Here is a 57,671-nt window from a genome sequence, read left to right as displayed (position 1 = left end):
AATGGGCATAACGGCGAAAATCACCTCTGAAAACTCCCTGGTCGTGCCTAGCCATTGTAGATATAAACTCTCTAAGCCTCAAACTCAAATTATCAAATGCCAAAGCTTTCCCCTGCTGCCAACCCCTAATCTTGTTAATGGTTCCAATCGTAAAAACAACCAAGGTGATCAGAGCAAAAGCATACATTGTAGACTTACCATCAATATTCCAATAAAGCTGCCTAGTCGCCTCCATATTACACTCCAATCATAATCAAATTTAATTTACTGATCTTGACGTTCACTGTGAGTTGCCAGCCAGTTAATGACGTAGGTAAGTATTTCTTCCTTCGACGGTTCATTATGCAGCTCGTGATATAAATCTCTCCAGATTTTTAGCATACAGTTTTTAGGTACAAAGGCGGCAAATTCCTTAGATCCTTCAGGAGATGTAATTTTGTCTCCTCCGCCATGCATAAGCAATAAAGGAAGATTGAATTGATCTGCATTTTTGATAGCCCAAAGTCCTGCGCAATCCATAGCCGTAAATAAACCAAGAGAGATTTTATTATGAACATATGGATCTTCTTGATAAGCTATAATAACCTCAGGATCATGAGAAAGAGCGTCTATTAGGAGTCCACCGGAAAATGTAAAAGTTGGCCACAGCTTACTTAGAAATCTTACAAACAGTTTAACCAGAGCAGGGGGTTCAACTGCCAATTTGAGCCAGGGACTTGTTACCACCACCCCTGAAAACTGGGGTTGACGACGCAAAACATAATTTAGCACTAAGTTGCCGCCTAGACTGTGTCCGTATAGAAAAGAAGGCAAACCTGGTAAACGTTTTGAGCACTCATTTTTAAAGCAGGTAATATCATCTAACAACCTCTCAATAGAAGGCGAGTGTCCTCGCCTACCCTGTGATTTGCCGTGACCGCGCAGGTCAAAAGCAGACAGAGCAAATCCAGCCTGAGTTAGTTTCTGAGCCAGATTGGCATAGCGCCCACTATGCTCTCCTAATCCATGAACTAGAAAAACAACGCCCCGAAGCTTACTGCTGATCGGTTGCCACTCCCGTGCAAAAAGTTCAGTTCCATCATTTGTTCTGAATTCAAATTCGGTGTACTTCATGTTATCCACCCTTCCAAATTGAACTCACAAATTAACTCCTTACACTTTAACATATCATACAACAAATACTTGGACAAATCATAGCACCACTTGTTTTACAGAAATATTAAGGAGCACTCGTGAAGAGTGCTCCTTAATATTTAATTTCATAATCTCTTCATTACTCGCAAAAGTAAAAACCGTTTTATACTAATCACAATAGAGTGTCATAGCCAAGGGATTAAGATTCAAACTAACTGAGAAGAATGAAAGAATGTATCTAACCCATAAAATTAAAAGGCATATTTTGACCTTCCAAAGCTTTGGTAAGATTTGTCTTCGTAACTGTTTGATGAGAAGCATGCCATAGAACTTGTCCCTGGCTAATCAGCAGCGCTTGAGGAGATTGATGCTTAACCGTCATTTTTTCAGCCACAAAATTCGAAGTCGAGCGAGATTCAATCACTTTAATCATAACCACAAGCACTTCATCGCTGCTTTCCTGGATAAACTCCTGTACTTCCACCCAAGCACGAGCACTAATTGGGCAGGTTGTGCTGTGTTTGAAAATAAAAACTTTGCGTAACTGAGACTCGTCTAAGATTCCTTCAAAGTCTTCAATAGAACTGATTTCTCTGAACTCTGCCATTACTTCCCCTCCTTATATCCATTTAAGTGCTGCCAGCGACAAAAGATGTTATCAAAAAAATCAACGACAATAAACAATCCGACTCCAAGCAAGGCCATCATAATAATCCCAGCAAACATTTCATCCGGTGCAGCACGGCTCCAAGAATCCATGATGAAATATCCTAAACCTTCGGTGGTTGCAAAGGACTCAGCAAAGAACAAAACCGCAATCGCTGTACCCATGCTTAAACGAAGGGATGTGAAGACATCCGGTAAACTTGCGGGCAAGAGCACGTAGCGATAGACTTGGAAACGGTTTCCCCCTAAGGAACGCAAAGAGGAAATTGTTTCTGACTGTACTTTACGAACTGCATCCCTAGTTGTGACTAATATTTGAAAAAAGACAATGAAGGTAATCAGAAAGATCTTGGAACCGTCGCCTAATCCTAAAAACAAAAGAATTAGCGGCAGAAAGACAATCTTAGGAATCGGATAAGTAATATAGACTAAAGGTGCTAAAAATCGGTCTATCCGATCTTCATAGCCCATAATTATACCCAAGGGTAGTCCGATTAGAAACGCAGTCAATGTTGATAATACTACCCGATAGGTACTAACCCAGAAGTGTTTTCCGAGATCCGCTTCAAGTAAGCGAATAGTTGCGGCGATTGCCGCCTGGGGTGTCGGTAAGAGGGGGGTCTGCAGACTCCAGGCTGCATATTGCCAAAGAGCCAGTAAAAATACTATAGCGCCTAAATAGCCCCAGGACTTCCCTTGAAATACTTTACCTTGCAGATTCATCAAGTCCACCCCTTTCAAGAAGTGAACGTACATAGCTGGTCTTCTGGAAAAACTCTTCTGTCTGACGATAACCAGATTTTCCGACTAGAGGGTTCGTTATTTCCCCGACGACTTTTGTTGGTCTGCCATCAAGAAGCACCAAAATACGGCTTCCTAAGAAAACAGCTTCTTCAATACTATGAGTTACTAAAACAGTTGTCAATTTTTGTTCCTGCCAAATTTCTAAGAGCAACCCTTGTAGTCTTTCCCGGGTTAAAGCATCTAAAGCAGACAAAGGCTCGTCCATTAAGAGCAAATCCGGTTGGAGAGTTAGGGCTCGAGCCAACGCGACTCTCTGCCTTTGCCCTCCACTTAATTGACTGGGAAAGTTGTGTTTCACTTCTCCTAATCCCATTTTTTGAATCATTTCCTCAACGAGGGGTTTATAGCTTCTCTTAACCGTATGCCTGACTCGTAGCCCTAAACTTACATTTTGCTCAACTGTAAGCCAAGGAAACAACCCATATTCTTGTAGAATAAAAGCTGTTTTCTGACGGGTGCCCTTAACCGAGTCCCCTAAAATCTGAATTTTGCCCGCCGTAGGCTTCTGTAATCCTGAGAGCAGGTAGAGAAGAGTACTCTTGCCACAGCCTGAAGGGCCGATCAAGACTATGCTCTCTCCTTGTTCAATCGTCAAATTGAAATCATCGTATACTTTAACCTGTGACTTTCCTTGATTATAGATGAAATCACAGTGCGAAACTTCAATCACAGGTTATTCTCTCCTTTTCCAAGGGATATTAGGCATAAAGTGAAAATTTCAAGAACCTAATTAACTGACTATTCAAGACTACGAGCTAGGCAGAAGATTGGGATCAACTAGTTCTTGGTAGTTATAAGCTTGGGGAATGAGGTTCTTTTCTACCATCCATTTCATCACACTCTGAACCTCTTCCTCAGTTGGAAGCTGTAGCTTTGAAAAGGTCGGGGTTTGATAACTATCCTTCAATTCTTGAGGAATCTGGGCTTTTTCCAAGAATAGATCTCGATATTGATCCGGATTATTTGTCAAAGCTTGTCCGGCAGCACCATAGGCCCGAAGGACAGCTTTAATCCCTTCGGAATTATCGTTTATACTGTCAGTTCGAAATAGGAAAACAGTTTGAGAAATATTCTTATAAGTATCATCAATAAGTAAGTTAGCTCCTTTTGCTTGAGCCAATGAGGCTAACGGATCCGGAAGACAAGCAGCATTGATCTGGTCTGATAGCAGCATATCTAAGCGCACCGGCATCTTAGGAATTGATACTTTTTTCACACTATCCAGCTGAACCCCTTTATCCAGGAGCATTTGATCACTGACATAGTCAATAATTGAATTTTGAGATATCCCAAGTGTCCCTCCTTTTAAACCCGCCAGGTCTTGGATGCCAGATTTAGGGGAAGACAAAATAGCGAAACGCCCTTCCTTGGGAGTCGCCCCCAGTCCTATGGAGGCGATCTTCACATCAGCACCTATCTTCTTTAATAAAGCAACTGCCAGCAAATCCGCTACTTGACCGTCAATTTGTCCGGCTTGAAGAGCAGCATCTCTTTCCATAGCACTGGCAAAGCTGACTAGTTCTACTTGAACACCTTCTTTGGTGTATAGTTTGTCTTTTTCCGCAACATAGAAGGGCAAATTATCTTCAATAGGCAAGACCCCGATCTTAACTACTTTAGCTTCAGTGATTGGAGAATGATTTTCCGGTTTTTTAGGGGCTCCGCAGCCAAATACAAAAAAGGCAATACTTAAAACCATTAATACCAGACCAAACCTTGAAATTTGTTTTTTCATTTAATCGACACTCCTCATCTTGAAAGTACCCTATTTTAACACAACATAAGTTATTCGACATTTTATCGGCATTACCTTTTAAAATGTTCTTCAAACCACTTATATAATTTATTGGACAATCTATTCTGCTCAATGTATTCCTCCGGAATCTCAAAGGGGACAACCGGAGTTGATTCTAGTGCACGTGACAGGATTTCACGAAAGACTACAGCAGGTTCCGAACCTCCTGAGGTAGTGAGGTAATGGTTATGATCCGTATTATCATAACCCATCCATACCGCTGCCGTAAGTTCCGGTGTATAACCCACAAACCAAACATCTTTAACCCCTTTGCTGATGTCCGCAAATTCTTTGGTTTGGGGAAGTTCAACTGACCCAGTTTTGCCAGCTGTCGGTCGGGATAGCTTGGCGTTTTCACCCGTACCATTAGTGACCACATCTTCCAGCATTAGGGTCATCATATAAGCTACGCTTGGAGTAGTCACTTGAGTTGCTTCAGGTTGAGCAAGGTAAAGTACCGTCCCTTCATCTGTAGTAATTTTACTTATGGCATAAGCCTTATTCATAACTCCGTGATTAGCAAAGGCTCCATAAGCTTGCGCCATCTGTAAAGGGGTAACCCCTTGAGAAAGACCACCCAAAGCTAAACTAAGGGTGTGATCTTCTTTATCCAGAGTGATTCCACACCTTTGTACAAAATCTACTCCGCTGTCTATCCCGATCTTATTAAGTAACCAAACTGCCGGCACATTCCAGGAGTGTCGAAGAGCCTCTTGCATTGTAATATACCCACGGTACTGATTGTCATAATTCTGAGGGTTGTAGCCATTAATATTTAGAGGGTGATCCTCAACTGTTGAATCTGAATTATAGCCCTTTTCCAAGGCTGGAGCATAAACCGCCAAGGGCTTCAAGGTAGAACCCGGCTGGCGCAGAAATTGGGATGAAGCGGCATGGTTCAGCCCGCGGTAAACTCTCGCCCCGCGATATCCGACTAATCCTCTGATCCCCCCGGTTTTATGATCTAATAAAACCACACCACTTTGAACGAGTTGGTCTGACGTCCCTTTGGGAAAGTAATGACTTTCTTCATAGACCTCTTCAGCGGCTTTTTGGACGAGAGGGTCCATTTGAGTATAGATTTTCAGGCCACCCTTAAGGATTTGATCTTCAGTAAATCCGATACGATTAATTGCTTCTTCAATAACATAATCAACGTATGGTGAATACTGGCCTGAAAGGTCCTTTAGAGAACCTTTCTTTATAACAATTGGTTGAACAAGGGCCTTCTGATACTCTACTAAGGAAATATAATTCTGTTCCTTCATCAAAGCAAGTACTATATTTCTGCGTTCTAAGGACTTTTCTTTACTATTCAGCGGAGAATAAATGCTGGGGGCTTTTAGCAGCCCGGCAAGTAGCGCAGATTCAGGTAATGACAGATCCTCAACCTCTTTATCAAAATAAAGTTGAGCCGCATTTTGCAGACCATAACAGCCCTCACCATAATATATTTGATTGAGATAAGCGACTAAAATCTCATCCTTGTCCAGCACAGCTTCAATCTTTAAGGCATAGGCCGCTTCATTTAATTTGCGGGCAAGAGTTTTATCCGAAGCTAAGAAAAGGTTCTTGGCCAATTGTTGAGTGATGGTGCTTCCACCTTCGGAAAAATCACCTGAAATTATATCCCGATAAAGAGCACGGATAATTGAACGAAGATCCACCCCTTTATGCTCGTAATACCTACGGTCTTCTACTGCAATTACAGCATTTTTCATAACCAGCGGGATTTGCTGCCCTGTAACAGGTTCTATTCGTGATGATGAAAGCTGGGAAATCCGGTTGCCGTTTTGGTCATACAAGTAGGAAGGTCGTGCCAAAGGTGTTTGTAACTTGCTAATATCTAGTGAGGATATATAAACCGTAATTCCTCCGGTCAAAAAAATAATAAAGAGCAGAAAAACAATCCCCAACCTTTTCCAATACTTAGCAAAAAGTACACTCGTCTTTGATTTCTGACCCTGAAGTGTACTCATATCTTCCAATTAAATCCCTTCTTTCTATAAACCTATGAACGAGCTTTGGCCAAACTCGAGACTCCACTTTATGTAATCGGGTTCCTTAACATATTTTATCACAGTGTACTTATAACGAAAGCTGAAACATGTCAAAGAAGTGAGAAAGATTGCTATTTTCCATAATGACAAGAGCCTCTCACCAACTTATGAAGTCAATGAAAGGCTGAAAACTCTATTGAGTATAGATAATATCATATTCAGAAGCACTAGGGATTTAGGATCGTATTAGAACAGGGTGTCTTACATTAAAGAGCTGATGGATCAACGGGACTAATCCGCTTTCCAGCTGGGGATAAAACTGCTAGAATCCCCCCCATGATAACGAATCCTCCCCCCAGTGCCTGCAAGAGGGTTATATTCTCATTGAAAATAACAACCGCTAAAATAACAGTCATCACAGGCTCAGTTGTACTGATAATTGAGGCAGAAGTTGGACCCAAACGCTTTATACCCTCAAAAAATGTCAGCATAGCTAATATGGTTGAGAACAGAACAATACCCCCAATTCCCAGCCACGTGCCCCAGGAAAGATTCCAGGTTGTTCCGCCTATTGGTAAACCGATTAGGCCATAGGTAAATGCTGCAGAGGTCGAAATTACTGAAGTACTTACTAAAGGAGTTGTTGTTTTTAACAACTTGTTGCCTACGATTATATAAAACGAGTAAACGAAGGCAGCGCTAAGAGCAAGTATGACCCCCAGATAATTAATCCCTTCCAATGCTATGCCTAAAACCAAGACTAAGCCAAAGGTTGCAATAATCAAGCCAGTCAACTTGAGCAAAGAAAATTCTTCTTGCTTTGTCAAAACTGCTATGATGGTAACAATAACGGGATAGGCATATAGAAGCAACGCAGCTAAAGATGCCGGGATATATAATACTGAAGATATGTACAAACCGGCCATCATGGAATATCCAACTCCGCCCATGCCCCATAGTATCAGCCAAGTCTTAAGGGGCATGCGCGGGAATCCTTCTCGCCAAATAGTTATCGCCCAGAATATAAGGGATGCTATGGAAAATCTAACAAATAATACGGTAGAAAGACCTGCCCCTCCTCCAAAAACTACTTTTCCTAAAATCGGGTACAAGCTAAAACCAAATGTGGAAATAAGTATTAATAAAACCGCTAATCCCGTAGACTCTTTTTGATTTATCATTCTTTTCTCCATATCGTAATAGGACTTATTTATCTCAGTCGATTAAACCTTTAACATCTTTTTACATCTTTTAGTATGATTCCTCTATTATCCAGGATTCTTGAATTCCTGTCAATTAGCTTGTTTTGGACTTTTCTCTCACCCTTTTATTTTTTGTCTTTGAATTTAATACCGTATAAGAAAAAGGGATCAAGCCATAAGCCTAATCCCAAGATATTTTAAATAAATTTTACTCGATTACTTAATATTCTTTATAGCTTTTTCCCCAAATTGCTTTGTGACAACTTTTTCGTAAGGAGCTATTTTGTTAAGCTCTCCGGCATCTTTAATGATTTGCTGCAAGAGATAAAAATCATTTTCCTGGAGAATAGGGTCTGTTTTCCAAGAGTTTTGTTCCTTATAACGCTTGATAGCACTAATTAGAATTTGGTCATTTTCTTCCGGGAATTGAAGCTTTATAGCCAAGGCAATTTCTTCAGGAGTATGGCTTGCTACCCACTTCTGCCCTTTATAGATGGCGTTGGTAAACTTTTGAATAAGCTCTGGATTTTTTTCAATCATGCTCTTCTTGGCAAAATAGGCAGTATAGGGTACTTCCCCGCTCTCTTTACCTAAAGAAGCAACAATATAGGCTTTACCTTCTTTCTCCATGCTTGATGCAGTAGGTTCAAAGATAATTACATAATCTCCTTGCCCTCCTATAAATGCTCCAGGCATTGCCGCAAATTGCATCGTCGTGTCAATGTTGACATCTTTTCCTACCGCCATACCATTTTTGCTCAACACATACTGAAGAACAATAGCCGGCATTCCACCTTTACGTCCGCCAATTACGGTCTTTCCTTTCAGATCACTCCATTTAAAGTCAGGATCAGGTTCTCTACCCATTAGAAAGGTTCCATCCCCGTTGGTCAATTGCGCAAAAACAACGCTGTTATCTTCTTTTCCCTCGTTATGAACATAGACGCTCGCCTCCGGCCCGGCGAAACCAATATCTACTTGACCTGATAATACGGCAGTCATAACTTTATCTGCACCTTGGCCATTACTTAATTCAACCTCAAGTCCTTCCTCTTTAAAGAACCCCTTACTCATCGCTACATACTGGGGAGCATAGAAAACAGAATGGGTAACCTCTGATAATTTAACCTTAGTCAACTCAGTTTTCTGACTGCAACCAGAGAGCACCATAGAAATTCCAAGAATCACTGTAATAAGTACGGGCATAAATCTTTTTCTAAACATGTCGCTCCTCCTTTAAGATATTTAAGTTTTACATACTGTCCTCATCATTGACTCAAGCCTTGTTTTTCACAAGCATTTTTTCAAGGTAAACCACCCCCTGATACATGACCGCTGCTGCCACACCTAAAATAATGACACTAGTCATAACTAGGTCTAGTTTAAAAACTTGCCCCCCGTAGACGATGAGATACCCTAACCCTGCTTTGGAAACTAAAAATTCTCCAACAATAACCCCTACCCACGACAAGCCCACATTGATTTTCAAAGCATTAATAATCGTAGGATAAGAAGCCGGAAGCACTACTTTTGTAAGGACTTGATATTTTGAACCGCCAAAGGTCTGAACAAGTTTAATCTTCTCTTGATCTACCGTTAAAAAGCCGTTTAACACTTCCAATACTGTGACTATCAGAGAAATTGCTAAAGTCATAACTATAATTGCCGGAGGCCCTGCACCAATCCATACAATGAAAACTGGACCTAAGGCAATTTTAGGTAAACTATTCATAATTACTAAATAAGGTTCTAAAATTTTGCACAAAAATTCAGACCACCACAACATTATGGCTATTATCGTCCCGACGATGGTTCCCAGGACAAAGCCCACGAAAGCTTCCCAACAGGTTATTCCAATATGATGAAAAAGTACCCCATCTTCATAAAGGCGAACTATTGTATTAAAAACTCTCGACGGCTGACTTGTAATAAATGGATCTACTATTTTGGTATTAGCACATATTTCCCAAAGCAAGAAAGCCACACCAAAGATTAGTATTTGGATAACACGCACTGAGATTTTTTCCATCCTAACCCTGTGCAAGAAATCAATGTGTTCCTGAGAAATCTTTGTGACTTGAGTCTCCTTCGCAACCCTGTCGCCTTCAAAATTAGACATGGACATCTAACCCCTTCCATATCTCTTGAAAGTAGTATCTGAATTCGGGAGTCTCCCGAGATGAAAAGGGGGTTCTGTTCTTGATATCGAAATTAATATCATAAATATGTTTTACTTTGCCTGGCCTTTTGGAAAGTAGAATAACCCGGTCAGCCATACTTATACTTTCAGATATGTCATGGGTAACAAGTAAGGCTGTTTTATTCTCTTTTTTGATAATGTCATAGATATCATCGTTAACGACTAAGCGAGTCTGATAATCTAATGCCGAAAAAGCTTCATCCAATAACAGGATTTGGGGATTGGTTACCAGAGTTCTAATAAGAGCCACTCTTTGTCTCATTCCCCCTGAAAGTTGATTAGGATATTTGTCTTTAAATTCATAAAGCCCATATGTTTTTAGAAGTTTAATAGCATGTTCTTTTGCAGAGCTTGTAACAGTTTTTCGAATTTCCAGGCCGAGCATAACATTTTGAAAGATAGTTCTCCAATTAAAAAGATGATCTTTCTGTAACATATAGCCGATTTTTGGAGATGTCCCCGTGACCTTTTCCCCCGATAAAAGAACCTCTCCTGAGGTAGATGCTATTAGGCCTGAAATAATTGATAATAAGGTTGACTTCCCACACCCGCTTGGGCCGACAATACTTACAAATTCTCCATCTTGGACCGAAAAATTGATGTTTTCCAGCGCTGTAATTTCCCCATTTAGGGATTGATATTTCATGCCAACATTATTAACTTCGACAACTGGTTTCAATGGCATCCCCCCCTTACACATCCCGGTTTTTAATAGTGTATTGGGAAGTCTCCTAAACGGTGAGGGATTCGAAAATTTACCAGTTTTAATGTGTTGTGGGGACGGTCCTTTTAACACACGAATGTGTGTTAAAAGGACCGTCCCCACAACACCTATTTATTCAGTAAAACCTTTTTCCTTCATATCACTAGCCTTTTGAAATAAGGCCATTCCAGTATTCATTTTTCTAAAGTTTAACCGTTCGTAAAACTTTTCTTTGCCAGGGGATGCATATAAAATCAAGTTGCACATCGGAAGCGATTTTACAATACTATTGATAATCATTCGTCCTATCCCTTTGCCTTGATACTCCGGTAATACTGCTATATCGTATAAAGCAGCTTGATATACTCCGTCTGAAATTGCACGACCAAAACCAATCAGTTTTTCTTCGTCAAAAACAAACACTACAGTATGACTGTTTTCAAAAGCTTTTTGATGGATATCTGCAGCAAAATTAGCCATGCCAACGTTTCTTAGAGTTTGAGATACATAATTCCAGTCGATATTTAAACAATTATTCTTGATTATAAAATCCATAAGCTTCCCTCCAGGAGTTTGGTGAAATTTTCCGTTAAGATAAGTCAGTATCTCCTCTGGTAATGTGTGTTGTGGGGACGGTCCTTTTAACACACGAATGTGTTAAAAGGACCGTCCCCACAACATCCCCACAACACATCCTTCCGGGTCAGTTGATGGTAGGAAAGTCGGATTTCTCATTGACAATCCTTAAAACACATAACTCTACGGAGGGTTTATTGAAAAGTACCAGTTCATTCATTACTATAATACAGGGAGGCTGCGATAATGCAAACTATAAATGTTGGTAAGATCATCCGTGAATTGCGTATAGAAAAAGGAATTACGCAAAAACAGCTTGCGGATAAAATGAATATCAGCGACAAAACCGTTTCGAAATGGGAACGGGGTTTAGGCTGTCCCGATGTTTCACTGCTCTCGGAACTGTCCGACCTACTTGAAGTTGATATAGGTAAACTATTAAGCGGTGATTTAGCACCCAATGATTTTGTGGGAGGCAATATGAAAAAGACGAAATATTATGTTTGCCCTATGTGTCATAACATTTCACTTTGCACAGGTGAAGCCGAAGTATCATGCTGTGGTAGAAAAATTGATCAGCAAAAAATGCAGAAAGTCGATAAAAGTGAGATGCTTTCTGTTGAAGTAATCGATGACGACTGGTATATAACAACGGCTCATCCAATGAAAAAAGAACACTATATATCCTTTGTCGCCTTTACAACCGGTGACCGGATACAGATTATCAAGCAATACCCCGAATGGGATATGCAACTTAGGATATCCAAAAGAGGTCATGGCATGCTTATATGGTACTGTACAAGGCATGGATTATTTTATCAGTTAATATAAAGGAGTTTAAGAAAATGAAATTTAGTGTTTTTACTGTTTAACTGAAGAGGAGACTGCGGCGGCATCCCATCTAACGCAGTCTCCTTCTGCCTACTTGAATGTTTGGCAACTACGAAACATGATTGACCTCAGACCAAGTCTGGCTCTATTGAATCAATTCTTTAAAATGTTTCTTCTAGCTATTTAGTTATTTTCATATCCATTGTTTACACATGGAGATCTAATTTATCAATTGCAACTCTAATCCGTTCACAACCTTCTTCAAGTGTTGAACGGGAGCACCCGATATTAAGACGGGCAAAGCCTTCTCCGCCAGGGCCAAATTGAAAGCCTGGATTTAGTCCCACCCCAGCCTTGTGTACTAAAAACTTCTGTAATTCCTTGGGATCCATCCCTAGATCCCTGAAGTCTAACCAAGCCAAATAAGTCCCTTCAGGCTGAATCAGCTTAACATGAGAGATTTGAACAAGTGACGATATTAAGTAATCGACATTTCCCTGTAAATAGTCCATCAACTGATTTAGCCAATCCCAGCCATATCTATAGGCTGCTTCTAAAGCCGTAATACCAAAGACATTAGGATTATGTATGCCCGTCAAATCCCGAGTCGCTAAAAAAGCTTGTCTATAGTCTGGATTCGGTATAATTAAGTTGGACGTCTGTAAGCCAGCAAGGTTAAATGTCTTGCTTGGCGCTGTACAAATCACCGATTGAGTAGCTAATTCAGGCGAGAGAGTGGCAAAGGGAATATGGCGATGCCCTTTATAAATAAGATCTCCATGAATTTCATCAGAGATTACTAAGACCTTATAGGTGAGACAAAGTTTTCCCAAGCGTTCGAGCTCCTCCCGCTCCCAAACCCGGCCAACCGGATTATGAGGGTTACACAGAATCATCATCTTGACTCCGTTGGAAAACTTTTCTTCCAAATCCTCATAATCCATGACATATCGGTTTTCTGCAAAGATTAGTTGGCTGTTAACAAGCTCGCGGTCGTTATTTTTAATAGCGTTAAAAAAGGGGGGATATACAGGGGACTGCAGAAGGACTTTATCTCCAGGCTTTGTTAAACTCTTTACCAATTGATATAAGCCAAAAACAATTCCGGGACTAAAGGTCACCCAATCTCGTTGGATCTCCCAGCCAAAGCGCTGGTGCAGCCAGTTAGTTAAGGCCTCATAATAACCCTCCATACCATCTGAATAGCCAAAGATTCCATGCTTCGCACGATTAACTAAGGCCTCAATAACAGCCTCGGGAGCTTGAAAGTCCATATCTGCAACCCACAAGGGCAAAACATCTTCACGGCCAAAAATCCGCTGATTAAAATCCCATTTCACAGAACAAGTCTGGCGACGATCGATTATCTGGTCAAAATTACAGTTCATTAACATTTACTCCTTTCGCGTTGAGAGCGGCGTGTTGCGGGGACGGTCCTTTTAACACACAAATGTGTGTTAAAAGGACCGTCCCCGCAACACGCTTATTCGGCGGCATCCTTAATCGCCTGGACTATTTTATTGTATCCCGTACATCTGCATAAATTACCAGCTATTGCAGTTTTAATCTCTTCTTCAGAGGGAGTAGGATTCTTCATTAATAGTGCTTTAGCTGACATGAGCATTCCCGGAGTGCAAAATCCGCATTGGACAGCGCTATTTTTGATGAAAGATTCTTGTAATTTGTCCAGTCCATCCTTTTCAAGAGCTTCAATTGTCAGGATCTCCTGTCCTCTAATTTGGGGGGCAAGAACTAAACAGGAATTAACTGCTTTGCCATTCATAATGACCGTGCAGGATCCGCACTCTCCTTCGCCACACCCTTCTTTAGTCCCCGTTAGCCCTAGTTCTTCTCTCAACAAATCAATCAACCTCAGGGTTGGAGAAACCGTCAGATTGTACATTTGTCCATTAACCGTAAACTCAATTTGCATGCTTGCCACCCTTATCCTCTGCCTTTTGATATTCTTTTCCTAAATACATATCTTTACTCATCCCATTAATAAAGCACGCGTCTCATTCGTACCTCATGCCTGAAACATCGCGCCTCGCATTCAGAGCAGCTATAATCTTCTCCGGTGTCAGAGGCAAATTTGACAAAGATGTGCCCAAGGCATTGTTAACAGCATTGACTACTGCCGCAGCCACTGGGACAAAGGCAATTTCTCCAATACTCTTTGCGCCATAAGGCCCTTCATCTCCACCTTCTTCGATCAAAAGAATTCTCACCTCAGGCATGTCCGGTGCATTAAGCACATGATAATTTTTCAAGCTTCTGCTAAGAATACTTCCATCAGTCTTAACCTTTATTTCTTCATATAGAGCATAACCAATCCCCATTTGCACACCGCCTTGAATCTGCCCCTCAACCATCCCGGGATTGATAGCTTTACCAATATCATGGGCCGCCAAATAATCCTTGACCTGAACTCTTCCCGTGGCTGTGTCAACTTCTACCTCGGCAAAATGAACAGCATAAGCACCTGGGTTGGAAGTCCCATGATAGGTATGAGTAAGCACGATATCCGTATTGTACTTAAGTTTGGCGGTTGTGGCGATTTCTCGATAACTTAGAGAGTGCTGTTCATCTCCCCTAACCCATACTCTGCCAGCGCCATTTTCTAAAGACTCGATAGGGGTTTGGAATATTTGCGACGCACATTCCAATACTTTTTCTCTTACTCTCTGGGAAACTTCGTAGGCACAAGCTCCACAGATATACGTAACCCTGCTTCCGTAAGAGCCAAAATCATAGGGGCCGTTTTCCGTATCCGCTTCTAGAGTCGTAATAAATTTAGGGTCGATGTCTAGGACTTCTGCAACAATTTGGGTAATCGAGGTAATAGTTCCGCACCCTAATTCATGGAGACCGGTGTTCAAAATGAAACTGCCGTCCTCATTCATTTTTAAAGTCATGGTACTATGTTCGGGAAATCCTCCGTACATTCCATTTTTATGGGCAGCACAGGCTAATCCTACTCCTCTGCGGAATCTGCCTTGATTCGGAGCTATATTCCATCGGTGAAACTTCTCACTCCAACCGAAGGTTTCGGCACCTTTCAGGAGACACTCTCTGACCCGAGCATTCCCTAAAGAAATTTGAGAGGTTTTATCTAAGTCATAAGGATGGACAAGATTTAAGAGCCGAAATTCTATAAGATCTATTCCTAACCCTTTCGCCACAGCATCCATATGAATTTCGAGAGCAGTCATGATTTCCGGTGCACCCCATCCTCGTGCTCCACCGGCTACAGGAGTGTTGGTATAAACGGTTTTGCCCCTATGTTCATAGTAAGGGATTCTGTACAATTTACATATCTTCTTGGCCATTACATAGGTATTGTCAATAGAACTTGTGGCATACGCTCCGGCGTCTAATACGGTATCTACTCTACAGTCAACTAGTCGACCTTCTTGGTTAACCAGAGTTCTTACCCTAGAACTCGTTGCGGGTCGAGTCATTGTAGATATAATGGTCTCTTCCCTGGTCAAGGTTAGTTTGACCGGGCGCTTAACCTCCTTGGCTAGAAAAGCAGTTAGAGGTTCAAAAATAATTTCTTGCCTGCCGCCGAAAGACCCCCCCATAGGAACTTTAATGACCCTGACTTTGTTATAACTCAGTTCCAGCAAATCAGCTACTACGGTCCTTACCCCAAATGCTCCTTGGCAGGCAGCCCAGAGAGTGAGCTTGCCGGAACTGTCATAATCCGCCAGACAAACATGAGGTTCCATAGCCGCATGATGCACTTTTTGTGTATTGGTTAAAGTTTCAACCTCAACGCAGTCTTCGGCAAGCTCTATCTCCCCGATTTTGTATTCAAATTCATGGAGCAAGTTCCCGGCAGAATGAATTTTGTCCGCCTGTTCCTCAAGAGCTTTTTCGGGAGTATTTAGCACTGGCAATTCTGCATAGTCTACTTGAATGAGATCAATAGCCTGGGTGGCGATTTCTTTGCTGACAGCTACCACAGCAGCAATACGATCTCCGACAAACCGTGCCTTCTCTGTTAAAAGACGCTCGTCTTCTAAGCAAACCTCTTGGTCAGGCACTATTCTATAGCGACTGTAGGTTTTAGCAGGGGTATTTAGATGGGTAAACACTCTTACAACTCCCGGTAAAGCCTCAGCTTTGCTTGTATCTATATTGGTAATGTGAGCATGGGCAATTGGACTCAAAAGCAGTTTGGCATATAACATATTTGGCAGTTTCATATCACTTAAATATTGTAGACTACCGTTTACTTTCTGCTCTGCATCATGAATTGGAAAAGTGCGCCCGACATATTTATAATCCTTGTCCAATATTCTCACTCCTCTGCTTTACCTTATAAATCTACGGGAACCTTTTGAACGTTGATTTGTTTACTCATTGTACAGATATTACTTTTGGTATATATTCTAGATATCTTTATATAGCAAAATCGAAAATCAAACCTAGCAAGGAGGCTAATACAATGTTTAAGTTTAATGTCGAGGAAGAACTATGCTGTAAAATAGAAGGCACGGGTAAATTCATTGCTAAAAAAGGAACAATGGTCGCCTATAAAGGGAACTTTAAGTTCGACAAGATGTTGCTGGGCCCGGATAATGGTGGAGGTGTCATGGGCTCTCTGCTAGGTTTAGCCAAAAGAACTCTAACCGGAGAAAACATAGAATTAATGACCGTCGAAGGTTCAGGAGTCATTTATTTAGCGAAAAATGCTTATCATGTTTCAGTTTTCGAGCTTGAACCCGGGGATTGTCTTTCTGTAGAAAGTGAAAATCTACTAGCCTTTCCCACGGACTTGAAATATGATGTGCGTTTAATAGGAAGCGGAGTATTATCACAAAAGGGATTAGCCTCCACTGTCCTGACGAATATCTCAAATCAGCCACAACAAGTTGCGGTCATGACTGATGGCAACCCGCTTATGTTAGAAGCACCTTGTGTGGTCGATCCTGATGCCGTAGTAGCCTGGACAAGCAGCCCTAACGGCGGCGGGGATCCAAACGTGTCTATGAATAACTTCAGCTGGAAAACAGCGATTGGACAAACCTCTGGAGAATCGTATCAGTTTCACTTTAACCAAACTGGTCAAATGGTTCTCGTTCAACCCTCCGAACGATTATCCGGGCTAAAAATTAGTGTGGATTAGTATGTAAAATATCGTCTTATTGTTGATACTTAAATAGGTGTTTATCAAATCTAGCTTTCTAGTAATTATAGCATTATTGCTACTGTTGTGTTCAGTCAATTCATCCTAATCAAACCATTTTATTTACTGAGTGTTATATCTCTGCAGGTAGAAAGAAGCAAATACGCTTATTTGCAGACAAGAAAGTCCCCTCGTCAATTTAAACGAGGGGACTTTCTGTAAAACATTCACATCTTACTAGTTATATCAAACTCATGATGAAATGATTCATAGTTTGTTTCTAACTCTTAGTTACGCCAGTTTAAAGCTCTAAAGAGCGCAGTAGCACCTTCAGCACGGCTCACAGTATCACGTGGTGCCAGAACTTGCCCTTCTACCTTGATTATCCCTGTACTACTGGCCAGAGCTATATAACCCAGGGCATCCGAACTAATTAGATCAGAATCTTGAAAACTTACTTTGTAAATATCCTTGAGCTCTGCAAGCTTGTTAAGCTGGATGTAGCGAAGTAGGACTTTAGCAAGAAGTTCTCTATTTACTTGATCTCCGGGCTTCAGATCTTCTTTCAGCCAGCCCAGTTCTTTAGCTTTACTGATAATCTCTTTATCGGTAAGGCCAGTATTTCCCCATAATCCAAAACGGCTAAGGTACATGGCCCGCAGCATTGAACTTACGCTCATTTTCTCAAGGGGTTTAAAGCTATTGCCATAATCCCCAAATAAGCCAGCTTGCCCAAGTACTGTGATCTCCGGTGCTCCATTAACACCATTCAGATCGGTGAAAGTAAAGGGTTTGGGACCTTTTTCAATAGGCTGACCCTGATAGTCCAGTAATTCACCGCTTTTGGCATCTAGAATGTTGGAAACTTGTATATTGCGATCTTTCGCAATTGGCAAATATACTAAACGCAAATCACCGGGGATTCCATTGCTATAAATGCGAACATAGGTGAGGGTTAAGGGACGTGCTTTCAGAAATGATTCTACAGCTTTGTCTTTGCTGAGAATTCCCGTTACACTTGGCAAATCATAGTCTGACCAGTTTAGTTCATAATTCGTAATTTTGCCGGACACAGGATCTACATTGACAATCATGCTATTTTCCGGGAACGCTACCCCATTAACCACCCGACCATATGAAAAGGCCTGATTATTCCATGGTTCAGGGTTCATTTTATACATCAAATCCGTTTCCGGATCTAAGGCAACTTGAGTGAAACGTTCAGGCTGAACTTTTTTAAGAAATTCTTCAGCAACTTTTTGGGCTGCTGCCCGGTCTAGTTTGACATCATCTTTGCCGTTTTGTCGAGTAGAGATGGAAAATCCAAGTAGTTCGCCCGTTGTTGCACTTACTCTTGCACTAAGATATTGGGGGGTTCCCAGCTCTTTATCCGTCTCAACACTGTTCCAGTCAAAGCTCCAGATACGCTTATCAGTACTGCGCCAGTCTTTACTCAAATTAGCACTGCTTAATGTCAGGCTATTCGGAATCTCAACCCAACGCTTCACAGCAGCAATTGCCTCGTCCTGTTTAAGAAGCTTTGAGGTTCGTTCTACTTCTTGTTGTTCCTGTGGAGTTAGAATTTGTGACGAGTTACTTGAAGGACTAGCCTTTTCCGCATCGGCTCTGCCCATACCACCAACTCCGTAGGCGTCTGTAGACAACCACTCACCCGGATTGAGTTGAAGGGGTTTACCCGTTAAAGCATCAATTGCCCCACCACTATTGTCCCCGGTTAATTGGTAAACAAGCTTTGCTTCTTGCTTTTGACCTACAAGCATAGGTTTGTATCCTGATGGAACCCAATACAAGAGTTTAAAAAATGGTGCTTCAGCAAATGCTTGCTGGGCTTTTTCGACACTAATCACTCCATTTACATCAGGTGCCTTGACATCATTCCAATTTAGAGTATAGGAATTAATGTGTCCATCTTTACTAGAGACTTGTACATTTACTCCATTGCCAAGAAAGGGTACGCCATTTATGAAGCGTTGATATTGAACCGAATAATAAAACGGGCCATAACTTAGGGGTACAACCTCCGACTCACTTGGAATTAACTTAAGTTCCTCAGTTCTCTTACCCAATAACTGGCTCAACAACTTATCGCTGATTTCTTGAGCACCCTCTTTAGTAATTGTCGGAACTGAGGGGCTACTGGCCAATTGATCTTCATTTTTCCAATAATTCATGCTGACAATATCACCATTAATAGCATTAACTTCTGCCGCGAACTCTCCTGGTTGTTCCGATGTGCCGTTCCAACGTAAAGCCCAAACCTGACGTCCATTATAAGTATTATAAGAAGAGTTAAAATCCTTATATTGATTAGGAACGTCAAAGTTAGTCTTTACAATCTGAATTGCTTTTTCCAGACCCACCTGAGGTACGGCCATGGTCCCAACAGCTTCAGCAGAACTAATTTCCCCAGCCAATACGATAGGCGCTGAAACAGTTGGAACAAGTAAGACTGCAACTACAGCCGCAGCCAAGAAAGAACGCCAATTTTTCTTCATTGTATTACCTCCAATTTCGTGATTCGTAGTTCGATATTCTCCTACCGAACTCGAATGATTTATAGAGAAAAAATGATCTGTCCAGCCAAGGCTGAAATACTTCTCTCGCCTTCTCCTATCCCCTCCTTCTGCTTATACTATATTCTTGCTCCTTGGGCATACATGATCAATATGATCTAAGTGATATGCTTTCAAGCTCTACACTACTTATAGACGTAGTTTAGCGGTGTTTCTGACAATAAACTTATCGACATTTTTATGTATAATTCGCAGATTGTGTTTATTGAATATCGACGTTACGCTACTACCTGGAGGCTGATTATAGGTAAATAGGCCATTTGCTTAGGAATACGCAAATGACCTACTTATAAGTATTACAAAAGTCTAGCCCTTGTAATACTTTTCTCACCATATTTCTCTTTGACTAGATCAAGCACTTTAGTGAGGTTCTCTCTTTCAAGCTGGGGCTCTTCAAATAAAGAAATTTGATTTTCGTGCTGATCTGTCAGGTTCGACATTGTAACCCCTATCAAGCGCAGAGGCTGTCTAAGGGACAATTCCCTTAACAAGCTACAAGCCTCTTGAAATATAACATCATCAAGATCTGTAGCCCGATGAATAGTCCGTGATCGGCTTAAGGTGCGAAAATCTTCATAACGAACTTTCAAAGTTATAGTTCTTCCTCTTAACGCCTCTTTACGTAAACTTCGACCTACGTCAATGGCCAGCATTAACAAGGTCTTCTCCAGCAAATCACCATCGCTAATATCTGACTCAAAGGTGGTCTCTCGACCGATGGACTTAACCACCCGGTCGCTTTCCACAGGTCGGTGGTCAATTCCCCGTGCCAATTGATAAAGCTGACTTCCTAATGAACCAAAGAGCTTTGTTAAGAACTTCAACTCTAAACTACGCAAATCTTTGACTGTATTTATCCGATAACTGTGCAATTGCTCCGCTGTTTTTTCACCGACTCCCCAAATTCTTTCGATTGGCAGCGGATCAAGAAACTCTTGAACTTTATCAGGTTGAACAACCACGAAACCATCTGGTTTCTTCAGATCCGAAGCAAGCTTTGCTAAAAATTTATTACATGCAAATCCAACCGAAGCCGTTAAACTTAATTCCTGCCGAATGCGCTGTTTAATCGTTAAAGCAATGCTCTCTGCCGGCCCAAATAACCTAGTTGAACCTGTGACATCCAAAAAGGCCTCATCAAGGGATAATGGCTCTACCATTGGTGTGTAGGTCAAAAATATTTGCCTGATTTGCCAGGATACTTCCCGGTATTTCTTGGCATTCACCGGCAGGAAAACCGCATCAGGACAGCACCTGGCTGCTTCTGCAACAGGCATTGCCGAACGTACTCCGTATTTACGAGCTTCATAGGATGCCGCTGAGACAACTCCCCGGCCATTCAGCCTGCCTCCGACTACAACGGGTTTTCCCAACAAAGAGGGATCATCCCGCTGTTCGACAGAAGCGTAGAAAGCATCCATATCCACATGTAATATCTTGCGATAGTTCGCCAAATCTTCCATGATTTCCTCAATAATTAAGATACTATTCTTCTTGTTCTTCTTTCATGGGACAAGAATTCGTCAGATCGACAACTGCTGAGACTTCTTTCCATTCTGCTTCTTTAATATTAATAGTTTCTAAGAGCAAGATAAGATCTGATCTGCCGAAGTATGCAGGCTTACCCTGGGGATCTAAGGTCATTAAAACCACCGGCATACCCTTAAACACAGGGAGTAATCCTTTAATAATGGTTGAGGCATTAAATGAATTCTGGAATACGGTTGGTTGTACTGAAACCACGGCAATCGTTTTGTCTTGTACTGTTACAACAGCGCTTTCAAATGTAGTATTCAATGTAAAATTCATCTCCTAAAATATCAAATCATTCCACCAGTTCTAGTTCGACAAACAGTCGGAAAACCCTTTTACTCTAAAAAGGCATTCCGAAAAATCTAAAGACCTCAAAAGGCACCCCCATCCGATCCTGCTATCCTCTGCTGGCACCGGGTGTTTATCCTCTGAAATAGTTGACCCCTCCAGCAAAAATAGGCTGATACTTATTGCCTGGAATGTTTTTAGCGATTTCAGAACCAGTTCTTTCCGAATGGGCCATTTTACCCAGAATACGTCCATCGGGACTAGTAATTCCTTCGATGGCTTCAAAGGAACCGTTGGGAGTATAGATAACATCATTGCTGGGGTTTCCCTTTAAATCCACATATTGAGTGGCCACTTGACCATTGTCAATTAAGGTTTGAATTATTTCTGAGTCTGCGACAAACCGTCCTTCTCCATGGGAGACAGGGACAGTATGAATATCTCCTAAATTTACCCCGCTAAACCAAGGAGATAAGACAGAGACAACCTTAGTCTGTACCATGCTGGAAACGTGACGCCCAATTTTGTTGTAGGTGAGGGTTGGCGAAACCTCCATTAGATCAATGATTTCTCCATAGGGAACAAGACCGAGTTTGATCAATGCCTGAAACCCATTACAAATCCCGAGCATTAAACCATCCCGTTGATTCATAAGTCCAGCAATAGCTTCACTAATCCAAGGATTTCTAAACATCGTAGCAATAAATTTACCGGATCCATCCGGTTCATCTCCCGCACTAAAGCCCCCGGGAAGCATGACGATCTGAGCCTGTTGTATCTTTTTAACCATCTCTTTGATGGATTGCTCTACATCTGAAGCAGTCAAATTCCTGATAACTAAGGTTTCAGCGATTCCACCTGCTTTCTCGAAGGCTTTGGCCGAATCATATTCACAATTAGTACCCGGGAAGACTGGGATAAAGACTCTCGGTTTTGCTACTTTTATTGATGGAGTGAGGGTATTGCGCAACTTGAAATTCACATTTTGTGGTTGTGCAACTTTTTCCGTTTGAGTCGGAAAAACTTTTTCCAAAGGCTTTTCCCACGCCTGATAAGCTGTGTCTAGGTCAATGTTTACACCCTCGAAGGTTATCATCGGTGTTTCGTGGGTTACCCCCAGCAATTGATAACCTAGAGAACCAAAGGCTTCAGCCAAATCTACAGTTCCATCTATTTCCAAAACCATCGAACCATAATCAGCGGTAAACAACTGCCTGATATCGATTTGGCCTTCTAAAGCTATACCGATTCGATTACCAAAGGCCATTTTACTGAGTGCTGCCGCAAGCCCGCCCATTCTAACTGTATGAGATGCCAAAACACTTCCTGATTGGATCAACTCGTAAATTTTCAAATAGCTGGCACTTAGTTGTTCAAAATCCGGGACTTGATGTTCATCCCGAATGGCCTTTACCAACACTACTTGACTGCCTGCTTTTTTAAATTCTTGAGAAACAACCTTATCAGCCTCAACCACATTGACCGCAAAAGCCACCAAAGTTGGAGGAACGTGCAAATCCATAAAGGTTCCTGACATGCTGTCTTTTCCGCCGATAGCCGGAATCCCAAGTTTCTTCTGAGCATAGAAAGCTCCCAACAAAGCACTAAAAGGCTTCCCCCATTTTTCGGGATCTGTTCCTAAGCGTTCAAAATACTCTTGTAGAGTTAGTCGAACCTTGCGATAATCCCCGCCTAGAGCTACGATTTTTGTTACCGCATCAACGACGGCATATAAAGCACCATGAAAGGGACTCCACTTAGCTAATTGTGGATTATAACCATAAGTCATCACCGTCGCCGTATTTGTTTCTCCTGTTAATACCGGAAGCTTAGAGACCATACCTTCAGATGGAGTTGCCTGATACTTGCCGCCTAAGGGCATCAAGACGGATGACATCCCAATTGTACTGTCAAACCTTTCTACTAATCCCTTCTGACTGCAGACGTTCAGATCCGCTAGATTAGCAAGCCAAGCCTCTTTCACTAATGAAGCCTCGTTTTCCAAACATTCAATAGTATTAGGAGCTATTTTTTGTTCGACTATTTCCGGCAGACTGTTGAAGTAATCCCGACCAGCCTCAGGTAGAGAAACCTGAACCTTAGTAGTTTGCTTAACTCCATTGGTATTAAGAAATTCTCGGCTAAGATCGACAATCACTTGCCCTCGCCAAACCATCGTAAGCCTTGGCTGAGAACTAACCTTAGCGACTAAGGTTGCTTCAAGGTTTTCTTCATGAGCGTAGTTTGCAAAAGTCTTGAAATCTTCTGCGCGAATTACTACAGCCATACGCTCTTGAGATTCAGAAATTGCCAACTCTGTCCCATCAAGACCTTCGTATTTTTTCGGTACAGCATCTAAGTCAATTTCTAATCCATCCGTCAACTCTCCGATAGCAACCGATACCCCACCTGCTCCAAAATCGTTACATCGTTTAATGAGGGTGCTTACTTGAGAATTACGGAAGAGCCTTTGAATTTTTCGCTCAGTGGGTGGATTCCCTTTTTGCACTTCTGCTCCACAAGTCATTAAGGACTCTGTGGTATGTTCTTTCGAGGAACCCGTTGCGCCGCCACACCCGTCCCTGCCCGTTCTTCCGCCGACCAGTACAATGATATCACCGGCTTCAGGAACTTCTCGTACCACATTCTCACGGGGAGCAGCCGCTATAACTGCTCCAATTTCCATACGCTTAGCAATGAAACCTGGGTCATAGACTTCAGTTACCTGTCCCGTAGCCAGCCCGATTTGATTGCCATAGGAACTATATCCTGCAGCAGCACCTGTTGTGATCTTTCTCTGCGGTAGTTTTCCAGGCAGGGTATCCTCCAGTTTCAACCGAGGATCTCCGCTTCCCGTTACACGCATTGCTTGGTAAACATAAGTACGGCCAGACAAGGGATCCCGAATAGCTCCTCCTAGACAAGTAGCTGCCCCGCCAAAGGGCTCGATTTCAGTAGGATGGTTATGGGTCTCGTTCTTAAACATTACCAGCCACTCTTCGGTTTGACCATTGACATCAACATTTACCACAATACTACAGGCATTGATTTCATCGGATAAGTCCAGATCCGGTAAGAGTCCTTTTTTCTTCAACTCTTTCATGCCTAAGACCGCGATATCCATGAGACAGATATCTCGATCAGCAGGATTCTCACCATACACATAATCTCTTGAGGTTAGATACTCCTGATAAGCTTGGGTCAATGGATAAGCCATTTCCTCTTCGGGAAATGAAACCTCTTCAATTTTAGTGTTAAATGTAGTATGACGACAATGATCCGACCAATAGGTGTCAATCACACGGATTTCCGTAATGGTTGGATTCCGCTTTTCAGTATCTCGGAAATATTGTTGACAGAAAGCTAGGTCTTCAAAGCTCATTGCTAAACCCGTTTCTGAAAAAAACTTTTTCAGCTCTTCAGGCGACTTTTCTATAAACCCATCGAGAATTTCCACATCAGGCGGAATAATCGATTCAAAGTCTAGACTCTCGGGCTTTTCTAACGAGGCTTCTCGTGATTCCACAGGATTGATACAGTAATCCTTAATTTTTTGGAAATCTTCCTCTGAAACTAGACCCTGCAAAACGATTAGCTTAGCCGAAGCAATCGTCGGACGCTCTTTCTGGGTTAGAATCTGTACACACTGAGCGGCTGAATCTGCTCGCTGATCATATTGGCCAGGTAAATACTCCATAGCAAAAACTCGATCCGCAGAAGGAACCTCTAAAATTTCATCATACACCAAATCCAAGGGCGGCTCGGCAAAGATAATAGGACGAGACTTATTATATTCCTCATCCGTAATCCCTGAAATGTCATAGCGATTGATAACTCTTAACCCCTGCAATCCATTGATCCCTAAATTTTCACTCAGATCATGTAAAAGGCCCTGGGCTTCAATATCATAACCCGGCTTTTTTTCCACATAAATTCGTTTCACAGCATGTGATCCCATATCATCCTCCATCACTTTTTCTGCCTAATTTTACTGTTGCTAAAACCTTAGCGTCCTTAAAATATGTATAAGGCCATAGCACTTTGTCTATGGCCTTGTCACGCGTTAATCAGTGGGTGACGCAGATTCTTTTTCTTATTTTGCATAATACCACGATTTTGATAGAAATAAAAGAGTAAGATGAAAAGAGGATCATAGTACATTATTTAATGGCTGAATACCTAAAGCCTCCTTCTTTGGCAACTTCTATGAATCTATCCTTGGAGCAATCGACGATAATCTTGAAGTATGACAGTTCCCTAAAGTGGGTATCTGTGCACTCTCTTATATCCACTAGCCAATGAATCCCTGCTTGCTTACAGAATGTCAGCAACTTTGCCAGGTATTCCAGACTAACATTAACCAGCCCCAGGGGAGTCACACATTCGTCGTTGCAAGTATAAATCTTATTAATCACTTGTATATCGGAACTTACTGGAACTTCTCCACCGGTTTCGATGAGTTTGACAATAAGGTCGCCATAGATTATTTTATACTCTTCGAGTTCACTTTCACTTAGTTGCTTAATCCCTCTATCCTGACCCGTTAAGGTGAATCTTTGAATATGCTCGTCACACTTTCTCATGGCATAACCTCCTTTATTAAGGGCATATAGCCAGTTGTAGCGAATTACCTTTTAATCACCAGATAATTGTAAGTTTTCACCCCCCAAGTTGAAGTGATATTTTTCACTAAGGTGATATTTGAGTCGTATATTTGTGATTTACCTTAAGTTAAGCTTAAACCCAATAGGCACTACTGTCTATAGATATTCACTATGTTATCAATTAATATATTATATATACTCGCCTATATCGGCCCATATTATAAAAGCACTCGCTGTAACCCCCTTAAGATGTTTACTGGATTCAACTCTGAATTTGAATATCAAAAAGCGATTGGTTATTACCAATCGCTACAAATATCACTAAATATCTACCTGTACACCTAATACATGACATTTCAAGATTAATCACTACCTAGAGTCCTTCTGTCATCCTAAACATTAGAAGGAACCTCTTCCTAGGTTTCTGCCCTACATAACAAGATACTGCTGGTATACCCAGATCTGATATATGATCGAAAAGCTCGTAATTATAAGCGATTGGCACTAGTTATAATAAAATATACTTATTTCTAATCAAAGGGTTTTTAGTAATTCCTTCAATTTATAATTAGAGCATTTTTTCTAAAAACGTCTTTATCCTAGGATGACGTGGATTATCAAAGAAAACAGCCGGACTTTGATCTTCAAGAATTTTTCCGTCATCCATAAAGATGACTCGGTCAGAAATTTCCTTGGCAAATCCCATTTCATGAGTCACTATTATCATAGTCATATGCTCCTGAGCCAGGTTCTTGATGACACTTAGGACTTCTCCAATTAACTCCGGGTCAAGAGCTGAGGTAGGCTCATCAAACAACATAATATCCGGATTCATGGCCAGGGCTCGAGCAATAGCTACTCGCTGTTTTTGACCACCGGACAACTTGGAAGGAAAGGCATCCTTTTTCTCTAGTAATCCCACCTTGTTAAGTTGCTTCTCCGCGTTTTTAACAGCCTCACCTTTACCAAGTTTATGAACAAGCATTGGGGCCTCAATAACATTGCCTAAGGCAGTCATATGTGGAAAAAGATTAAAGCTTTGAAAGACCATACCCATTTTCCGATAGGCAGTTCTTACCTCCTGAGGTGTGGCAGTAATCTTGACTCCCACATCCCCTGCTGCTTCAACCACAATCCCTTCTATCTCCACACTCCCTTGGTCTATCTTTTCTAATTGATTCATACAGCGGAGCAAAGTGCTTTTCCCGGATCCGCTTGGCCCAATAATCGATATAATCTCCCCTTTATTAACTTCTAAAGATACTCCCTTTAGAACATGTACTCCAGCAAAATATTTATGAATGTTATTCATACGTATCATTGTCATTGAATCCTCACACTCTCCTATTCATATATCGAATATTTCTTTTCTAATGTACCAAAAAGTTTGACAAGAACAGAAGAGACGATTAGGTACAAAACAAAGGCTACAATAAATGGTGTTATATTAAAATCTCGAGTGAAAATCTGGGTTGCAATACGCAATAAATCCGGCATCCCTATGACTGCCAAGAGGGCAGTTTCTTTTACTAAGTTTACAGCCTCGCTACAGGTAGGGGGTAAAACCCGTCTCACTGTTTGAGGGATGATGATTCTGCGCATAGTCTGGGGATAGGTCATCCCTAATACTTTAGCAGCTTCATATTGACCTTTGTCAATGGATTCTATTCCCCCTCGGAAAATTTCTGTCAGATAGGCCCCAGAATTCAAGGTATAGGTAATCGTCGCTGCGGCGAAGGGAGAAAGCCGTATCCCAATAATCGGCAAACCGTAAAACACGAAGAATAATTGCAGAAGCAAGGGAGTGCCTCTCCAAATCCATGTATATAAATATAATAGCCTGGTGATAATCTTTGGACCTTTCACCTTGCCAATAGCAGCTAAAAGCCCGACAGGCAAAGCAAATAATAAAGTTGCTACATATACCTTAGCAGTTAATTTTAAACCTGATGCAATAAACGGAAGTATACTTAGAACATATTCCAGATGATCCATTACTTTTTATCCCTTCATTTGCCTTCTATAAGAAATTGTCTTGTCTCGATATTTATATTTAGCCTTTCAAGGAAACCAGACGGCATTTTATTCGTAAATCGAATATTTCTTCTCTAACCTGCTAAAAACTTGGAGCAAAAGCGAAGAAATAATTAGGTAAAATACAAACGCCACAAAGAAAGCGGTAATTTTAAAATCAGTTGTCACAACTTCCTTAGCCGAACGCAATAAATCCCCCATACCGATTGCTGCAACGAGAGCTGTGTCCTTAAAGGTAAGAATTGCTTCATTTGCAGTAGCGGGCAGAACTCTCCTAATTGTTTGGGGTATAATAATTCGCCTCATGGTTTGAAAATAGGTCATTCCCAGGGACTTTGCAGCTTCATACTGCCCTTTGTCGATGGATTCAATACCTGCCCTGATAATTTCTGTTTCATAGGCGGCTACATTCAAGACAAAGGCAATAATTACTGCTACCAACGGCGGTAAATTAATATCAAAGTACGGCAGCCCAAAATAGATAAAAAATAATTGCAGCAGCAAAGGGGTGCCTCGCCATATCCAAGTATATAATTGTAGGATCTTCTTGAGAATTTTCGGCCCCGATACTTTACCAATAGCCGCCAAAATAGCTATTGGAAAGATCAAAATTATTACAATTCCATAAACTGTTAGGGATAGCTTTAGACCCTTTAACAAAACGGGTAATATTGTCAGAACATAATCCATCGTTTTTCTTTATCCCCTCATGAATGTCTAATAACCCGTATATCAGGGCTTAGGAAATCTTCTTAAAAATAAGGAATAGGAAGGGATTCATTCACCAACTTCCTATTCCTATTTTATACTAGCCAAGTTTTCTTTACTACTTAATAATGTTTGAACCAAACCATTCATTACTGATTTTAGCAGCCGTTCCGTCAGCTTTCATTTCATTGAGAACACGGTTAAGCTCGGCAAGGAAAGTTTTGTCCTCCATGCGTACACCTACTCCAAAAGGTTCTTTGCCGAAATCCCCTTCTTGTTCCGTCAAGATATAGTATTTATCCGCTGTTTTTTCAGTTGTAACCAGATAACGTGCATTCATTTCATTAGTTACCACTGCATCAATGCGGCCCGCATCTAAATCCATTAAGGCGACTGTTGGGCTTTCAAACTTTCTGATTTCTTTTAGCTTTGAGGAAATCTCATCTTTAGTAACCGCTGGCTCGGCAGTACTTCCTAATTGCAGTCCGACGGTTTTTCCTGCTAAGTCAGCTTTAGACTTGATTGGAGAACCTGCCTTTACTACTATTATATTCCTATCTGCCATGTAACTATCCGTAAAACCAATTTCTTGTTGTCTTTCAGGGGTTATGCCCAAGGCATTCCAGATGAGGTCTATTTCTCCACTTTTAAGATTCAAGAGAACTCCGTCCCATTGAACCGGCTTGAATACAGCTTTAACACCTAAGCGCTTGGCGGCTTCTTTAGCTAAATCAATATCAAAGCCAACCAGTTCCCCTGCTTTGTCCCGGAAGCCGGCAGGCGGGTAATTATCATCCAAACCTATGACAAATTCCCCTTTTTCCTTAATTTTATTCCAGGATTGGTCGCCGGTTTGAGCCTTGTCTGTAGGTTTTGTGTCCGGAGCTTTCTGAGCACAGCCCGCTGTCAAAAGAGCCACCGTACAGATTACTGCTAACAGTGTTAACCATCTTCTTTTCATCTTAGCTTTCTTCCCTTCACGATTATTTCATTCTTTCTAACCACATTCAAAAAAATTATGTTTTAGATGCTTAAAATGATAAGTGCATTTTAACACAATTAATTTTTCTATGGCATCCCTCCCATTATTACTATACACGAATAAGCACCCTCTTGGCTAGGTTCAGAAGGGCAAACAAGCCTTGATTCTAAATGTATACATCTGCAGCCTAAGAATTGATACTTGGGATAGGAAATGTTATTAAAAACTTTGTCCCCTTTGGGCTTGATTCTACATCAATTTTTGCATTATGAACTTCAGCAATTTTAAAACATGTGGTAAGTCCAAGGCCCGTTCCATTATCTTTAGTGGTATAGAAAGGTGTCCCGATTTTTTCTATTTCCTCAGAGGAAATGCCACACCCCTCATCTTCTACGACAAGTACTACCTTTTCATTCTCTAAACCAGTAGCAATAGTAAGCCTCCCTCGTTCCTTCATTGCTTCAAGAGCATTGCGAGCTAAGTTAAGAACGAGCTGAGAGATTTCGTTCTTATTTAATTTGAGATTTGGGATAGTTCCCGGATTGAAGCTAATTTGTTTATTCTGACTATATGCGTCTGCCTCTATGAGAGGATATAAATTGTGTAAAATATCATTTAGACTTTGAACTATTAGATCTGTTTGTTTCGTTCTAGCAAGTGACAAAAATTCCGTGATGATGGAATTTGCCCGATCCAATTCAGATATCATTAAATCAAAGGTTGGCCTTTGAACTGCGTTTTCTGGCTTCGCCCCTAATAATTGGAGATAGCCACGAACAATTGTCAATGGATTTCTTATTTCATGTCCAATCCCCGCAGCCATTTGTCCTATCAAATTTAATCTATCCAATCGGTCAATCTCTTGCCGTGTCTTTATCCTATCAGTAATATCTCGCGAAATAACTGAGGCAACTTTCTCTCCTTTACTATTCCAATAAAATTTGGAGGTTGCTTCAACGGGAATTTTTTTACCACTCTTGTGAATTGCATAATATTCTCCTTTGAATTTGCCTGTTTGCTCTCTCTCAACTAAAAGTTTGCTTACTCTGCCATCAGAAAAATCAACAATACCTTTTCTACCAGCTGCACATATCTCCCCATCCGTCATACCTAACATTTCACAGATTGCGGGATTTGCTGAAATAATTGTGCCATCAGGCTTGGTAATACAAATCCCGTCCATGCTATTTTCAAAAAGATTCCTAAATTGTTCTTCACTCTCGCGCAATGACTCTTCAGCTAATTTACGCTGTGTTATATTTTCGACCATTCCGATGATATATTCAGGCTTATCTAAAAAATTTCTGGTAATAGTTAAACTAAGCCTACCCCATATAATAGATTTATCTTTTCTAATATACCTTTTCTCTAATTGATACTTATCAATTTTGCACTCAGTTACTTTTCGATATATTTCCAGCTCCTTTATTAAATCATCCGGATGTGTAAATTCACGAAAATTCATAGTCTTAAGCTCATTTTCCGAATAACCCAGCATTTCTTGAAAAGCAGGGTTACATAGACTTATCCCTGTTTCATAATTTAACAAAACAATACCTATAATTGCTTCATCAAATATCGTTTGAAGATGTATTTGACTTTCTCTGAATTTTTTGTGCAGAGATTCTAGTTGGACTTGAATCTTTTCCTCGATCGAATAATTATTTAAATAGGCTTCATTCATTGGAAAAAACACTCCTATGAGTTATTCAAAAAGGTATATTTACCAGAATTCTACATAGTTTAGGTATTTCCTCTTAATAATTATTATAATTTTGCCCATTCGGGTTTTTGCCTGTTTTATTAGTAGTAATAATACAACCAAAAGATACTCAAACAGGTATCTTTATATTACTGCACAAAATTTATGTTAAGCCTGCCTGCCTAATTGGTAAAATCAAATAAGTCACAAAAGACTTGTCATCATCGGATATTCTTCATTCTCCACAACTCCCCCAGTCATAGAGTGGAGTCCACTATGAAGAAAAGCTGATCTAAAGATGGCTGCAGACCCAAACTTTGATCGAATTACATCGACTACATTGTCAATCTTCCGTCGTTTATCATAATTCTTACTAAAGAGAGATGTTTGAAAAAAGTCGTTTTGACACAGTTCAGATACACGAAGACCCATATGCCTTAAAGGCTGTCCATTCCATAACTCATCGAACAATTCACAGGCTATTTCCCAAATTTGGTCAGTACAATCCGTGGCATTATAAAGTTTTCTTTGGTGGGAACACCCGTAAAATTCATTAGTTCGAAAAGAGACTGAGACCAAACGAGCTAACATATTAGCCTGCCGTAGTCGGGTACTTACAGATTCAACAAGGGAAAGTAAAACGAGATGAGCATTTGTTCTATCTTCTACATCAAAAGGGATCGTCGTAGAATTCCCCATACCTTTAACCTCAATTGCGTCCTCTCTTCGGACAGGAGAATAGTCAATACCGTTAGCATAATTCCAGACTAATACTCCATGAGACTTTAGAAACAGCTTAATAATCTTCAAGTCGTAATTCGCAAGTTCTCCGATGGTCTTAATATTCCTGGATCTAAGCTTTTTAGAGGTGGCTCTTCCGACCATGAATAATTCTTCAATAGGTAATGGCCACATTTTCCCGGGAACTTCCTCGGGGAAAATAGTGTGAACCATATCAGGTTTTTTAAGTTCTCCAGCCATTTTAGCTAAGAGTTTATTAGTGGAGATTCCTATATTTACTGTAAACCCAAGCTCTTTTTTAATTCGATCTTTTATATTGTGAGCCGTTTCAAGGGGATCCTTTGAAAGCAACTCCATTCCGGAAAAGTCTAGGAAACACTCGTCGACGGAAAATCGTTGAATAGCCGGACTATAGTCTTTTAAGATTTCAACCATGGCATCACTACACTGACGATAAAGAGCATAATTCGGAGGTACAATAATAAGATCGGGACACTTTTGGCAGGCAGAGTAAAGAGTCTCTCCAGTTTCGATTTTAAACTTCTTGGCTGGAATTGATTTAGTAAGCACTATCCCATGACGTGTAGTAGGATCACCGCCGACAACAGAGGGAACTGTTCGCAGATCAAGTGGATCCCCCTGTTGAAGACGGTACACTGCTTCCCAGGATAGATACGCTGAATTTGCGTCAATATGAAAAATATATCGCTTAGGCATTGTTTACACCACCTATTTTTTGGCCTCTCAATATTCAGTAGTACATTTATTCCCTTTCATACGAACTAGTGTTCCTATTATAGCCATATTCTATAAGAATATCAATGGCGAAAAACTTTTAGGGTGTTGTATGTAAGCATTAGCCGAAGAAACAATAATGACTTATGGGATATCTCGATATCTATTAATGATAGTTACCTAAAGTTACCAGAATAAAGCTCTGCAAAAAAGCCATACTAGGTTCATAAGGGTACGTAATGGTTGAGCCAAGATTTATATATGCTCTTAGTCGGGTGTATGTGGGTCGGCCAAAGATTATATGCAGGTGGTAAAACGCTTGTATATAGTCAGAGGGAAGATCTTTTAGTGGTGGGAAAAGGGCTTTATGGCAGTCTAGTCTGATTGTTTTAGGGTTCTGACTTATCGTAATGGGTCGAGCTAAGATTTTACCGGGTGTTGAGAAGGTTCTTACTCAACCATATGTCGTTAGATATATGCATGTGTAAGAAGATCGGTTATATACAGCCGAGAGGTTGTGTATGGCTGGGTAGATATCTTGTAAGGTCGAACGAATCATTAGTATGGGTGGTAACCTGCTTGATTATGGTCGGAAGATTCTAGTTAGGTAATTAGCGATCTATACTGGTGTTAGGTAAATCATTACGTGCTCTTATATTTATTAGAACATTTTTAGAATTTAGCACTTCCTTATAAAACTACTCCAAAAATGTACTGAGATTATGCTAATTGAAAAGCAAGATAATACCAGATCAGTTCAGTTATACATTTTTAATTGATAAAGTACAGAACAGGAATGTAGCGCATGTTTTGAAGGGATAAGTCTGTAGATATGATATTGGCAAGCCGATAGTAACTTAAAATATACACAAAGATACTATTGAAAATTTATCATAAAGGGGAATACTATCATGAGCAACTATAACGCAGTATTAGCAAGAAATACGGAAAATGCTCCAAAAGGTATCGGTCCATGTTCACAAACTGTAGCTTTCTCTCATTACAATAATCTTTCAGCTCAATTACCCATCGATCCAAAATCTGGCAAGTTGGTGGCTGGTGGTGCAAAAGAGCAGGCTGAACAATGCTTTAAAAATATTAAAGCAATTGTAGAAAGCATCGACCATGTTATGAGCGATGTTGTTAGAATCACTGTATTCGTTAAGAATATCAAAGATATTGATGCTGTAGACGAAGTTTATAAAACATTCTTCCCAGGCTATGTTCCTACACGGACGAATGTCGCAGTTGCAGATTTGCCTATGGATGCTTTAGTGCAAATTGAGGCGCTTGTTTCAAACGGTGAAGGTACAATTCCAAACGCACCACAAGCAGGGGACCTCATCAAGCTTACAAATAACACGGCTAATGCGCCGACATGTCCTCTATCTACGCAAGCTGTAGCTTTTTCTCATTACAATAATCTTACAGCTCAATTACCTATCGATCCGAAATCCGGTAGAGTGGTAGCCGGTGGTGTAAAAGAGCAGACTGGCCAGTGCCTAAAGAATATCAAGGCAATTTTAGAAAGTATCGACGTTCCTTTTGACGATATTGTTAAAATTAATATCTTCCTCAAAAACCTCTCGGATATTGAAGCCGTAAATGAAGTTTACACAACATTCTTCCCTGACTCGGGTATCGCCAGGGCTGTAGCCTATGTCCCTGCACGGACAATAGTTCCAGCTTCAGCTTTACCTATGGGTGCTTTGGTTCAAATTGAAGCAGTGGTGTCACACGGAGATGGTACCCCCCCACAAGCTGTTGAAGACAGGCATGGACTCATCATAGAAGCAAATAATACGGAAAATGCACCCAAAAGTTCTCTCTATACACAAACTGTAGCTTTTTCTCATTACAATCATATTTCAGCTCAATTACCACTAGACCCACAAACTGGCGAAATGGTAGCTGGTGGTGTAAAAGAGCAGGCTGGACAGTGCTTAAAAAATCTCAAGGCAATTGTAGAAAGTGTCGACCACGTTTTGGACGATGTGGTTAAAGTAAATATCTTCCTTAAAAATATCGCAGATATTAATGCTGTAGACGAAATTTACACAACATTCTTCCCAAGTGGCGTTCCTGCACGAAGAATAGTTGGCGTATCAGCTTTACCTAAAGATGCATTAGTCCAAATCGATGCAGTTGTATCAAACGCTGAAGGAACACCTCCCAAGGCATAACAGGCATTTGTTTGAAATACAGGAACGATCTTAATGATAATTGAGTCAACTTCCACCTTTTAACAACTCAAATGAAAAAGCATCGAGATTCTAGCCGATTATGGCAGAAATCTTGATGCTTTTTTCAGATACTCTTGTCTTTTCTAAAATACCTATAAACTTGGCCCTGATAAAATAACAGCACGGCTGGAACCAGCAAGAAAAGAATCCTTCCTACAATTGTATTGGCAAAGAGAATCAAAGCCCCAAGCCAGCGGTTTCTTCCGCTGTATAGGCCATGCACCGCTTGTCGGTTAATTGATTTTTTCATAGCCCCAATCTGAGACATGGGAGGATAATAATCAATATCTACAATCAATTGATTATCCGTTTTGGAGACTACCCGTTCTACATAGAGCAAATTATTTTCCTCAAACAGGATAATCTGTCCCTCCTCTATCTGGTATTGGGCATCAATTTTTTGAAAGTACGTCAAATCGTTAATCTCAATTTCCGGTTCCATTGTGCTAGAACTGAACACAAAAGGAATCACCCCGCGTATACTAACTTCTTGCCCTGGTGTAGAAGCATTAATCACAATAATGAATACATTAATAGCTAATGCTACACATATGAAAACGATGAGCAATAAAGTAGTTACTGTATCGAGAATTCGCCCACGCCAACCCTTTTTAACTTTGATGCTAATTACTTTTTGTTTGCCAGTTATTGAATCAATTTCAACAAGTTCCATATCTAAAGGCAGGATGTCAGGATCAGGAGCCAAGTTATAGTATTTAGCAATATTTCTACTCCTAAAAAGACATATTAAACCGCAGGTTATTATGATCCCAGAGCCGACCAGCCAATACCCTGAAAGCTGCAGATTGAACAGCGTAGAGAAGTTCTGCATGTACACGCGATTGGAGATTATAGGATACTGTCCTAAAGCTGTTTTTAGAACAAATACAAGGACGGCTGTAAAAAAAGTCCAGTACCGACCGTTAAGAACAGTTTTGGCATAAAGTGAAAAGGTCATTGAAAGGATCGTAATGAGTAACAAATCTGCTAAGCCTACTAAGTAGAGCGTCGGCAGATAAGCCAATATGAAGGTGTATTTTAAAAGAAAGGTCAGAATTATTGTTACTATAAAGCCAACAGTATATATCAATATGACAGAGTACATTAAGGCAAACAACTTGGAGAAAAACATGATCACAGGATTATAGCCCATTTGAATAAGCAGATACCAGGAGTTTTTCCTGATCTCCGCAAAAAAAAGATAGTCATAATAGAGGATGAAGTAACTGATAATAAAGGCAATGACTATATGAATGTAAAGGTAAATAGTCGAGAAAAAACTGGGTTGCATTATCTCGGGAACCACATCGGAAAGTACACTTTCCTGGAGGGTCTGAAAAACAAAGTAAAGGGCAAAGGAAAAAAGCCCCAGAAAGACAGCAAAAGCTATTTTTCGGTTTGTGCTAATTTTATTTTCCGTATAGGCCTGGCGAAGTTCTTTTTTAAAATAGCTATTTTTATAAATCATTCTTTAGGATTAGCTCCTCGTAGGCATTCTCAACTGTTTTCGGATTTATCTCTATAGAATCGGGAATGAATCCCGACTCGATAATTTTTTTGTGAATTTCCCCAGGCTCATTGAATTCTGAGCCTTCACTCCTAATAAATAGCCTGTCTTCTTTCGCGACCAAATTATAACCCGGGAGAATTCCATTGAGTTTTTCCAGCATGCTTTTTGCAGTTCTGTCCCGAATAATAACTTCAATCTTGTCATAGGTCATTCGTAAATTCTCCACACTGCCACTGTATATCAATCTTCCATCTTTGATTATTGCTGTATGGGAACAAGCTTTTTCTATCATAAGAGAGTTTTGAGTAGAGAGAATTAGAGTTTTTTCTTGTTTTCTTATAAATTTTGCTATTTCAGCAACTGCTTTAATAAGCACCTCATCCCATTCATATTCAGGTAGATTAAATACAATTATTAGACTGTCTGAATAGGCTGCAGCGATCAAAGTGATTACAGCTTTTTCCTCTCTATTCAACATATGGTTCGGCGTCAAAGATAGATGCCCTAGACCGATTTCTATAAGGTATTCAAAAATCTCTTCTTGCAGCAAAACCTTATTGACCTTAGACTTAGCAGTTGCAAACATTAGATATTCCAGTACATTCATATTATTGTAAAGCATATCTGAGCTTCCGATATAAAAAACGTGCTTCAATATTACCCTTTTATGCCTCATCATGCCACGTTCAATCAAAACACATTTCCCTTTGTCATAGGGTCTAATATTTGCGATGATTTCTAGAAGCAACTTAATTTCAAACACGGAAGTCCCTTTAATACCCCATTTTTCCGCCCTATTTATCACCAGGTTAATATCGTCCAGTACTCTTCGAGATTTCCCTCCGTTAACCAAAAAATGTTCCACAGATGAGACATTTTCCATTAATACAATATTTTCCGGGCCATGTTCCATGTTACTTCTCCCCGCCAATATTTTCTTTAGAGAGCAAGGATATAGTGCAGTTGGCAAATACTAAAAATTTTATGTTAAGGGTATTTTAGCAACAAATACTCCGATCACTCTGTTCGGAGTAAGAAGTTCCTGATCAACCGAATTTTTAGGGTTATCTCCCTTTGTGCGATAAGCTTTACTGCCATTTTCATTATCAATAACCTCAACGACCCGATGGGTAACCACAGCCTCAGACAAGGTTTTGAAGGTAACAATGTCATTTACTCTTAAAGCACTTCCATCATTCTTAGGAGTCCGACTGACAATTACAGCCCCGATTTCCAGAGTAGGTTCCATACTGCCTGATTCAATAGCAAAAAGCTGAAATCCTAAGACATTAGGGATTTCGCCCCTGCTTTTTGTCATTTGAATTGATATAATCGACCAAACTAATAATAAACTAACCCCTAAAAATATAGCTCCACTGACGGATCTAATTATCTGCTTCCCTTGCGGTCGCCAGCCTCGGTATGACTTTTTACTTTCAGAAATATTTAATAACTTCTGCTTTTCCTGGAGAATTTCTTTGCGCATTGCCTCTATTTGTTCTTGTGTCGTATACTTTGTAGGCGTCATAAATTCCAACCCTCTTTCACCTATTATGCCCTATCCTCAGGTAAAAAATCAGAGCTATAGCCTATAGAACAACAAACAGAAACAGTGTACGAGTTTATATTGTCGTACACTGTTTCTGATTTTTCTATTTCGTTATACACAATAGAATAATTTCATCATATGGAGATGAAAATTGGTGGCAGGTTATTTTTGAGTTCCCGTCACTGATACTTTAACCGCTGTACCATAACCAGCCCCAGCGTAGGTTTTATCAGCATTATCATTACTTGGCCAGTTCAAAGATACAGTGTAAACTTTTTCCTGACCGCTTGCATCCAAGTCAAATTCATCAGAGAATTCAATTTTGCCGTTTGAGGTTAAACCTCCAACAACTTGACCATCGGCATCTTTGATACTTACTTCTAAGGGAGCAATCACGCTTTTTCCATCTTCTGCAACAACATCAACAGTATAATTGACATCCATCGCTGTCTCACTTATTATCGCGCCATCATAGTTTTTCACACTAAACTGCCAATCCACTGTTTCAGCTGGAGCAATTTTTACATTTTTCTCAAAGGTATCCGTACCTCCTTCTACTAAGACAAATTCTTTGGCAACAACGCTGCCTTCAGCAAGGTTATCAATAGTTGTAGTATACATTGCTAGAGTCCCTGCGATCACAGATGTTGATAAAATCAGTACAAGTGCAATAGTTGTTAGTGCCTTTTTCATTATTTAGCCTCCAATTATAAATTTGATTAAGGTACTTAAGAAAATTTTAAAATTTAGTTCTTGGCTTTATCTAAATCCGAATAAATACTAATACCGAAGCTTGAAACCGATGTATAGCTGGATAGAGTACCAACGGTAAGAGAAACAAACAGTACAGCGCTTAAGGCAAGTATCAAAAGAATCTTTTTTCTCATATCCTCCCTCCTCAGCATCATTGAGAGATTTAATAAGGCCTCTAATTTAGAGATGCCTTTCCAAATTGACACAATAAATCTACGTTTGTTAGATCAGTTATATTGCTTCCACCTACAACAATTGAACGGATTGCCTCAGTACCCATTCCTTTAGCAGGGCCTCGGAAGGATACGCTTTTCCCAGGCAATATACTATCTGTTAATTGATTATTATAGCCGGGATTGAGGAATTTGTAGTATCCCTTTGGTGTATCAGATACCAGCTTGGCATTGCTCCAAGCACTGGTCAGTTTATCTGTGGGGAGGTTAAAGGCTATACTCCAATTGTAGATAGGCTCTGTAGAATTATTAGTAATTGTTACCTTATATTCGTATTGGTAATTGCCACTTTGACCATTTTGCCACGGAACTGTAGTTTCATAGCGGACGCTGACTTGGGGTGGAACTGGATCCGGGTCAGTAGCTTTTAACGGAATCTGGGAAGCAATAGCATCTACGTTGATCATTGATCCAAAGTTGATGCCAGCATAATTAATGTCAGAACTTCCTTCTGTCGGCCAGTTCACTTCCACTAAGAAGTCCCGTTCTTGACCATTCACTGCAAGTGAAAATTGGCCTAAAACGTCAAAAGTCCCAACTCCTGTGACACTGTTAAGCACTATGCCATTGAGATCCTTGACTGTGACAGTCAAAGGTTCTATGGCATTTTTACCTGGCAAAGCCTGTACATTAAAAGTTAGTTTATAATAGATATCCGTTTCAGAGACAATATGGTTTTCGTAGTTCTTAACCTTAAACTTCCAATGGGCCGTCTCTGAAGGAGCAATTTTTAGTCCTTCCTGAAAGCTGTCTGTTCCTTCCCCAACAAAAATGAACTCTTTGGCAACCACACTTCCTTTAGCTAAGGTATCAATAGAAACGGTGTACATAGCCAAAGTACCTGCTGCAATTGAACTAACCATAATTAAAACTAATGCTAATAAGAATGCGAACTTTTTCATATATCACCTCATTAAGCGAGAGATAAATAATTTAGGATTTAAAGCAATTTGCGATTTAAACTTCATTTTTTCTGAAGTTCTTATTGCATTGATATCGTAGCATGACAAAAATCTAGCGTCAATTTGAATATTAACCCATTTTTAGCATTAAAGATTAATATCGCTTTAATTTTGATATATTTTTATTTAAACTTGAATTTTTTGCTAACTCTTTAGGTTATTATTTCCTCTTTTGGCATACATCTATTGATTTTTCACTTTTTCCCCACATCTTACTTTTATCTATTTATGTTTAAAGGAAAATAACAAAAAAACAGTACCCGGATGATATATCGGACACTGCTTTTGTCGTTAAAAAATATATTGACTCAACTATATTCATTGGATTAATTTCAACCTATTTAGGTTTATTTAACAACTTAAGTTTATAAATACTGCATTGGGTATATATTCCTACCTCTTCAGGGGTTTTAATAATATCGGTAATTCGACTAAGAGTTGTAATCTTACACACTCCATCTTCATCATAGAATAACAGCTTTCCCTTAGCTCCAATCTCTATGTCACGCAGCCATACCTTCCTTCCCCATCTATGAAGAGAAGCAGGCACTTCAGGTGAAGCGATATCGTAAACTCCTTCTATAATCGCAACATCTTCATTCATTTTATACTTTCCCTCCATATTTCCCGAGAATCAGCCCTTAGACATATTAATTGTTGCTATTGTATCAATTCTGGCTAAATATCATAAATCCTTCTACAAAAAAAGGAAATATTATAATACTTCATTTCCCAGCAGGCGGATTATTTTTAAGCCCATCTCAATTTCCAAGCGATGTTCGTTGGTTTCTAGATCCATACCAGTAATCTCTTTAATTCTTTCTAATCGATAAAGTATTGTTTTATAATGTATAAAGAGTTTTTTGGCAGCTTTACTGGCATTCCCATTACAGTCCAAAAAGATTTCTAAAGTTTTCAGAAGGTCTGCTTCATTAATTTTATCATGCTCCATTAAAACAAGCAGTTGCTTCGGGACAAAACTATGTAATTCATTTCGCTCAGCAAACTTACACAAAATCCGAAATACACCCAATTCAGAGAAAGCTTCGATAACATGTTGACCTTGAATCATTCGACCAAAGGTAATTGCATCTCGTGCTTCTTTAAAACTCCGAGGGATTTCGTCAACTTTTAGAGCAACATCTCCAATTCCAATGGCAACGGAAACTGATTTAACTTTCTTTTTAATTTGTTCCTGGATCTCTTTCCCTGTCTTTTTGATCTGATCTAGGAGGCAATTGTAAACTTCAGGCGAGGGCCAAAGCAAAATAATCGCGTCGTTTTTCGTCCCGAGAATAAAATTCTTTGTGTGTTTTCTAACAGCATTAGTAATTATGGAAACGACGTCAGATTTTAACCCTTGCAAATACATTTTATCCGGGCTTTCCTTAGTATTTGCTAAAATCCCATCGATGTTATCAATATCAAAAAGGACAATGGTATAGGGCTTAGTTAAGTCCCATCCGATTAAGGCAGCCCTTTCCAGAGTATTATTAAGCGCTGTATTTCCTGTTATTAGATTTTCTAGCAAGTCGTTCTGAAACTTCTGTTCAACTTCCTGTACAGCGACTTTCTTCACTAAATCAAGAGTCACAACAGTAGCGGCATGTTCTAAACAAATTAAATCCATCTCTTGGAGTCGTTTATTTATCTCTACTACGGTGAGATAGGCTTTTACTTGATTAAATGCCCGTATTGGTACTACAACCTGAGGAATGGGTTCTTCGCCAAGATCCGGAAATCGTACCATCTGACGATAGAAGGATAGTTTTTCATTCAAACTTTCCTTTTGAAATAAATCTGCAATCTCCATAAACTTTTCAATCTGAGGAGTAGTTGTACTCATGCTTTTAAAATTGCGATCATAAACCGCAACAGGATTTCCGATTAAATCTTCAAGAGTTCTAATAATCTTTTCTAACCCTAGACAGTGTAATGCTAAGGCAGTAAAACGCTCCTGAATAATTTTATAGTAATTTAATTTGACCACTTGATTATTAAAGAGTTCAGCCATGATAGGATACATGACATCCACAAATCGCACATTAGCATCAAGCTCAATAATAGGTAAGCCGTATTGATTAGCTGCTTCGATCATATCCTCTGGAATACGTTCCACAAACCGACCAACTTTAATAGCTATGGCTGCTACGCCTTTCTCAGCGAGCTTTCTTACAAAATCTTTATAGTTCAAGGTTCCGGCAGGCGCGGCATACAAACTGGTAAGAAGCAGCTCTCCACCAGCCAGCCAATTTACAATATCAGGTGCTTCCATAATAGTTACGCCTTTGACAACATTATCTAACGTTTGATAACCGGCCACAATTTCAGATGTGCTTAAGGGGCCAATTTTCATGGCATCTTTTACCGTGATTTCCAGTGTGATACCCCCCTTGTTATCTATAAGGTTGGATTTTTCAAACTGCAGATTTCAATAAGTCTTAAACAAGATAATATAAATTAAGAGTGTTTTGAAATACGAGGTTCGATTAAGTTTCGAACCTCGCATTTTAATCAGTAATTCTATTTTACAGCTCAATGTCCCGATTGCAATCTTTAGTATAAATATAAGTGGAAGGTTTTCTTCCCGCACCATAGTAGGCTTGAGGAACATAGGGACCAAACCAGATGAAATCCTCTGTTTTCACAGGAAGCCATTTATCGTCAATCAAATAAACTCCTTCACCCTCTAAAAAATACAGGCCATGTTCCTGAACATGGGTTTCCACAAAAGGATGACACCCGCCAGGATAAAAACTAAGGGTATGAAAATTAACATCAAAGCCTAATTCAGTCGGCAGCACGTTTTTAATACGAACATTTTCCATACCATCATAAGCTTCATCAGGGATATCATTTAAGTTGCCTACAACAATTCTAGCTTCATAACCCGCTAATGGTCGATAACGTTGTTTATAAAGAAGAAGTTTCCATGGTTCTTTGCTTAAATTTTTCAGTCCTACTCCTAATGAGGCAGGTGCAAAAACAAAGCCTCCATCCGTAAGTTCATAAGTCTTGCCCTCAACAGTTACGGTTCCTGCTCCTCCCATACAATAAACAAATGTCTCAATACCCTCTTCTTTGAAATCAGTGGTTGTCCCGCCATTTGATAATACTTCGACGGTGTACATTGCAAACTTCGGCCCTAACTCGGGAGAGGCAATAATACTTGTATTACAATTTTCTAAATTAGGAATGACGTTTTTCACACGCCCTTCCGGTGGTATCAATGCATATCTGCCATGTTTGATAATTGCCCTCGTTGCTAAAAGATCATTTGGGTAACCCATCGATAACTTCTCCTTTCATATCAACAAAATTTTGACTATTGTCATATATTCGTCACTTTGCTTAAGGCGACCTTTAGAATAAATGGTTAAAAGAAAACCCAAATTAATATCAATCTTGGATAAACTATTAACCTTAAGTTAGGCTACTGGATTTATTTTCAGGGAATCCAACTTAGAAAATTAGGATAAATGAACAGCCTGACCATCATCAATAGTAGCAAAAGGATAAAAGCACGGGAATGAGTAATTATACATTGAATCAGAACTAGTGTGAACCAAAACTGAAAGGGGACATTTTCAATATGAATCGTATCATTAAAGTCGAACCTTTTACCAAAGAAGCCTTTGCACCCTATGGCCATTTGCTGATGCGCGAGCCGGGAGTTCCTCCTATTAAGACGACACCTCCAATTTTTGCTGACCGAATCCCTTTTGAAGTGGATGATGGCTCAGCCGAGTTCGTGTATGCTTTACTTAAGCGAAAAGAATTTAAGTTTTCAGCTTTAGAACGCCACTTAAAAGTAACCCAAGGGTTCTTCCCCCTCTATGGCGGCCCTGCTATCATAAGTGTCGCTCCCGCCACAGACCCTAATGACCTGGAAGCTCTTCCCTCGCCGGACTCAGTACGCTGCTTTTTACTGGAAAGCTATACGGCCTTTGTCATCCACCGTGGCGTTTGGCATGGCACAATCCTCCCTCTTGAAGAGTCTTTCGGCTATATTCTGGCAACACGTAAGGAAACCACCGCTGATTCCATCGAGCCTCTCTACGATGGGGATTGTCAAATCCGGGATCTTGGAGTAACTTTTGAGATTCAACTCTAATTTATTATTCAAAAAGGCATTTCCCTTATCTTTTAGGGAAATGCCTTTTCAATCTTTAACTTCCTGAAGGAAAATTATTCAAAGATCGTACCCTTTTTGAATCTTGAATCTTTAAAGGCAAACTTAGTTAGAAGATAATAAGAGATCCCGGCCACGACCAACCCGATAATCCAAGCCAGCTCAACTTTGGTAAAAGCTGCCCCAGCACCAATTAGCATAGCCAGCACAGCTGCCGGATTGTATCCTGAATAAGGGCCGTTTTCTTTGTACAGATCAACAATGTCTACTTTTTGCTTTCTGAAGATATAGTAATCGATTAATAGAATTGAAACAATGGGGCCTAAAAATGCGGAATATATCAGGATGAACATACCCAGTCCTTTTGCCGACGAATCCTGAACAAGAACCCAGGGGAAGGAACCTAACGCAAGTAATCCGGTTATTGTAACTGCCACTTTGTACTTAAGCTTTGTGATTAGAGTGATAACATAGGTGGGCGGAATAATATTGGCAACCATGTTAACTGCTATAGCACCCATAACAATAAAGGCTGATACAAAGACTGTAATGTAAGAATTATCGACTACGATTGCAAAGGCTTTCACAGGATTTGATATCCCCGTTGCAGAAGCAAGCATTGCACCAATTGCCAGTACGAAGCCGTAGGCTATTAATATAGGAAGGAAGTATAAGAATCCGCGTTTTGCATCGCTGATTCCAGCCTTTAATTCTCTCGAATAGTCTGCCGCGCTTAAGAAGATGGCCGCGTAGTTCCCCATGAACATCATAATGAAGGCAAAGAACGGCAAGCCCCATGATCCTTTGGCATGTACCCATTTTTCAGCAATTACCGCACTATGAGATGTTAAAAGAACACCAAACACATAAACAAGTGCGAGCATAATAACAATGGAAGTAAGGGATTCTACCCATTTAATAGCATGGAAGCCATACAAGGAAAGCCCGATTTGAACTAATTGAAGTACTACAAAGCAAACTGCCACGTTATCAAAGGCACCGCCTGTAAATACCTTGGCAATTTCGTTTAAAGCAGTACCTCCAATCCAGCTTTGAAAGCCGTACCAGACAATGGCAGGGATTCCACGCAAAAGGGATGAGATAACTGAACCTTTGATTCCAAAGGACATTCTCAGCTGGACAACATAAGGTATCCCTGTTCTGTAGCCAAGCCTATCATTCAAGGCAAAAATAGTTGAAATAATTCCAATGGCAATAATAGCTGCAGCAAATGTCTGAAATAGATTAAGAGTGGCAATTCCGGCAACAACCAAACTGGCTCCAAGGGTCATATTACCTAAATTAACACCGTCTCCAATCCACATAAACATATAGTCTATGGGGCTAACAGTTCTACCCTCTAGAGTTTTGGGAATTAGTGATTCATCCACACCGGCATGTTGGATCTGCGTTGCAGTTGCAGTTTCTGTATTTGTTGACATCCTACACCCAACTCCTTCTTTTTATAAGTGTCCTTATTTCTGTAATCATGGTTTACAAATTAGGTCTCAGATGTTTGCCAATAGGCTTAGATACAATTTTTCCATCTTTAAACACTGTTGTCCCCCTGAGAATTGTTTGAGTAACTGCCCCACGGAAGCTGTCACCAACATAAGGACTTACTTGGTGCTTATAGAAAAGATCTTCGGCTTGCAATGTGAATTCCTTGTCTAAGTCTACCAAGGCAAAGTCTCCATCATAACCTACTGCAATTTTCCCTTTACCCTGTATCCTGAAAATTTCATTTAACATTTTGTGCTGTCAATCTGGCGATTTCCTCAAGTTGAACTTTCCGATCATGGTAGGCATGGGTAAGTAGGCCCGGGAGAGTTGTCTGGCAAGCTGAGATTCCACCCCAAACTTTTAAGAACTCACCATCTTTCAATTTTGGATCACAGGGTGAATGGTCGGAAGAAACAAAGGCTATCTCACCGTTTAATAGTTTCGCCCACATTTTTATCTGGTTCCCATTATTGCGAATGGGCGGCGAGCATTTTGCGACAGTTCCTAAACGTTCCACATCATCATCCGTAAGAATCAAATAATGTCCAATCGTTTCGCAGCAAACGTCCACTCCCCGGCTTCTGGCCTGAGTTACTAACTCTACAGCCTTGGCTGTACTGATATGAGCAATAATTAATTTACAGCCTGTCTCTTCTGCAAAGGTAATCATACGAGATACATTTTCAATTTCCGTAATTGGCGGACGGGCTGCAAAATAGTCCCTTACTGTAGTCTTGTTATTAGCAAGGGCTATGGCCGTTAAATCCCTTGTTATTTCAGCATTTTCACAATGCACCATAAGAGGCAGGCCAAGCCTGGCTAATTTTTCCATGCCTACTAATGCAGTAAAATCGTCCATTCTTTCGAACTCGTCAATACCACTAAAGCAGGAAAATGCTTTAAACCCTATTACCCCACACTCTGCTAGCTCTTCAAGGTTATCTAGGTTTTTAGGAGTAAGCCCTCCCCAAAATCCATAATCGACGAGAGAATCTTTCTGAGCCACTGCAAGCTTGGCATTAAAGTTTTTAGCGTCCAGTGTACAGGGGCTGCAATTAAGGGGCATATCAAAGTAAGCAACTCCGCCACCCGCTGCCAGAGCACTGCTTCCGGTTGTTATAGTTTCCCATTCAGTTCTGCCTGGGTCATTAAAATGAACATGCCCGTCTGTTGCTCCAGGAAATACATATTTGCCCGCAGCATCAATAGTTTCTTTAGCATCCCCGGATAGTTCGCAGCCTATTTCTACAATCTTTTCGTCACTAACGGCTACATCCGCCTTCTTCACGCCCTCCGGACAAATAAGCATTCCGTTGCGTATGACAAGATCATAATGCTTATTCATGTACTTTCCCCCCTACTTAAGCTTTTTTACAAGTTCGCCAAATCCCTTTTGACCCACTACTTGACCATCTTTCGCAACGACCTGTCCTCTCACTAAGGTACATACTGGCAGCCCTTTGCCCTTTAAGCCTACGAAAGCCGAAATTTTATTGAGATAATGCAAGGAGTCTGCTGTGATTTCCCAATCCAGTTCAGGATCGAGAATGACCAGGTCCGCATCGAATCCAACTTCAATTGCACCCTTTTTACCATAGATTCCGAAAGCCTTTGCCGGTCCTTCACTTAAGGATCGAGCCAGCAAAGTAGGATTATAACCTCTCTTGACTACCCCTTCGCTAAATACAACTTGCATTACATTTTGGATGGCACTGATCCCACCCCAGGCTCCAAAAATTCCATGCTTTTCTTCACTCTTCTCACTTAATTCGCAAGGTGAGTGATCAGAACCGATACATGATAGGGTTCCATTGTTGACATATTCCCACATTTCTTCAACCGCACTGGCTTCTCTTAAGGGAGGCGCACATTTGAACAAGCTTCCATTCTTAATGACATCTTGATCTGTAAAGGTCAGGTAGTGACCACAGGTTTCACCTGTTACATCAACACCCTCTAACTGAGCGTCTCTAATTATTTTGGCTACCTTGGGATGGCTTACATGACAGATATGAACTTTGGCATCCAGGTCCCGAGCCAGGTCAAGTATGTTTTGGGTGGCAATTAGTTCTGCAATAACCGGTCTGGTATTCAGAAAATCTTGCCAATCATTCTTTTCTTTTCTTTGTGCCCTGGCTTCTTCCCATTTGATAATAGAATAATCTTCACAATGGAAACCCGCACGTCCTCCACATTCTTTTAAAATCTCCAAAGCTTCTTTGGCCTGCCCAATGGATAAGGAAACATAGTCAGGAGATACCGGACCAATAAATGATTTAAAGGCTACGCATCCTTTGGCATCGAGTTCTGGCAATTTGTCTAGGTTGTAGTCAACCAAGCCACCCCAGAAGCAATAATCTACATAAGCGTTGGGAGAAACAGTTTCTTCCTTCTTATCGAAAATCTTAGCATCCGTCAAGGCAGGTTCATTCTGAAGAGGCATATCGACAATTGTTGTACATCCTCCAACTGCAGCTGCTGCTGAGCCGTGGGCATAATCCTCTCTCCAGCAGTAACCGGGATCGTTTAAATGTGCGTGACTATCAATTGCTCCCGGAAAAAGATAACTTCCTTTAGCATCGATAACTTCCTCTGCTTCAACCGAACTTCCTGCATCAATGATCGCCGCAATTTTACCATCATTAACACAAACAGATGCTTCAAAAATTCTATCAGCGGTTACGACCTTCCCATTTTTAATGACTAACTTAAACACATGCATGCCCTCTCTCTTTATTCATAGAATTAGCTAAATCAACTAACCAGTATCAGGCCTACATAAACCATACTTTTATTTAAGAATCCCTCCTTTAAAACCGAATTGAACTAATTTGCCAGACTTAAAAGGGTATGGTAGAGAACATTAACTCCATCCTCACAATCCTCCGGCGAACTCCATTCAGCCGGATTATGGCTGATTCCATCTTTTGATCTTATGAAGATCATACCGATAGGACAGATATTTACCACCTGCATCGCATCATGCCCTGCCCCGCTTGGCAGATAAAAGGGCTCAAATCCCAGTTTTTCAAATGCATCTTTGGCAGCAAGTTGAAACTCTTCCGAACAAAGTGAAGGCGGGATGCGCTGTAAAACTTCAGTACGCATTTCCAGATTTCTTTCACGGCAAATTCGTTTTGCTTCTTTAAAAATCGCATCTTCCACTTGATCACTAACTTCTTGATTGAGATCTCTTAAATCTAGAGTAATTTCAACCGTTCCCGGGATAATATTAATTCCGCCTGGTAAAACACTCATTTTCCCAACAGTAGCAACTGTTGTACCGGTCTTTTTGGCTTCCTGTTCAACAGTTTGAACAAATTCGGCGGCTGCAACTAAAGCGTCATGCCTCATTGTCATAGGCGTTGTTCCGGCATGTCCTGCCTCACCTTTAAAGGTACATTTAAGCCATAATTCATTGACTATTCCTGTAACAATCCCTACTGATTGATTATTTTTCTCAAGCACTTTGCCTTGTTCAATATGCAATTCGATGAAAGCTTTTATAGTGCCTTTAGTGCGAGCCGCACAACGAATCATCGTCGGATCCAGACCCTGAGCTTTCATAATCGTTGCCAGAGAAATTCCCTCTTTATCTTTAAGCTCTAAATCTTCAGGTTTCAGACTGCCGATCATTCCCCTGCTACCCATCATACTGAAGCTAAAACGAGCTCCTTCTTCATCATTAAAGGCATAGACTTCAATGGGATGTTCGGTCTCAATGCCCTGTTCCTGCATGGTTTGCAGAACTTCTATACCTCCGATTATGCCTAATGCGCCGTCGAAGATTCCTCCGTTATATACAGAATCAACATGAGAGCCAGTGACAACCGCTGGGGCTTCTGGATTACGACCTTCCCTGCGCCCGATAATATTACCGACCGCATCCTCTCGCACACTTAAACCGGCTTCTTTCATATAGGAAGTGACGAGATCTTTTGCTCTACGATCCTCCGGGGTAAAGGCCAACCTTGTTATACCCCCAGATTCCTGTTTGCCTATTTCTCCTAACTCCATCAGGCGATTATATAGTCGTTTTTTTTTAATCACGATGCCACCTCTTAAACCAATTTTATTTAGAAACTCTTTTCAGACTTTTTTCTCTACACTAATATTTTCTACAATTTTCGAAGTTTTGTCTTCTCATAACATGGATAAAGATTTAGCTCCTATCTATCCTTGGTTGATAAGTCGAAATAATCAGAGTATGGCAAGGGGACGTTTTGTTTGCCATCTGCAAACAAAACGTCCCCTTGCCATACTCTGACGAAGTATTCTTGACCCAGATTTCTTATTAAACATTGTTCTCCCTGACAAAGACGTATCAACTGGCGTGATGCTCATAAAAAAAACACCTTTCTTTAGAAAGATGCTCATCCAAAAGAAAATGCTGTATATGTGATTGAACAAGGGGTAGTTCATATCAATTTACTATTTTTCTCTCTACCAGTTATTAGCGCATACCTGGCAAACAAAACGTCCCTCTGACTTCCAACAAAACGTCCCTCTGACTTCCTGCTCTCTGACTTCCGGTCTATGCCTTCTCTCCCTCAGTATGTGCAATCTTTTTTAAGATTTCAACTCTTTCTTCTAGCTCTAAGCTATACTTAAATTTGTCTAACAGATTCTTTTCTATAGCAAAAGAATCTAATGCCGATTTGCATTTTAAGTACCAATGTATGCATTGACTGTTTTGAATTTTACTACCGGTTTGTATGAGATTCGAACCCTCTTTGATCAATAATTTTAAATCTTGTGCAAAAATCTCCACTTATTAACCGCCCCTCAATTATCATTGCCTCAACTATAGGATTTAGATAAAATTTTACACAAATTGTTTTTTGATAGAAATTACTTATTTGATATTAATCAAATTTATAGTCATATTCTAGTAGCTATCGGCATTAAGATAAGGTGCCAATAGCACATATTTTTAATAAAAGTGTAAGGTATCACAATTATTTAAAAAAAGCTCCCTTATAAAATCACTTTTAAGGGAGCTTTGCTGCACAACATGAGATTTGATTGATTAGTTAAAATATGAGACTGCTTGATTCTGAACCTTTTGGATTGGTAAGCCAAAAACAAATGTTGTCCCTGTTTCCTCTGTTGAGACAAATTTAACATATCCCCCCAGATATTTCTCTCCTAAGAGTTTCATACTATATGTGCCTAAGCCCCGTCCATCCCCTTTGGTTGAAAAAGTACGTTTAAACATTTGTAGTTGGATATCTTTCGGGATATATTGTCTATTATTCACTTTAAATTCCACGTAGCCATCCTTCTTTATTCCCTCAACCGTTACAGTATCCATATGGGATGATTCAACAGCATTTTTCAGCATATTATTAAGGACACGTCTGACCAAAACAGCATCACTGTAAACCATCACATCAATATCGCATTTAACTTCTATTGGACAGGTGACAATGTTATTCTTTTGATATAGTTCAGCTAACCTTTCAACAAGTTCCTTTACTCTGAATTCTGATAGGTTTAAGTTAAGCGTACCATTTTCAGCATTTTTCAAAGACTTTTGACTGTTAATCTCTTCAAGTACCTGTTCTATCGCCTCGAAGGCGTAGGTTGACAATTCCCTTGCCTCATTTATGTCTGTGATCTCTTTTATTAAAGAAATGAGTCCTCTAGCCGCTCCCGATGAGTTAATCAAGTCGTGAAAAAAAACCCGTTCGTACATCTGTCGTTTCTTTTCTTCACTAATATCTCTCACTATAAATAAAGTAAAATCATATTTGATGGGTGCTGCATAAATGGAAAGTTCTAAACATTCTTCACCATGCTCAGTATTCGCCGTTAACAGGCATTCCTTGGCGACCGGTGCTTTGGTCATCTGTGATTCTAGGATCGCCTGAATAGATCCGCAAACACTGCAATTTTCTGAGGTTCCGCAACCACCCTGCATCGTATTTGAGTGCACGCAATTTAATAACTCTCCGGGCCGCAGACCTAAGAATTTACTCTTAGCTGAAATACCTATAGTTTCCAGTAAAACATCATTAGAATAAATGATTTGCCTCTCTTTGTTTAACACAAGTATTACACTTGGTATGAGTTTGAAAAGGTCGGGTACTAAATTTTGATTGATAATTTGCTCTGCTTGTATTTTAATTTCTCCGTCTAATAAACGTTTTGCAGGTGCGAATTGTGTTTCTGTGTATGTAACTTCCGTCATGAAAATCCCCCTTAAACCTGAGACAGCATCGTTTAAATTATATAAATAGTTATTTACCCGCTCAAATTCTTTACGTGAATATTTTACCATAAAATATACTATTAGTCTTTTATCTTTGAACAGGCAAATTTGAAGGGCGTTGAAACTGCTGAGTAGTTTGCAACACCCCTTTTTTAAAGATGAGCTTTGGCTTAATTTTTAGCTAACCGAGATTATTCTCTCTATCCAGTCTTAGTATCCAGATTTTCGGAGAATTGACTATAATAGAGATCAGCATAGAAACCAGCTTTTTCAAGCAGTTCTATATGGTTACCCATTTCTATGATCTTGCCATTGTTCATGACTAAGATTAGTTCAGAATCACGTATCGTCGACAACCTGTGAGCAATAACGAAGTTTGTTCTGTCTTTCATAAGATTTGCCATGGCCTTTTGGATTAAAACTTCTGTTCTGGTATCCACACTGCTGGTGGCTTCGTCAAGAATTAAAATTGTGGGATCTGCCAGAATGGCTCGCGCTATGGTTAGCAATTGTTTTTGACCCTGGGAAATATTCGTTGCCTCCTCATTGAGCATCGTATTGTAGCCATCAGGCAATGTTCTGATGAAATGATCTGCATGTGCAGCTTTAGCAGCCTGCACAATTTCTTCTGTTGTTGCTCCTTGTTTTCCATAGGCTATATTCTCTTTAATTGTTCCATTGAACAGCCATGTTTCCTGCAATACCATGCCAAACATCTTCCGCAGTTCGCTGCGTTTTAGATCTCTGATATCAACCCCGTCTACCCTAATTGTTCCTGAGTTAATTTCGTAAAACCGCATTAGTAGATTTACTAAGGTGGTTTTGCCCGCACCGGTCGGACCAACAATAGCAACTGTGTGCCCCGGTTCTACATTGAGATTCATATCTTCAATTAAAGGTACATCTTCTTCATAACGGAAATCTACCTGTTCAAAGTTTACCTGCCCTTTCGAGAACTCAATGATTTGAGCATTAGATTTATCAGGTATTTCTTCCTCTTCATCGAGAATCTCAAAAACTCGTTCCGCACAAGCTACTGTGGATTGAATCACGTTGGCAATATTGGCAGTTTGCGCAATAGGCATGGTAAAAGACCTTGAATATTGGATAAAGGCTAAAATGTCTCCCAGCCCAAGTAAATTTCGGGTAATCCAAATTCCTCCAACTATGCTGATGCCTACATAGCCTATATTGCTGATAAAGTTCATTAAAGGAAACATGATCCCCGAAATGAATTGCGCTTTCCAGCCTGCTGTGTGCAATCTGTCGTTAATTGCTTCAAATTTTTCAATTGAATCTTTCTCTCGACCAAAGACTTTAACAATTTTATGCCCTGTATACATTTCTTCCACGTGCCCACTGAGCTGTCCAAGTTCTTTCTGTTGCGTAGCAAAATATTTCTGAGATTTTTTAGCAATAGTGGCGGTAGAAATAATGTACAAAGGTAATGTAGCTACAACTATAAGAGTAAGTATTGGGCTAATCGTCAGCATCATAATGATATAACCGATAATTGTAATTAGGGACGTGATGATTTGTGTTATGCTTTGCTGCAATGTTGTTGCAATAGTATCGACATCATTGGTAACCCGGCTTAAGATGTCACCATGGGGATGTTTATCAAAATACCTCAATGGCAAATTATTTAGCTTCACATCAATTTGTCTGCGCATATCTCGAACAGTTTTCTGAGCCACTCCCGACATCACTAGACCCATAATTAAACTAAAGACGGCACTGATCAAATACATTCCTATCAGGATTAAAACAATCCTTCCTATATAATTAAAGTCATATTCCCCATTAGTTTCACGTATGGATCGAATTACTCCATTAATTTGATCCTCGGTTAAGTTGATAGATTGTCCCTCTGTTTGACCAGCAGGCATTTTCTTTAATAGGTTCATCATCTTCTGAACAATGTCTGCTTTTTGATTAGGGTCTGTCACCGAACTCAGCATTGGCAGGTTCATAAAATCTTGAACCCCTTGAAGGGTTTCAGGATCCGGAGATTGTTGACTCAGCCCCACATCTATGGTTTGTCCCCGCTGCATTTGATTTATTTCAGCATTTATTTGCTGGGTAACCTGGGTCTGGGCCTCAGTCATTTCTCTGAGCATCATCTTGGCCATATATCCATCCTGAAGCTTATTCATAGCTTTACTGGTTACTTTAGGAGCAGCTATGGTAAAGATCGTGCTGGCAATCGCAAATATAAATACAATCATGAGGTTAGTTTTATGGGGACTCAAATATTTGATGAGCCTTTTTAAACTTGCTTTAAAGTTCTTAGGTTTTTGAACTGGCGCTCCAAATCCACCCCCAAAGCCTCCCCCACCCCCTCCAGATCTAGAGCCTGGGCCTGGATTTTGTGGTCTATCTTGCTCACTCATGCGATTTCCTCCTCTGACAACTGTGAAGCAACAATTTCACGGTATACGTCGTTGGTAGCTAACAGTTCCTTATGAGTCCCCATTCCCGAAATCTGTCCTTTATCCAATACAATAATATTATCGGCATCCATGACAGTCCCTACCCGCTGGGCTACAATGATAACTGTTTCCTCAGCAATTTCCTTTTTTAGAGCTCCTCTCAGTCGTGCGTCGGTTTTAAAATCAAGTGCTGAAAAACTATCGTCAAAAATATAGACCTCAGGTTTTCTAGCCAGTGCTCTAGCTATGGAAATGCGCTGTTTCTGTCCTCCTGATACATTAGTTCCCCCTTGTGTTATCTGGTGTTCAAAGCCGCCCTCAAAATTCTCAATAAAATCACTAGCCTGGGCAATTTCAGCAGCGTGTTTAATCTCTTCATCCGTGATTTGCCCATTACCGAATCGAATGTTTTCCCGGATAGTTCCGGAAAACAGCTGGGCCCTTTGCGGTACGAATCCGATTTTTGCGCGTAGGGTTTCTTGGCTCATCTCCCTTACATCTACTCCGTCAACCAGAATACTTCCACTGTCCACATCATAGAATCTCGGAATCAAATTAATTAGGGTGGATTTTCCCGACCCGGTACTTCCAATAATTGCTGTCACTTTTCCGGGTTGAGCCGCAAAGGATATGTTACTCAATGCGGGTTCCTCAGCACCATGATAGGAAAAGGTAACATCTCTGAATTGTACATGGCCTTTTTCAGTAAAGGTGTCTATTCGTTTACTGGGATCCGTAATCTCAGGGATCGTATCCAAAACTTCATTAATTCTCACAGCTGCAGCCTGGGCACGGGGTACCATAATAAACATCACAGACAGCATCAACATCGAGAACATTATCTGCATTGCATATTGGGTAAATGCTGCCAGGGCACCCAGATCCATACTGTCATTACTAATTCGGATTCCGCCAAACCAGAGAACCGCTAAGGAAGTAAAGTTCATAATCAACATAATGGAGGGCATCATGAATGCCATAATTTTATTAACCTTAATATAGTTATCTGTAAGATCCACATTAGCATCGTTAAACCGTTTCATTTCAAGTTCTACGGTATTAAAAGCACGTATTACCCGAATCCCTGTCAGCTTTTCTCGCAGGACAAGATTAATTCTATCAATTTTGACTTGGACTAATCTAAAAAGAGGGATCATCCTGGAGGCAATCAAGGCAATAACAATCGTCAAAACCGGTATAGCAACAGCAAGCACCCAGGTAAGCTCTTTATCTTCCTGTAGTGCCATTATTATACCCCCAACCGCCATCATCGGAGCGCTGACCATCATACGCAAAATCATTACAGTAACCATCTGAATCTGATTGATATCATTGGTGGTTCGGGTAATTAGTGTGGCAGTTCCAATCTTATCAAATTCATGAAGAGAATAGCTTTCCACTACCTTAAACACTTTACTGCGTAAGATTGTGCCTAAGCCTACTGCGGATCTCGAGGACAAGTAAGTAGCAAAGATCGAACTCAAGGCTCCTCCCCCAGCGACTAAAAGCATAAATCCACCAATCTGCATAATCTTGTCGGTATCACCATGTAATACCCCATCATTGATAATATCCGACATTAAGGTCGGGAGATAAAGATCCCCTAAAGTTTGTATAAATATCAGCACTAAAGCCCCTATAATCATTGCTGAGTATGGTTTTAAGTACTTAAATAAATTCAACACACTAAACAGTCCCTTCTGCCTATAACATCAAAAACAAAGTATAACTCACCCTATCAAATTCTATACTTTATCACTTTAATGATTAGTATGAACTCAAGGGATAGGGTTCTATGTGAGTCAAAATATTCCTTTGACTCTTTCAGGACTTTGAGAACATTAAACCAACCGCACTTTTGAAGGTGCGGTTGGTTTAATGTGACGCTAAACGTCGTCAGGACAGTTATTTAGCCTTTCCATATATCCTAAACGTTAACGTATTGCTATTAACGATACTTCGAATCAGGAGGTATCCTTCTGAAAGATTTTGAAACTTAAAATCCAAGTTAGGATAAGCCACTGTTGCGTCCTGTCCTAGGGGAACATATTTCACAGGCAGGCTATGAGGAGAACGTTCAACCACACTTAAGGCAGGGGCTGCTAAGCGAACTGCATTGTAAAGAGTACTGGAGACCTGACATACTCCTCCCCCTAATCCCGGGACGAATATATTCCCTTCAATTATCATAGCAGTCTGGTAACCTGCCTCTTCTGTTCTGGGACCTACCGTATTATTAAAAGAGAACACTTCTCCTGGTTTTAATACCTTACCATCAATAGCTTTTGCCGCAAGTTTAATGTTGAGTGATCGCTCTATTAGGGTCTGATCAAAGGTGGTGGTGTATTCACTTATCAGATCGCTTTTCTTAACTTGTTCAAGATTCTTTTTTGTGATTGAAGGTTTGACTTCTTTGAACGGAACAACGATTGAATTATCCCCCTTTAATGCCTGTGTCTTTACCATCTGGGCAAGAGAATCGAGGTCGACTTCTTTTCCTTGATTTTCCGGAATTATTTCCAGAGAGTTATCTGGCTTAATCAAAAAATGCGCATCCTGAGCAGGCAAGTTTAAAGACGAAGAATGGGTAGTCAGTACCTCTGCTAGGAGTAAATCATCCCATTGATAATTAAGTTCTTTTATAATTCCAAAGCTTGCTTTATATTTGCTGACAGCTTTATCCAAGATGGTTCCTTCTCTACCAATCAAATAAGCCTCTTGAAGTGGTTTTTGATAGTCATAAGTGAAACCCAAATCCTTCATATTAATTACAAAATTTTTATCGTCCGCAATGAAATGAACAGATCTTTGAAAATATTCATTTCTCTGTTGTTCCAATTTATCTCGAGCTTCCTCAATAGTTAGCTCTTCTAAAGGGATTTCTAATTCAACACCTTTAACAATCTTCCCTCTGTCCCAGGTATATATAACCAGTGTAAGAGTCATCAGTACGATTGCCGCCATAAGAATACCAAAAGTAATTAGAACAATTTTATACCTTTTCAGAAAGTCTTGGAGTCGTGACAATTCCGCAGGGTTGGCATCCTCTTCCATGTTATTTATCTCCCTTCTCGGCTAGTAACGTTTAACTATATGCGAGTTAGAAGAAAAATTTCACAGGGTTCTCTTGGTTATTTCTGGTTTATACTGTTACGAAGTATAGTAGTAGCCTGT

At 40.3% G+C, this 57,671-nt stretch carries 47 protein-coding genes and 1 pseudogene (1 of these 48 running past the window's edge); 4 read left to right on the top strand and 44 right to left on the bottom strand.

Annotated features, from left to right (window positions below):
* The 12 genes from DP73_RS16560 to DP73_RS16505 form a co-directional block, all read right to left on the bottom strand.
* Positions 1-235 carry the 5' portion of a heterodisulfide reductase-related iron-sulfur binding cluster gene (locus DP73_RS16560; RefSeq protein ID WP_034600956.1) on the bottom strand. 1,715 nt of this gene lie to the left of the window's left edge, so 235 of the gene's 1,950 nt are visible here — the first part of the coding sequence; the start codon lies at positions 233-235; the stop codon falls past the left edge of the window.
* Positions 236-264: 29 nt separating this feature from the next.
* The gene (locus DP73_RS16555) at positions 265-1,113 is read right to left on the bottom strand and encodes an alpha/beta hydrolase (protein WP_034600954.1); all 849 of its coding nucleotides are present in this window, start codon (positions 1,111-1,113) and stop codon (positions 265-267) included.
* A 259-nt stretch (positions 1,114-1,372) separates the two neighbouring features.
* Positions 1,373-1,741, bottom strand: a complete 369-nt coding sequence (gene ytxJ / locus DP73_RS16550; protein ID WP_034600953.1) for a bacillithiol system redox-active protein YtxJ — start codon at positions 1,739-1,741, stop codon at positions 1,373-1,375.
* A complete protein-coding gene (locus DP73_RS16545) occupies positions 1,741-2,523 on the bottom strand; it encodes an ABC transporter permease (protein WP_034600952.1) in 783 nt (260 codons plus the stop codon). The genes ytxJ and DP73_RS16545 overlap by 1 nt, the downstream gene beginning before the upstream one ends.
* Entirely contained in the window at positions 2,507-3,274 is a 768-nt protein-coding gene (locus DP73_RS16540; RefSeq protein ID WP_034600951.1) for an ABC transporter ATP-binding protein, read from the bottom strand. Before DP73_RS16540 ends, DP73_RS16545 begins: the two co-directional genes overlap by 17 nt.
* Before the next feature lie 78 nt (positions 3,275-3,352).
* On the bottom strand, positions 3,353-4,339 hold the full coding sequence (locus DP73_RS16535; RefSeq protein ID WP_034600949.1) for a MetQ/NlpA family ABC transporter substrate-binding protein: 987 nt from the start codon (positions 4,337-4,339) through the stop codon (positions 3,353-3,355).
* Between the two features lie 71 nt (positions 4,340-4,410).
* The gene (locus tag DP73_RS16530) at positions 4,411-6,378 is read right to left on the bottom strand and encodes a PBP1A family penicillin-binding protein (protein ID WP_242865788.1); all 1,968 of its coding nucleotides are present in this window, start codon (positions 6,376-6,378) and stop codon (positions 4,411-4,413) included.
* 287 nt (positions 6,379-6,665) lie between these two features.
* Positions 6,666-7,580 carry a DMT family transporter gene (locus DP73_RS16525; RefSeq protein ID WP_034600947.1) on the bottom strand — a complete coding sequence of 305 codons (915 nt, stop codon included), beginning with the start codon at positions 7,578-7,580 and terminating at the stop codon, positions 6,666-6,668.
* Positions 7,581-7,817: 237 nt separating this feature from the next.
* Positions 7,818-8,825 (bottom strand): ABC transporter substrate-binding protein, encoded by a 1,008-nt coding sequence (locus DP73_RS16520; RefSeq protein ID WP_052090765.1) that lies wholly within the window; start codon positions 8,823-8,825, stop codon positions 7,818-7,820.
* Positions 8,826-8,877: 52 nt separating this feature from the next.
* The gene (locus DP73_RS16515) at positions 8,878-9,720 is read right to left on the bottom strand and encodes an ABC transporter permease (protein ID WP_052090763.1); all 843 of its coding nucleotides are present in this window, start codon (positions 9,718-9,720) and stop codon (positions 8,878-8,880) included.
* Positions 9,713-10,480: an ABC transporter ATP-binding protein gene (locus DP73_RS16510; protein ID WP_034600946.1), complete on the bottom strand. Its 768-nt coding sequence runs from the start codon at positions 10,478-10,480 to the stop codon at positions 9,713-9,715. The genes DP73_RS16515 and DP73_RS16510 overlap by 8 nt, the downstream gene beginning before the upstream one ends.
* Before the next feature lie 156 nt (positions 10,481-10,636).
* Entirely contained in the window at positions 10,637-11,059 is a 423-nt protein-coding gene (locus DP73_RS16505) for a GNAT family N-acetyltransferase (RefSeq protein WP_034600944.1), read from the bottom strand.
* A gap of 267 nt (positions 11,060-11,326) precedes the next feature.
* Here DP73_RS16505 and DP73_RS16500 point away from each other — a divergent pair, with 267 nt between their 5' ends.
* The gene (locus tag DP73_RS16500; RefSeq protein WP_034600942.1) at positions 11,327-11,911 is read left to right on the top strand and encodes a helix-turn-helix domain-containing protein; all 585 of its coding nucleotides are present in this window, start codon (positions 11,327-11,329) and stop codon (positions 11,909-11,911) included.
* A 206-nt stretch (positions 11,912-12,117) separates the two neighbouring features.
* Here DP73_RS16500 and DP73_RS16495 read toward each other — a convergent pair whose 3' ends face one another.
* The 3 genes from DP73_RS16495 to DP73_RS16485 form a co-directional block, all read right to left on the bottom strand.
* Positions 12,118-13,299 carry a PatB family C-S lyase gene (locus tag DP73_RS16495; RefSeq protein WP_034600940.1) on the bottom strand — a complete coding sequence of 394 codons (1,182 nt, stop codon included), beginning with the start codon at positions 13,297-13,299 and terminating at the stop codon, positions 12,118-12,120.
* Between the two features lie 95 nt (positions 13,300-13,394).
* On the bottom strand, positions 13,395-13,844 hold the full coding sequence (locus tag DP73_RS16490) for a (2Fe-2S)-binding protein (protein WP_034600939.1): 450 nt from the start codon (positions 13,842-13,844) through the stop codon (positions 13,395-13,397).
* Between the two features lie 82 nt (positions 13,845-13,926).
* Positions 13,927-16,221, bottom strand: coding sequence for a molybdopterin cofactor-binding domain-containing protein (locus DP73_RS16485; RefSeq protein WP_242865785.1), 2,295 nt, complete (start codon positions 16,219-16,221; stop codon positions 13,927-13,929).
* Positions 16,222-16,364: 143 nt separating this feature from the next.
* On the opposite strand from DP73_RS16485, the gene DP73_RS16480 reads away from it, so the two are divergent.
* Positions 16,365-17,045, top strand: coding sequence for an AIM24 family protein (locus DP73_RS16480; RefSeq protein WP_034600935.1), 681 nt, complete (start codon positions 16,365-16,367; stop codon positions 17,043-17,045).
* 287 nt (positions 17,046-17,332) lie between these two features.
* Here the strand turns inward: DP73_RS16480 and DP73_RS16475 are convergent, their stop codons facing one another.
* The 11 genes from DP73_RS16475 to DP73_RS16425 form a co-directional block, all read right to left on the bottom strand.
* Positions 17,333-19,561 carry a YcdB/YcdC domain-containing protein gene (locus DP73_RS16475; RefSeq protein WP_052090761.1) on the bottom strand — a complete coding sequence of 743 codons (2,229 nt, stop codon included), beginning with the start codon at positions 19,559-19,561 and terminating at the stop codon, positions 17,333-17,335.
* A gap of 374 nt (positions 19,562-19,935) precedes the next feature.
* The gene (gene dinB / locus DP73_RS16470) at positions 19,936-21,102 is read right to left on the bottom strand and encodes a DNA polymerase IV (protein WP_034600934.1); all 1,167 of its coding nucleotides are present in this window, start codon (positions 21,100-21,102) and stop codon (positions 19,936-19,938) included.
* Positions 21,103-21,124: 22 nt separating this feature from the next.
* The gene (locus tag DP73_RS16465) at positions 21,125-21,436 is read right to left on the bottom strand and encodes a hypothetical protein (protein ID WP_034600932.1); all 312 of its coding nucleotides are present in this window, start codon (positions 21,434-21,436) and stop codon (positions 21,125-21,127) included.
* A 157-nt stretch (positions 21,437-21,593) separates the two neighbouring features.
* Entirely contained in the window at positions 21,594-25,418 is a 3,825-nt protein-coding gene (locus DP73_RS16460; protein ID WP_034600930.1) for a phosphoribosylformylglycinamidine synthase, read from the bottom strand.
* Positions 25,419-25,620: 202 nt separating this feature from the next.
* The gene (locus tag DP73_RS16455; protein ID WP_034600928.1) at positions 25,621-26,043 is read right to left on the bottom strand and encodes a hypothetical protein; all 423 of its coding nucleotides are present in this window, start codon (positions 26,041-26,043) and stop codon (positions 25,621-25,623) included.
* A gap of 589 nt (positions 26,044-26,632) precedes the next feature.
* Entirely contained in the window at positions 26,633-27,391 is a 759-nt protein-coding gene (locus DP73_RS16450) for an amino acid ABC transporter ATP-binding protein (protein WP_034600925.1), read from the bottom strand.
* Positions 27,392-27,408: 17 nt separating this feature from the next.
* On the bottom strand, positions 27,409-28,059 hold the full coding sequence (locus DP73_RS16445; RefSeq protein ID WP_034600923.1) for an amino acid ABC transporter permease: 651 nt from the start codon (positions 28,057-28,059) through the stop codon (positions 27,409-27,411).
* Positions 28,060-28,146: 87 nt separating this feature from the next.
* Positions 28,147-28,788 (bottom strand): amino acid ABC transporter permease, encoded by a 642-nt coding sequence (locus DP73_RS16440; RefSeq protein ID WP_034600921.1) that lies wholly within the window; start codon positions 28,786-28,788, stop codon positions 28,147-28,149.
* 136 nt (positions 28,789-28,924) lie between these two features.
* On the bottom strand, positions 28,925-29,767 hold the full coding sequence (locus DP73_RS16435; RefSeq protein WP_034600920.1) for an amino acid ABC transporter substrate-binding protein: 843 nt from the start codon (positions 29,765-29,767) through the stop codon (positions 28,925-28,927).
* A 208-nt stretch (positions 29,768-29,975) separates the two neighbouring features.
* Positions 29,976-31,472 carry a PAS domain S-box protein gene (locus DP73_RS16430; protein ID WP_052090759.1) on the bottom strand — a complete coding sequence of 499 codons (1,497 nt, stop codon included), beginning with the start codon at positions 31,470-31,472 and terminating at the stop codon, positions 29,976-29,978.
* Between the two features lie 222 nt (positions 31,473-31,694).
* Positions 31,695-32,948: a DNA polymerase IV gene (locus DP73_RS16425; protein ID WP_034600918.1), complete on the bottom strand. Its 1,254-nt coding sequence runs from the start codon at positions 32,946-32,948 to the stop codon at positions 31,695-31,697.
* Positions 32,949-33,877: 929 nt separating this feature from the next.
* Here DP73_RS16425 and DP73_RS16420 point away from each other — a divergent pair.
* On the top strand, positions 33,878-35,149 hold the full coding sequence (locus DP73_RS16420) for a RidA family protein (RefSeq protein ID WP_034600916.1): 1,272 nt from the start codon (positions 33,878-33,880) through the stop codon (positions 35,147-35,149).
* Between the two features lie 124 nt (positions 35,150-35,273).
* Here the strand turns inward: DP73_RS16420 and DP73_RS16415 are convergent, their stop codons facing one another.
* From DP73_RS16415 to allE, 9 genes are all read right to left on the bottom strand, one after another.
* Entirely contained in the window at positions 35,274-36,677 is a 1,404-nt protein-coding gene (locus tag DP73_RS16415; RefSeq protein ID WP_034600913.1) for a peptidase S24, read from the bottom strand.
* Entirely contained in the window at positions 36,667-37,632 is a 966-nt protein-coding gene (locus DP73_RS16410) for a multidrug ABC transporter ATPase (RefSeq protein WP_034600912.1), read from the bottom strand. Before DP73_RS16410 ends, DP73_RS16415 begins: the two co-directional genes overlap by 11 nt.
* A 69-nt stretch (positions 37,633-37,701) precedes the next feature.
* A complete protein-coding gene (locus DP73_RS16405) occupies positions 37,702-38,247 on the bottom strand; it encodes a signal peptidase I (protein WP_034600911.1) in 546 nt (181 codons plus the stop codon).
* Between the two features lie 183 nt (positions 38,248-38,430).
* Positions 38,431-38,961, bottom strand: a complete 531-nt coding sequence (locus DP73_RS16400; RefSeq protein ID WP_034600910.1) for a hypothetical protein — start codon at positions 38,959-38,961, stop codon at positions 38,431-38,433.
* A 53-nt stretch (positions 38,962-39,014) separates the two neighbouring features.
* Positions 39,015-39,155: a hypothetical protein gene (locus DP73_RS23565; protein ID WP_165574425.1), complete on the bottom strand. Its 141-nt coding sequence runs from the start codon at positions 39,153-39,155 to the stop codon at positions 39,015-39,017.
* 41 nt (positions 39,156-39,196) lie between these two features.
* A complete protein-coding gene (locus tag DP73_RS16395; RefSeq protein ID WP_034600909.1) occupies positions 39,197-40,156 on the bottom strand; it encodes a cellulose binding domain-containing protein in 960 nt (319 codons plus the stop codon).
* A 397-nt stretch (positions 40,157-40,553) separates the two neighbouring features.
* A complete protein-coding gene (locus tag DP73_RS16390) occupies positions 40,554-40,820 on the bottom strand; it encodes a hypothetical protein (RefSeq protein WP_034600908.1) in 267 nt (88 codons plus the stop codon).
* Between the two features lie 111 nt (positions 40,821-40,931).
* A complete protein-coding gene (locus tag DP73_RS16385) occupies positions 40,932-42,596 on the bottom strand; it encodes a PucR family transcriptional regulator (RefSeq protein ID WP_034600907.1) in 1,665 nt (554 codons plus the stop codon).
* Positions 42,597-42,744: 148 nt separating this feature from the next.
* Positions 42,745-43,506: a (S)-ureidoglycine aminohydrolase gene (allE, locus tag DP73_RS16380; RefSeq protein ID WP_034600906.1), complete on the bottom strand. Its 762-nt coding sequence runs from the start codon at positions 43,504-43,506 to the stop codon at positions 42,745-42,747.
* A 302-nt stretch (positions 43,507-43,808) separates the two neighbouring features.
* Between allE and DP73_RS16375 the strand changes: the two genes are divergently transcribed.
* Complete coding sequence (locus tag DP73_RS16375) at positions 43,809-44,330, top strand: ureidoglycolate lyase (protein ID WP_034600904.1); 522 nt, start codon at positions 43,809-43,811, stop codon at positions 44,328-44,330.
* Positions 44,331-44,404: 74 nt separating this feature from the next.
* On the opposite strand, the gene DP73_RS16370 is transcribed toward DP73_RS16375, so the two are convergent.
* The 9 genes and pseudogenes from DP73_RS16370 to DP73_RS16330 all read right to left on the bottom strand — a co-directional run bounded on the left by DP73_RS16370 (position 44,405) and on the right by DP73_RS16330 (position 57,551).
* The gene (locus tag DP73_RS16370) at positions 44,405-45,790 is read right to left on the bottom strand and encodes an NCS1 family transporter (RefSeq protein ID WP_034600903.1); all 1,386 of its coding nucleotides are present in this window, start codon (positions 45,788-45,790) and stop codon (positions 44,405-44,407) included.
* A 52-nt stretch (positions 45,791-45,842) separates the two neighbouring features.
* Positions 45,843-47,196: pseudogene (allB, locus tag DP73_RS16365) on the bottom strand (allantoinase AllB).
* Between the two features lie 12 nt (positions 47,197-47,208).
* The gene (gene allB, locus DP73_RS16360) at positions 47,209-48,567 is read right to left on the bottom strand and encodes an allantoinase AllB (protein WP_034600902.1); all 1,359 of its coding nucleotides are present in this window, start codon (positions 48,565-48,567) and stop codon (positions 47,209-47,211) included.
* A gap of 110 nt (positions 48,568-48,677) precedes the next feature.
* Positions 48,678-49,901 (bottom strand): Zn-dependent hydrolase, encoded by a 1,224-nt coding sequence (locus DP73_RS16355; protein ID WP_034600901.1) that lies wholly within the window; start codon positions 49,899-49,901, stop codon positions 48,678-48,680.
* A gap of 484 nt (positions 49,902-50,385) precedes the next feature.
* Positions 50,386-50,622, bottom strand: coding sequence for a hypothetical protein (locus DP73_RS16350; protein ID WP_034600900.1), 237 nt, complete (start codon positions 50,620-50,622; stop codon positions 50,386-50,388).
* Positions 50,623-50,880: 258 nt separating this feature from the next.
* Positions 50,881-52,044: a HAMP domain-containing sensor histidine kinase gene (locus DP73_RS16345; RefSeq protein WP_034600899.1), complete on the bottom strand. Its 1,164-nt coding sequence runs from the start codon at positions 52,042-52,044 to the stop codon at positions 50,881-50,883.
* Between the two features lie 221 nt (positions 52,045-52,265).
* The gene (locus DP73_RS16340; RefSeq protein ID WP_034600897.1) at positions 52,266-54,458 is read right to left on the bottom strand and encodes an ABC transporter ATP-binding protein; all 2,193 of its coding nucleotides are present in this window, start codon (positions 54,456-54,458) and stop codon (positions 52,266-52,268) included.
* Positions 54,455-56,182: an ABC transporter ATP-binding protein gene (locus DP73_RS16335; protein ID WP_034600896.1), complete on the bottom strand. Its 1,728-nt coding sequence runs from the start codon at positions 56,180-56,182 to the stop codon at positions 54,455-54,457. Before DP73_RS16335 ends, DP73_RS16340 begins: the two co-directional genes overlap by 4 nt.
* 220 nt (positions 56,183-56,402) lie before the next feature.
* Positions 56,403-57,551 (bottom strand): VanW family protein, encoded by a 1,149-nt coding sequence (locus DP73_RS16330; protein ID WP_034600895.1) that lies wholly within the window; start codon positions 57,549-57,551, stop codon positions 56,403-56,405.
* Positions 57,552-57,671 lie beyond the last annotated feature (120 nt).

The organism is Desulfosporosinus sp. HMP52 (genome assembly GCF_000765145.1).
Taxonomy (GTDB): domain Bacteria; phylum Bacillota; class Desulfitobacteriia; order Desulfitobacteriales; family Desulfitobacteriaceae; genus Desulfosporosinus.
The sequence above is the reverse complement of the archived record's forward strand: the minus strand, read 5'-3'. Positions and strand labels throughout refer to the sequence as shown.

Excerpts from the sequence above, each read along its gene's own strand:
- DP73_RS16555 (WP_034600954.1), bottom strand. The coding sequence starts at position 1,113 with ATGAAGTACACCGAATTTGAATTCAGAACAAATGATGGAACTGAACTT.
- ytxJ (WP_034600953.1), bottom strand. The coding sequence starts at position 1,741 with ATGGCAGAGTTCAGAGAAATCAGTTCTATTGAAGACTTTGAAGGAATC.
- DP73_RS16545 (WP_034600952.1), bottom strand. The coding sequence starts at position 2,523 with ATGAATCTGCAAGGTAAAGTATTTCAAGGGAAGTCCTGGGGCTATTTA.
- DP73_RS16535 (WP_034600949.1), bottom strand. The coding sequence starts at position 4,339 with ATGAAAAAACAAATTTCAAGGTTTGGTCTGGTATTAATGGTTTTAAGT.
- DP73_RS16530 (WP_242865788.1), bottom strand. The coding sequence starts at position 6,378 with ATGAGTACACTTCAGGGTCAGAAATCAAAGACGAGTGTACTTTTTGCT.
- DP73_RS16525 (WP_034600947.1), bottom strand. The coding sequence starts at position 7,580 with ATGATAAATCAAAAAGAGTCTACGGGATTAGCGGTTTTATTAATACTT.
- DP73_RS16520 (WP_052090765.1), bottom strand. The coding sequence starts at position 8,825 with ATGTTTAGAAAAAGATTTATGCCCGTACTTATTACAGTGATTCTTGGA.
- DP73_RS16515 (WP_052090763.1), bottom strand. The coding sequence starts at position 9,720 with ATGTCTAATTTTGAAGGCGACAGGGTTGCGAAGGAGACTCAAGTCACA.
- DP73_RS16505 (WP_034600944.1), bottom strand. The coding sequence starts at position 11,059 with ATGGATTTTATAATCAAGAATAATTGTTTAAATATCGACTGGAATTAT.
- DP73_RS16500 (WP_034600942.1), top strand. The coding sequence starts at position 11,327 with ATGCAAACTATAAATGTTGGTAAGATCATCCGTGAATTGCGTATAGAA.
- DP73_RS16495 (WP_034600940.1), bottom strand. The coding sequence starts at position 13,299 with ATGAACTGTAATTTTGACCAGATAATCGATCGTCGCCAGACTTGTTCT.
- DP73_RS16490 (WP_034600939.1), bottom strand. The coding sequence starts at position 13,844 with ATGCAAATTGAGTTTACGGTTAATGGACAAATGTACAATCTGACGGTT.
- DP73_RS16480 (WP_034600935.1), top strand. The coding sequence starts at position 16,365 with ATGTTTAAGTTTAATGTCGAGGAAGAACTATGCTGTAAAATAGAAGGC.
- DP73_RS16475 (WP_052090761.1), bottom strand. The coding sequence starts at position 19,561 with ATGAAGAAAAATTGGCGTTCTTTCTTGGCTGCGGCTGTAGTTGCAGTC.
- dinB (WP_034600934.1), bottom strand. The coding sequence starts at position 21,102 with ATGGAAGATTTGGCGAACTATCGCAAGATATTACATGTGGATATGGAT.
- DP73_RS16460 (WP_034600930.1), bottom strand. The coding sequence starts at position 25,418 with ATGGGATCACATGCTGTGAAACGAATTTATGTGGAAAAAAAGCCGGGT.
- DP73_RS16455 (WP_034600928.1), bottom strand. The coding sequence starts at position 26,043 with ATGAGAAAGTGTGACGAGCATATTCAAAGATTCACCTTAACGGGTCAG.
- DP73_RS16450 (WP_034600925.1), bottom strand. The coding sequence starts at position 27,391 with ATGACAATGATACGTATGAATAACATTCATAAATATTTTGCTGGAGTA.
- DP73_RS16445 (WP_034600923.1), bottom strand. The coding sequence starts at position 28,059 with ATGGATCATCTGGAATATGTTCTAAGTATACTTCCGTTTATTGCATCA.
- DP73_RS16440 (WP_034600921.1), bottom strand. The coding sequence starts at position 28,788 with ATGGATTATGTTCTGACAATATTACCCGTTTTGTTAAAGGGTCTAAAG.
- DP73_RS16435 (WP_034600920.1), bottom strand. The coding sequence starts at position 29,767 with ATGAAAAGAAGATGGTTAACACTGTTAGCAGTAATCTGTACGGTGGCT.
- DP73_RS16430 (WP_052090759.1), bottom strand. The coding sequence starts at position 31,472 with ATGAATGAAGCCTATTTAAATAATTATTCGATCGAGGAAAAGATTCAA.
- DP73_RS16425 (WP_034600918.1), bottom strand. The coding sequence starts at position 32,948 with ATGCCTAAGCGATATATTTTTCATATTGACGCAAATTCAGCGTATCTA.
- DP73_RS16420 (WP_034600916.1), top strand. The coding sequence starts at position 33,878 with ATGAGCAACTATAACGCAGTATTAGCAAGAAATACGGAAAATGCTCCA.
- DP73_RS16415 (WP_034600913.1), bottom strand. The coding sequence starts at position 36,677 with ATGATTTATAAAAATAGCTATTTTAAAAAAGAACTTCGCCAGGCCTAT.
- DP73_RS16410 (WP_034600912.1), bottom strand. The coding sequence starts at position 37,632 with ATGGAACATGGCCCGGAAAATATTGTATTAATGGAAAATGTCTCATCT.
- DP73_RS16405 (WP_034600911.1), bottom strand. The coding sequence starts at position 38,247 with ATGACGCCTACAAAGTATACGACACAAGAACAAATAGAGGCAATGCGC.
- DP73_RS16400 (WP_034600910.1), bottom strand. The coding sequence starts at position 38,961 with ATGAAAAAGGCACTAACAACTATTGCACTTGTACTGATTTTATCAACA.
- DP73_RS23565 (WP_165574425.1), bottom strand. The coding sequence starts at position 39,155 with ATGAGAAAAAAGATTCTTTTGATACTTGCCTTAAGCGCTGTACTGTTT.
- DP73_RS16395 (WP_034600909.1), bottom strand. The coding sequence starts at position 40,156 with ATGAAAAAGTTCGCATTCTTATTAGCATTAGTTTTAATTATGGTTAGT.
- DP73_RS16390 (WP_034600908.1), bottom strand. The coding sequence starts at position 40,820 with ATGAATGAAGATGTTGCGATTATAGAAGGAGTTTACGATATCGCTTCA.
- allE (WP_034600906.1), bottom strand. The coding sequence starts at position 43,506 with ATGGGTTACCCAAATGATCTTTTAGCAACGAGGGCAATTATCAAACAT.
- DP73_RS16375 (WP_034600904.1), top strand. The coding sequence starts at position 43,809 with ATGAATCGTATCATTAAAGTCGAACCTTTTACCAAAGAAGCCTTTGCA.
- DP73_RS16370 (WP_034600903.1), bottom strand. The coding sequence starts at position 45,790 with ATGTCAACAAATACAGAAACTGCAACTGCAACGCAGATCCAACATGCC.
- DP73_RS16345 (WP_034600899.1), bottom strand. The coding sequence starts at position 52,044 with ATGACGGAAGTTACATACACAGAAACACAATTCGCACCTGCAAAACGT.
- DP73_RS16340 (WP_034600897.1), bottom strand. The coding sequence starts at position 54,458 with ATGAGTGAGCAAGATAGACCACAAAATCCAGGCCCAGGCTCTAGATCT.
- DP73_RS16330 (WP_034600895.1), bottom strand. The coding sequence starts at position 57,551 with ATGGAAGAGGATGCCAACCCTGCGGAATTGTCACGACTCCAAGACTTT.